General features: G+C 68.7%; 51 protein-coding genes and 1 pseudogene (2 of these 52 cut by a window edge). 25 read left to right on the top strand and 27 right to left on the bottom strand.

Annotated features, from left to right (window positions below; genetic code table 11):
• From IPJ61_RS04695 to ybaK, 4 genes are all read left to right on the top strand, one after another.
• Positions 1-514, top strand: the 3' portion of a protein-coding gene (locus IPJ61_RS04695; protein WP_297103665.1) for a response regulator transcription factor. It extends 341 nt beyond the left edge of the window; only the last 514 of its 855 coding nucleotides appear in the window; the start codon falls outside the window, past its left edge; its stop codon occupies positions 512-514.
• The gene (locus tag IPJ61_RS04690) at positions 507-2,261 is read left to right on the top strand and encodes a cache domain-containing sensor histidine kinase (RefSeq protein ID WP_297103663.1); all 1,755 of its coding nucleotides are present in this window, start codon (positions 507-509) and stop codon (positions 2,259-2,261) included. The genes IPJ61_RS04695 and IPJ61_RS04690 overlap by 8 nt, the downstream gene beginning before the upstream one ends.
• The gene (locus IPJ61_RS04685) at positions 2,254-4,284 is read left to right on the top strand and encodes a beta-galactosidase (protein WP_297103661.1); all 2,031 of its coding nucleotides are present in this window, start codon (positions 2,254-2,256) and stop codon (positions 4,282-4,284) included. The genes IPJ61_RS04690 and IPJ61_RS04685 overlap by 8 nt, the downstream gene beginning before the upstream one ends.
• 243 nt (positions 4,285-4,527) lie before the next feature.
• On the top strand, positions 4,528-5,031 hold the full coding sequence (gene ybaK, locus IPJ61_RS04680) for a Cys-tRNA(Pro) deacylase (RefSeq protein WP_297103659.1): 504 nt from the start codon (positions 4,528-4,530) through the stop codon (positions 5,029-5,031).
• Here the strand turns inward: ybaK and IPJ61_RS04675 are convergent.
• Entirely contained in the window at positions 5,028-5,756 is a 729-nt protein-coding gene (locus IPJ61_RS04675; RefSeq protein ID WP_297103657.1) for a FadR/GntR family transcriptional regulator, read from the bottom strand. The two genes, ybaK and IPJ61_RS04675, sit on opposite strands and share 4 nt — an antisense overlap.
• A 159-nt stretch (positions 5,757-5,915) precedes the next feature.
• Here IPJ61_RS04675 and IPJ61_RS04670 point away from each other — a divergent pair, with 159 nt between their 5' ends.
• Genes IPJ61_RS04670 through gnd form a run of 3 tightly spaced genes read left to right on the top strand, consistent with a single transcriptional unit; the run spans position 5,916 to position 8,659 of the window.
• Positions 5,916-6,428 carry a gluconokinase gene (locus tag IPJ61_RS04670; RefSeq protein WP_297103656.1) on the top strand — a complete coding sequence of 171 codons (513 nt, stop codon included), beginning with the start codon at positions 5,916-5,918 and terminating at the stop codon, positions 6,426-6,428.
• A gap of 10 nt (positions 6,429-6,438) precedes the next feature.
• Entirely contained in the window at positions 6,439-7,773 is a 1,335-nt protein-coding gene (locus tag IPJ61_RS04665; protein ID WP_297103654.1) for a GntP family permease, read from the top strand.
• A 1-nt stretch (position 7,774) separates the two neighbouring features.
• A complete protein-coding gene (gene gnd, locus IPJ61_RS04660) occupies positions 7,775-8,659 on the top strand; it encodes a phosphogluconate dehydrogenase (NAD(+)-dependent, decarboxylating) (RefSeq protein ID WP_297103652.1) in 885 nt (294 codons plus the stop codon).
• Between the two features lie 41 nt (positions 8,660-8,700).
• On the opposite strand, the gene IPJ61_RS04655 is transcribed toward gnd, so the two are convergent.
• The 4 genes from IPJ61_RS04655 to IPJ61_RS04640 form a co-directional block, all read right to left on the bottom strand.
• Positions 8,701-11,553, bottom strand: a complete 2,853-nt coding sequence (locus tag IPJ61_RS04655; RefSeq protein ID WP_297103650.1) for an FAD-binding and (Fe-S)-binding domain-containing protein — start codon at positions 11,551-11,553, stop codon at positions 8,701-8,703.
• Positions 11,554-12,254: 701 nt separating this feature from the next.
• The gene (locus IPJ61_RS04650) at positions 12,255-13,385 is read right to left on the bottom strand and encodes a mandelate racemase/muconate lactonizing enzyme family protein (protein ID WP_297103648.1); all 1,131 of its coding nucleotides are present in this window, start codon (positions 13,383-13,385) and stop codon (positions 12,255-12,257) included.
• Positions 13,372-15,036, bottom strand: a complete 1,665-nt coding sequence (locus IPJ61_RS04645) for a BCCT family transporter (RefSeq protein ID WP_297103646.1) — start codon at positions 15,034-15,036, stop codon at positions 13,372-13,374. The genes IPJ61_RS04650 and IPJ61_RS04645 overlap by 14 nt, the downstream gene beginning before the upstream one ends.
• 101 nt (positions 15,037-15,137) lie before the next feature.
• The gene (locus tag IPJ61_RS04640; protein ID WP_297103644.1) at positions 15,138-15,785 is read right to left on the bottom strand and encodes a GntR family transcriptional regulator; all 648 of its coding nucleotides are present in this window, start codon (positions 15,783-15,785) and stop codon (positions 15,138-15,140) included.
• A gap of 139 nt (positions 15,786-15,924) precedes the next feature.
• Between IPJ61_RS04640 and IPJ61_RS04635 the strand changes: the two genes are divergently transcribed.
• Positions 15,925-16,083, top strand: a complete 159-nt coding sequence (locus tag IPJ61_RS04635; RefSeq protein WP_297103642.1) for a hypothetical protein — start codon at positions 15,925-15,927, stop codon at positions 16,081-16,083.
• Positions 16,084-16,138: 55 nt separating this feature from the next.
• Positions 16,139-17,230, top strand: coding sequence for a tryptophan--tRNA ligase (gene trpS, locus IPJ61_RS04630; RefSeq protein WP_297103640.1), 1,092 nt, complete (start codon positions 16,139-16,141; stop codon positions 17,228-17,230).
• 175 nt (positions 17,231-17,405) lie between these two features.
• Here the strand turns inward: trpS and IPJ61_RS04625 are convergent.
• The 4 genes and pseudogenes from IPJ61_RS04625 to ligD form a co-directional block, all read right to left on the bottom strand.
• Positions 17,406-18,818, bottom strand: a pseudogene (locus IPJ61_RS04625) (DEAD/DEAH box helicase); the annotation flags it as partial.
• A gap of 89 nt (positions 18,819-18,907) precedes the next feature.
• Positions 18,908-19,132 carry a DUF3107 domain-containing protein gene (locus IPJ61_RS04620; RefSeq protein WP_297103638.1) on the bottom strand — a complete coding sequence of 75 codons (225 nt, stop codon included), beginning with the start codon at positions 19,130-19,132 and terminating at the stop codon, positions 18,908-18,910.
• Between the two features lie 36 nt (positions 19,133-19,168).
• Complete coding sequence (locus tag IPJ61_RS04615) at positions 19,169-19,957, bottom strand: PP2C family protein-serine/threonine phosphatase (protein ID WP_297103636.1); 789 nt, start codon at positions 19,955-19,957, stop codon at positions 19,169-19,171.
• Between the two features lie 28 nt (positions 19,958-19,985).
• Positions 19,986-20,921, bottom strand: coding sequence for a non-homologous end-joining DNA ligase (gene ligD / locus IPJ61_RS04610; RefSeq protein WP_297103634.1), 936 nt, complete (start codon positions 20,919-20,921; stop codon positions 19,986-19,988).
• Between the two features lie 56 nt (positions 20,922-20,977).
• Here ligD and IPJ61_RS04605 point away from each other — a divergent pair, with 56 nt between their 5' ends.
• From IPJ61_RS04605 to nudC, 3 genes are read left to right on the top strand one after another with little or no spacing between them, the layout of a single operon-like run.
• A complete protein-coding gene (locus IPJ61_RS04605; RefSeq protein WP_297103631.1) occupies positions 20,978-24,073 on the top strand; it encodes an ATP-dependent DNA helicase in 3,096 nt (1,031 codons plus the stop codon).
• Entirely contained in the window at positions 24,073-27,234 is a 3,162-nt protein-coding gene (locus IPJ61_RS04600; protein ID WP_297103629.1) for an ATP-dependent DNA helicase, read from the top strand. Before IPJ61_RS04605 ends, IPJ61_RS04600 begins: the two co-directional genes overlap by 1 nt.
• Entirely contained in the window at positions 27,231-28,061 is an 831-nt protein-coding gene (nudC, locus tag IPJ61_RS04595) for an NAD(+) diphosphatase (RefSeq protein WP_297103627.1), read from the top strand. The genes IPJ61_RS04600 and nudC overlap by 4 nt, the downstream gene beginning before the upstream one ends.
• Here the strand turns inward: nudC and IPJ61_RS04590 are convergent.
• Positions 28,048-28,248 (bottom strand): DUF7455 domain-containing protein, encoded by a 201-nt coding sequence (locus IPJ61_RS04590; RefSeq protein WP_297103625.1) that lies wholly within the window; start codon positions 28,246-28,248, stop codon positions 28,048-28,050. The genes nudC and IPJ61_RS04590 overlap by 14 nt on opposite strands.
• Positions 28,249-28,383: 135 nt before the next feature.
• Here IPJ61_RS04590 and IPJ61_RS04585 point away from each other — a divergent pair, with 135 nt between their 5' ends.
• The gene (locus tag IPJ61_RS04585) at positions 28,384-30,459 is read left to right on the top strand and encodes a DNA gyrase/topoisomerase IV subunit B (RefSeq protein WP_297103623.1); all 2,076 of its coding nucleotides are present in this window, start codon (positions 28,384-28,386) and stop codon (positions 30,457-30,459) included.
• A 46-nt stretch (positions 30,460-30,505) separates the two neighbouring features.
• On the opposite strand, the gene IPJ61_RS04580 is transcribed toward IPJ61_RS04585, so the two are convergent.
• The 4 genes from IPJ61_RS04580 to IPJ61_RS04565 are packed head-to-tail and all read right to left on the bottom strand — an operon-like array spanning position 30,506 to position 35,111.
• Complete coding sequence (locus IPJ61_RS04580) at positions 30,506-31,201, bottom strand: LutC/YkgG family protein (RefSeq protein WP_297103622.1); 696 nt, start codon at positions 31,199-31,201, stop codon at positions 30,506-30,508.
• Positions 31,198-32,679 carry a LutB/LldF family L-lactate oxidation iron-sulfur protein gene (locus IPJ61_RS04575; protein WP_297103620.1) on the bottom strand — a complete coding sequence of 494 codons (1,482 nt, stop codon included), beginning with the start codon at positions 32,677-32,679 and terminating at the stop codon, positions 31,198-31,200. The genes IPJ61_RS04580 and IPJ61_RS04575 overlap by 4 nt, the downstream gene beginning before the upstream one ends.
• The gene (locus tag IPJ61_RS04570; RefSeq protein ID WP_297103618.1) at positions 32,676-33,428 is read right to left on the bottom strand and encodes a (Fe-S)-binding protein; all 753 of its coding nucleotides are present in this window, start codon (positions 33,426-33,428) and stop codon (positions 32,676-32,678) included. The genes IPJ61_RS04575 and IPJ61_RS04570 overlap by 4 nt, the downstream gene beginning before the upstream one ends.
• Before the next feature lie 15 nt (positions 33,429-33,443).
• Positions 33,444-35,111: an L-lactate permease gene (locus tag IPJ61_RS04565; RefSeq protein ID WP_297103617.1), complete on the bottom strand. Its 1,668-nt coding sequence runs from the start codon at positions 35,109-35,111 to the stop codon at positions 33,444-33,446.
• 140 nt (positions 35,112-35,251) lie between these two features.
• Between IPJ61_RS04565 and IPJ61_RS04560 the strand changes: the two genes are divergently transcribed.
• Positions 35,252-35,935, top strand: a complete 684-nt coding sequence (locus IPJ61_RS04560) for a FadR/GntR family transcriptional regulator (protein WP_297103615.1) — start codon at positions 35,252-35,254, stop codon at positions 35,933-35,935.
• Between the two features lie 7 nt (positions 35,936-35,942).
• Here the strand turns inward: IPJ61_RS04560 and IPJ61_RS04555 are convergent, their stop codons facing one another.
• From IPJ61_RS04555 to IPJ61_RS04545, 3 genes are all read right to left on the bottom strand, one after another.
• Positions 35,943-36,434 (bottom strand): beta-class carbonic anhydrase, encoded by a 492-nt coding sequence (locus IPJ61_RS04555; protein WP_297103614.1) that lies wholly within the window; start codon positions 36,432-36,434, stop codon positions 35,943-35,945.
• A gap of 50 nt (positions 36,435-36,484) precedes the next feature.
• Positions 36,485-38,902, bottom strand: a complete 2,418-nt coding sequence (locus tag IPJ61_RS04550; RefSeq protein WP_297105524.1) for a DNA gyrase/topoisomerase IV subunit A — start codon at positions 38,900-38,902, stop codon at positions 36,485-36,487.
• 158 nt (positions 38,903-39,060) lie between these two features.
• Positions 39,061-39,438, bottom strand: a complete 378-nt coding sequence (locus IPJ61_RS04545) for a cupin domain-containing protein (RefSeq protein WP_297103613.1) — start codon at positions 39,436-39,438, stop codon at positions 39,061-39,063.
• Positions 39,439-39,513: 75 nt separating this feature from the next.
• Between IPJ61_RS04545 and IPJ61_RS04540 the strand changes: the two genes are divergently transcribed.
• Positions 39,514-39,969, top strand: coding sequence for a MarR family winged helix-turn-helix transcriptional regulator (locus IPJ61_RS04540; RefSeq protein ID WP_297103612.1), 456 nt, complete (start codon positions 39,514-39,516; stop codon positions 39,967-39,969).
• A 6-nt stretch (positions 39,970-39,975) separates the two neighbouring features.
• Here IPJ61_RS04540 and IPJ61_RS04535 read toward each other — a convergent pair whose 3' ends face one another.
• Positions 39,976-41,004: an App1 family protein gene (locus tag IPJ61_RS04535; RefSeq protein ID WP_297103610.1), complete on the bottom strand. Its 1,029-nt coding sequence runs from the start codon at positions 41,002-41,004 to the stop codon at positions 39,976-39,978.
• Between the two features lie 57 nt (positions 41,005-41,061).
• Here IPJ61_RS04535 and IPJ61_RS04530 point away from each other — a divergent pair, with 57 nt between their 5' ends.
• Genes IPJ61_RS04530 through fdhD form a run of 5 tightly spaced genes read left to right on the top strand, consistent with a single transcriptional unit; the run spans position 41,062 to position 45,485 of the window.
• Positions 41,062-41,625, top strand: coding sequence for a DUF5998 family protein (locus IPJ61_RS04530; protein ID WP_297103608.1), 564 nt, complete (start codon positions 41,062-41,064; stop codon positions 41,623-41,625).
• Entirely contained in the window at positions 41,625-42,746 is a 1,122-nt protein-coding gene (locus tag IPJ61_RS04525) for an alkaline phosphatase family protein (RefSeq protein WP_297103606.1), read from the top strand. Before IPJ61_RS04530 ends, IPJ61_RS04525 begins: the two co-directional genes overlap by 1 nt.
• A complete protein-coding gene (locus IPJ61_RS04520) occupies positions 42,743-43,987 on the top strand; it encodes a glycosyltransferase (RefSeq protein ID WP_297103604.1) in 1,245 nt (414 codons plus the stop codon). Before IPJ61_RS04525 ends, IPJ61_RS04520 begins: the two co-directional genes overlap by 4 nt.
• Positions 43,980-44,627 carry a thymidine kinase gene (locus tag IPJ61_RS04515; protein ID WP_297103603.1) on the top strand — a complete coding sequence of 216 codons (648 nt, stop codon included), beginning with the start codon at positions 43,980-43,982 and terminating at the stop codon, positions 44,625-44,627. Before IPJ61_RS04520 ends, IPJ61_RS04515 begins: the two co-directional genes overlap by 8 nt.
• Positions 44,628-45,485, top strand: a complete 858-nt coding sequence (fdhD, locus tag IPJ61_RS04510; protein WP_297103601.1) for a formate dehydrogenase accessory sulfurtransferase FdhD — start codon at positions 44,628-44,630, stop codon at positions 45,483-45,485. It begins immediately after the preceding gene.
• A gap of 86 nt (positions 45,486-45,571) precedes the next feature.
• Here fdhD and sepH read toward each other — a convergent pair whose 3' ends face one another.
• Complete coding sequence (gene sepH, locus IPJ61_RS04505; RefSeq protein ID WP_297103599.1) at positions 45,572-46,483, bottom strand: septation protein SepH; 912 nt, start codon at positions 46,481-46,483, stop codon at positions 45,572-45,574.
• A 167-nt stretch (positions 46,484-46,650) separates the two neighbouring features.
• On the opposite strand from sepH, the gene IPJ61_RS04500 reads away from it, so the two are divergent.
• Positions 46,651-46,947, top strand: a complete 297-nt coding sequence (locus IPJ61_RS04500) for a DUF4193 domain-containing protein (protein ID WP_297103598.1) — start codon at positions 46,651-46,653, stop codon at positions 46,945-46,947.
• A gap of 23 nt (positions 46,948-46,970) precedes the next feature.
• On the opposite strand, the gene IPJ61_RS04495 is transcribed toward IPJ61_RS04500, so the two are convergent.
• The gene (locus tag IPJ61_RS04495; protein ID WP_297103596.1) at positions 46,971-47,258 is read right to left on the bottom strand and encodes a DUF4235 domain-containing protein; all 288 of its coding nucleotides are present in this window, start codon (positions 47,256-47,258) and stop codon (positions 46,971-46,973) included.
• 65 nt (positions 47,259-47,323) lie between these two features.
• Between IPJ61_RS04495 and IPJ61_RS04490 the strand changes: the two genes are divergently transcribed.
• The 4 genes from IPJ61_RS04490 to IPJ61_RS04475 are packed head-to-tail and all read left to right on the top strand — an operon-like array spanning position 47,324 to position 49,290.
• Positions 47,324-47,770, top strand: a complete 447-nt coding sequence (locus IPJ61_RS04490) for a DUF3093 domain-containing protein (protein ID WP_297103594.1) — start codon at positions 47,324-47,326, stop codon at positions 47,768-47,770.
• Positions 47,767-48,225, top strand: coding sequence for a dUTP diphosphatase (gene dut / locus IPJ61_RS04485; RefSeq protein WP_297103591.1), 459 nt, complete (start codon positions 47,767-47,769; stop codon positions 48,223-48,225). Before IPJ61_RS04490 ends, dut begins: the two co-directional genes overlap by 4 nt.
• Entirely contained in the window at positions 48,222-48,929 is a 708-nt protein-coding gene (locus tag IPJ61_RS04480) for a DUF3710 domain-containing protein (RefSeq protein WP_297103588.1), read from the top strand. Before dut ends, IPJ61_RS04480 begins: the two co-directional genes overlap by 4 nt.
• A gap of 7 nt (positions 48,930-48,936) precedes the next feature.
• Complete coding sequence (locus IPJ61_RS04475) at positions 48,937-49,290, top strand: OB-fold nucleic acid binding domain-containing protein (protein ID WP_297103585.1); 354 nt, start codon at positions 48,937-48,939, stop codon at positions 49,288-49,290.
• Here IPJ61_RS04475 and IPJ61_RS04470 read toward each other — a convergent pair.
• The 7 genes from IPJ61_RS04470 to IPJ61_RS04440 all read right to left on the bottom strand — a co-directional run.
• Positions 49,275-49,949: a response regulator gene (locus IPJ61_RS04470; protein WP_297103582.1), complete on the bottom strand. Its 675-nt coding sequence runs from the start codon at positions 49,947-49,949 to the stop codon at positions 49,275-49,277. The genes IPJ61_RS04475 and IPJ61_RS04470 overlap by 16 nt on opposite strands.
• A complete protein-coding gene (locus IPJ61_RS04465) occupies positions 49,946-51,037 on the bottom strand; it encodes a sensor histidine kinase (protein WP_297103579.1) in 1,092 nt (363 codons plus the stop codon). The genes IPJ61_RS04470 and IPJ61_RS04465 overlap by 4 nt, the downstream gene beginning before the upstream one ends.
• An 836-nt stretch (positions 51,038-51,873) precedes the next feature.
• Positions 51,874-53,163, bottom strand: coding sequence for an IS256 family transposase (locus IPJ61_RS04460; RefSeq protein WP_459251261.1), 1,290 nt, complete (start codon positions 53,161-53,163; stop codon positions 51,874-51,876).
• A 432-nt stretch (positions 53,164-53,595) separates the two neighbouring features.
• Entirely contained in the window at positions 53,596-54,849 is a 1,254-nt protein-coding gene (locus IPJ61_RS04455) for a HipA domain-containing protein (protein WP_297103573.1), read from the bottom strand.
• Positions 54,846-55,112 (bottom strand): helix-turn-helix domain-containing protein, encoded by a 267-nt coding sequence (locus tag IPJ61_RS04450; RefSeq protein ID WP_297103570.1) that lies wholly within the window; start codon positions 55,110-55,112, stop codon positions 54,846-54,848. Before IPJ61_RS04450 ends, IPJ61_RS04455 begins: the two co-directional genes overlap by 4 nt.
• A gap of 66 nt (positions 55,113-55,178) precedes the next feature.
• Positions 55,179-55,856, bottom strand: coding sequence for a potassium channel family protein (locus IPJ61_RS04445; protein WP_297103567.1), 678 nt, complete (start codon positions 55,854-55,856; stop codon positions 55,179-55,181).
• A gap of 14 nt (positions 55,857-55,870) precedes the next feature.
• Positions 55,871-56,180: the 3' portion of a potassium channel family protein gene (locus tag IPJ61_RS04440; protein WP_297105518.1), read on the bottom strand. The gene runs 338 nt beyond the window's last position; only the last 310 of its 648 coding nucleotides appear in the window; its start codon lies beyond the right edge, outside the window; its stop codon occupies positions 55,871-55,873.

Here is a 56,180-nt window from a genome sequence, read left to right as displayed (position 1 = left end):
CGTGCGGAAGGCGGGCGAGCAGGTGACCCAGACGAAGTCGACCAATCTCCGCCTCCGCCTCCTCGAAGCGGAGCTGGGACGGCGTCAACTGGTCATGGACGACGCCGGCATCATCCTCGGCGAGGTCTCGCATCAAGGCGTCGCCGACCAGGTGTTGCGCTACATCGTCGACAACCAGACCTCCCACATCACGCTCACCTCCATGTCCCGCGACCTCAGCTTCAGCTCCATCTACCTCAGCCGGGTGATCAAGAAGGCCACCGGCTACACCTTCCTCGAGCTCCTGAACGGGCTCCGAGTGCAGGAGGCGGCGCGGCTGCTCCGGGAGACGTCGGAGTCTTTCGTCCGGATCACGGAGCGGGTCGGCGCCCTCGACTCGCGCCACTTCGGGCAGTTGTTCAAGCGCGCGTACGGCGTGGCACCGTCCGCGTACAGGAAGGAGCCGACGACGCCGCTGGACGCCAAGCTCGCATTCACCCTGACGTCCTTGCGCACGCGTCGCGGCAATGCGTAGGCCCACCGCGCGGTGGAACATCCGGCGAAAGCTGGTGCTGGCGTTCTGTTCCCTCGCACTCCTCCCGACCGTGTGCCTGACCCTCGTTGCCTACGCCGTGGGGAGCCGGGCGTGGGAGACCAATGCCCGGCGTTACAGCCACGACATCATGTTCCAGGCCGGTGCCACGATGGACAGCAGGCTGCAGAAGGTGGAGGAGATCTCATTCAACGTGCTCATCGACCGCGACATCCAAAAGGCGCTCGACGCGGCGAACCAGGGCGGGGTCGGCGCGTTCGAGTCCGCGCGCCTCGCCAATAGCGCCCAGGCGGTCCTCGAGTCGCAGGTCCTCTTCCACGACGAGATCAACGCCATCTGGGTCCGCGCGCTGAGCGGGCAGCGCATCGAGCTCGACAAGGCGCGCCTGGGCATCGGCCCTGCGACGGTGCCCAAGGATCAGCTCGTGGCCGCGGCAGGAGGCCCGGTCTGGACCGCCGGCGCGCCTGCGCGCGGAACCGTGAACCTCGGCCGGATGATCAACTCGACGACGACCCAGCAGCCGCTCGGCACCCTCGTGGTGGAGGTGCCGCTCTGGTACCTGACAGACGTAATCTCGGGCACCCAGTCGGTGCTGGGCGGCGACATCATGGTGGTCGACGCCGACGGCTTCGTCGTCAGCGCGTCGGATGACGACCTGCTGCGCCGCCGCGCGCCTATCCAACCCGCGGACGGCGACGATCCTGCCTACGCCTTCCGCACCGTGCGCCACGACAGCGTCGACCAGTACGTCGCTACCAGCGAGCCGCTCCGCAATGGGTGGCGCATCGTCGCCGTTGTCCCGAGCGACGTCTACCGAGCCGAGATCAACCAGTTGAGCGGCGCATTGATCATCGGCTCCCTGGTGATCCTCGCGCTCGCGGCCGTCACTGCAGTCGTCATCGCGGACGGCCTTTCGCGGCCCATCCAGCAGCTGTCCGCGGACATGCGCGCGTTCGGTGAGGGCGACCTGGACAAGCGCTCGGAGGTCAGCCGCAGCGACGAGATCGGGCGCCTCGGCGGGTCCTTCAACGCCATGGCCGACAACATCAACGGTCTCGTCGAGCGCGTGTACACGGAGCAGAACGCGCGCCGCGAGTTCGAGGTGCGGTCGCTGCGGATGCAGCTCAACCCACACTTCCTCTACAACACGCTCGACATCATCAACTGGATGGCCCGCAGCGAAGGCGCCGACGACGCCGGCGTCATGGCGAGCTCGCTCGGTTCCCTGCTGCGCGCCACGATCGATGCCAAGGACAACGTGCCGTTGGAGGAGGAGATTGAAAAGCTCCGCCACTACCTCCAGATCCAGGGCTACCGCTACGGCGACCGGCTCACCGTCGCCTTCGAGATCGACCCCGCGACCACACACTTCCTCGTGCCGACCCTCATCCTGCAGCCACTCGTCGAGAACGCCATCATCCACGGCCTCGCTCCGAGTCTCGGCCCCGGCACCGTCACCGTCCGGGCGTTCCTGCGCGACGGCTTGCTCGTCATCGAGGTCGCCGACGACGGGGTCGGCATGGCCGGCGCCCCCGGCCTCGCCGAGTCCGCAGGCGAACCAGACTCCGTCGGTCTCGCCAACGTCGTCAAACGCATCGAGGCCACCTTCCAGGGCGACGGCCATGTGGCCGTCGCCAGCGAACTGGGGGAGGGCACCACCGTGACCATCACGCTGCCCGCCACCACCCACGAACCACCCACCACACACACTGAGGAGAGACATGAGTAACGCCTATCGGGGACTTGGGGTCGCCTACTACCCGGAGCACTGGGACCGCGCGCTCTGGGAGGATGACGTCGTCCGGATGCTCGCGCACGGCCTGGACACGCTGCGGATCGCCGAGTTCGCCTGGGGGCTGCTTGAGCCGCGCGACGGCGAGTTCGAGGTCGGCTACTTCGACGACTTCCTCGCTATCTGCGAGCGCCTGGGGATGAGCGTGATCTTCTGCACCCCGACGGCGACCCCACCCGTCTGGATGCAGCACGACCACCCGGGCATCCTCAACCGCGATCGCGAGGGCCACGCGTTCGACGGCCCCCGCCGCAACTACAGCTACAACTCGCCCGAGTACCGGGCGTTCTCCGAACGCATCGTCGAGAGGCTGGCCGAGCACTACGGCGCGCACCCGGCGATCGTCGGCTGGCAGATCGACAACGAGCTCAACTGCGAGGTCGCGGAGTTCTTCGCCGACGGCGACCACGACGCGTTCCGCGCCTACCTGCGCGACAAGTTCGGCACGCTGGACGCGCTGAACGAGGCGCTCGGCACCACCTTCTGGAGCCGCAGGTACAGCGACTGGGAGCAGGTGCGCCTGGCCGGGAAGGGACTCTACGGCGCGATCAACCCGCACCTCGAACTGGAGGAGCGGCGCTTCTTCTCACACAGCGCGGTCGCCTTCACGCGGCTGCAGACCGAGATCCTCCGCCGCCACCTGGCCGACGGCGTGTGGATCACCACCAACGGTCTCTTCCCCAACTTGGACTACAACGAGTTGATGACGACCGGGGGCCTCGACTTCATCACGTTCGACTCCTATCCGAACTTCGCCTACGACGTTAACCATCGCCCTACGGAGGGCGACCTGCTCGACCGCAAGTGGAGCTGGAACCTCGCATGGACGCGCTCCGTCTCGTCGACGTTCGGGATCATGGAGCAGCAGGCGGGCGCCCACGGCTGGACCAACAGGATGGAGGCGCCGATGCCCAAGCCGGGGCAGCTGCGACTTTGGAGCCTGCAGTCGGTCGCCCACGGTGCGGACATGGTGAGCTACTTCCGGTGGCGCACCAGCCCGATGGGCCTGGAGATCTACTGGCACGGGCTGAACGACTACGCGAACACGCCGAACCGGCGTCTCGCCGAACTGAAGAGCTTCTCCGAGGAGTGGAAGGCGCTTGCTGCCGTCGAGGATGCCGTGTACGAGGCACGCGTCGCGGTCCTGAAGGACTACGACAACGAGTACGACGCCTCGCTCGACGACTGGCACGGCCGGGTCGCGCGGGCGAGCGACGATGCCTGGTTCCGTGCGACACAGGCCTCCCATACGCCCTGCGACTTCGTGTTCCTCGGCGCGGCGACGCCCGAGCAGCTGGCCCGCTACGACCTCCTGGTCTACCCGCACGCTGCGATCATGACGCGAGAGGTCTCTGACATGCTGCGCGGCTATGTCGAGGGCGGCGGCACGCTGGTGTTCGGCGCCCGCACCGGGTACAAGGACGAGACTGGCAGGTGCCCGATGCGCCCCATGCCGGGGCTCGTCGGCGAGTGGGCTGGGGTCACCGTCGACGACTACACATTGGTCGGCCGCGACACCGCGGGTATGACCGTCGACTGGGACGGCACGGAGCTCGCCGCTCCGGTGTTCAACGAGGTGCTCCGACCCGCCGACGACTCGGTCGAGGTGGTCGCGCAGTTCACGCAGGACTACTACGCGGGCGCGCCCGCGCTGACGCACCGCAAGGTGGGGGAGGGCGCCGTCTACTACCTGGGCGCCTGCTTCAGTGAGGAGCTGGCCGACCGGTTCCTCACGGTCAGCGGCGTTCGGTCGCCGTTCGCGGACGTCGTCGACGCGCCGCCGTCGGTGGAGCTTGCGGTCCGGGGCGGGAAGCAGGGCAGGTTCCTGTTCCTGCTGAACTACCCGGCGCGCGAGGCGCGCGTGACGTTGAAGCGCCCGGTCGTCGACCTGTTCACGGGCGAGACCATCTCCGGCGAGGTCGTACTCCCGCCCTACGGGGTCCTGATCGCGCGGCTGTAGCTTGCCAGCAAGCCCGATGCTAGCCAGGTCAAATCCGTCAGCGATCCACACCGCTCCGGATCAGCGAGGTCATGGACGTCATCATGCTGATGAATCCAGCCTGAGTAACCCCAGATCGCCGGGCGATTGAACGGATTTGACCTGGCCAATGACCGCTCCTGACGGAATCAACCTAGTGTCGCGTTGGGATGGTCAGCGGGGCGTTGGAGCTCGGCTAGGTTGGTGGTGATCGGAGGTGGGCGGATGGCCAAGGCTCGTGGGGCGGCGACGCCCGCGCTCGCCGTGCTCGACAAGGCGCGGGTGCGGTACGAAGTGCTGGAGCACGCCCACGACCCGCGGAGCACCGCGTTCGGACCGGAGGCTGTCGAGAAGCTCGGGCTACCGTCGGAGGCCGTGTTCAAGACCCTGCTCGTCGACGCCGGCGGCTCGACGGTGACCGCGGTGGTGCCTGTGGGGAGCCAGCTGGACCTGAAGGCGCTGGCGTCCGCCGTCGGAGCGAAGGGTGCGCAGCTGCTCGACCCCAGCGTCGCCCAGCGCGTCACCGGCTACGTGGTCGGCGGGATCTCGCCGCTGGGACAGCGGAAGTGTCACCCGTGCGTCGTCGACGACTCGGCGCTCGGGCTGAGCACGGTCTACGTGTCTGGTGGTCGTCGCGGGCTCAGCGTCGGGCTCGCACCCGCCGACCTGATCGTCGCGATGGCGGCGCTCGTCGCCCCCATTACACGGAGTCGAACGCAGAGGGACTAGGACAGGTGCCGCTGGTGCGGCACGGCGTCGCTGAACGCGAGACGCACCTCTTCCAGGACAGCCTGCATGGCGAGGCGTGCGCCTTCCGCGTCGCCGTTGAACACCGCCTGGGCGACGGCCTCGTGGCCGTCGAGAGCCTCCGGCTTCGGCTGCGCGGGCATCAGCCCGAGTTCCGTGCGGCCGCGTAGCACGACGGCGACCACGTTGGCGAGTGCCGCGAAGAGCTCGTTGCCGCACGACTCAAGGAGGAGGCGATGGAACTCGATGTCGAACTCCATGAACTCCTCCAACTGTCCCGCTTCACCGGTGCGGCGCATTTCGGAGGCCAAGGGGAGCAGCCGGGCGCGGGTGTGGATAGAGGCGAAGCGCGCCGCGCTCTCGGCCGCGGCGGGCTCGACGGCGAGGCGGAGCTGGGTCAGCGAGTAGATCTGCGTCTCGCGGTCGGTGGAGTGCAGGCGCCAGTCGATGAGGTTGGTGTCCAGGACACTCCAGGAGTCGATGCCCTGCGCGACGAGCCCGAGCCGGCGCTTGGTCCGGACGAGACCCATGCCCTCCAACTGGCGCGACGCCTCACGGGCCACGGTCCGGGAGACCCCGAAGCGGGACTGGACGTCCTCAAGCGTGCGCCCGACGCCGACCCGCCACACGCCGTCGATGATCTCGATGCCGAGCGACCGGGAGATGCCGTGGTGGAGGAGGCCGCCCTCCTCATCGATGCTCGGCATAGCGCTCCCTCCCTGTGTCATCGCTGGATTGAGCGTACCAGTCAGCGCTCTGAGGCGCACCAGCGAAAATATGATATTACGCAATGCTTGACAAAGACTCTTAATGAGATCTAGAGTCCTCTCAATGGCACGAAGGCAGTGCCTGAAGGAAGGTCAAAGATGACAAACGTGCATCTCGTGGTGATGGGTGTCGCAGGCTGCGGCAAGTCCACCGTCGCCGAAGAGTTAAGGGATCGACTGGGTTGGGAGCTCGCTGAGGGCGATGACTTCCACCCGGAGGCCAACATCGAGAAGATGAGCTCCGGCACCCCGCTCACTGACGAAGATCGGTGGCCGTGGCTCGACCTCATCGCGGAGTGGACCGCCGAACAGGACGCGGCAGGCAAGTCCACCATCGTCACCTGCTCCGCGCTCCGCAAGATCTACCGCGATCGGCTGCGCGCGGCGCCCGGCCGCACGATCTTCGTCCACCTGGTCGGCTCGCCGGAGCTGCTGGAGCACCGGCTGTCAGCGCGCTCCGGCCACTTCATGCCGCCGACGCTGCTGCCGTCACAGCTCGCCACCCTCGAGCCGCTCGACGCCGATGAAGAGGGCGTCATCCTCGACGTCTATCACTCCATCGAAACCATCGCCCAGCTGGCCATCAACCAGCTCCACCTCCAGGAAGCATAAGGAGCATCTCGTGACGACACAGCTCATCCTCGCAGCGCTCGGCGGCATCGCCGTCATCGTTGCGCTCATCGTCTGGCTGAAGGTCCACCCCTTCCTCTCACTGATGGCCGGCGCAGGTGTGATGGCCATCGCCGCAGGCGTTCCCTACACCGACCTGTTCGCCAGCTTCACCACGGGCCTCGGCAGTACGGTCGCGGGCGTCGGCCTGCTGATCGTGTTGGGCTCGATCATCGGGACGCTGCTGATCTCCTCTGGCGGCGCGGACGTGATCGTGGACACGATCATGGCGAAGACGCCGGTCAAGCGCCTGCCATGGGCCATGGCCCTGATCGCGTTCGTCGTCGGCATCCCACTGTTCTTCGAGGTCGGCGTCGTCATCCTCATCCCCGTCGTCATGTTCGCCGCCAAGCGCGCGAAGCTGCCCGTCGTGCTGCTCGGCATCCCCGCCCTCGCAGGCCTCTCGGCGCTGCACGGCCTCGTGCCGCCTCACCCCGGCCCGCTGATCGCAATCGACGCCGTCGGCGCCAACCTCGGCCTCACGCTCGGCTTCGGCCTCCTGGTCGCCATTCCCTGTGTGATCATCTCCGGCCCGCTTCTCGGCAAGCTGATGGCCAAGTGGGTCCCGATCCCCGCCCGTGAGGGCTTCCTGGGCGGCGACGGCCCCGCTCCCGATGCGAAGCGTCCCAGCTTCGGCGCCGCGCTGACCGTCGTCCTGCTGCCCGTCTTCCTGATGCTGGCCCGCACTCTGGTCGAGATGCTCGGCAGCGAGGAGAGCGGATTCGGCAAGGCCATCGTGTTCGTCGGCACCCCGCTGATCGCGCTGTTGATCACCACCGTCGCAGCGATGTTCCTGCTGGGCTTCCTGCTGGGCGCTTCCCGTGAGGGTGTCAGCAAACTCGTCGGCTCGTCGTTCGGACCCATCGCGGGCATCCTGCTGATCGTGGCTGCCGGCGGTGGCTTCAAGCAGACCCTCGTCGACTCGGGCATCGCCGACGTGATCGCCGGTGCCATCGTCGACTGGGCCATCCCGCCGCTGCTGGCCGGCTGGCTCGTCGCCGTACTGATCCGCCTCGCCACCGGTTCGGCCACCGTCGCCACCATCACAGCCGGCGGCATCATGGCCCCGCTGGCCGCGAACCTCACCGACACCCACACGGCGCTGCTGGTGCTGGCCATCGGCTCCGGTTCGGTCTTCCTGAGCCACGTCAACGACGCCGGCTTCTGGCTTGTCAAGGAGTACTTCGGCATGACGGTCGGCGAGACCTTCAAGACCTGGTCGCTGATGGAGACCGTGTTGTCGGTCGTCGGCCTGCTGTCGGTCCTGGCGCTGAGCGTGGTGGTCTGACATGCAGCTCGGAATGATCGGTCTCGGCCGGATGGGTGCCAACATGGCGCAGCGTCTCCGCGACGCCGGACATGACGTCGTCGGCTATGACCGCAACCCCGATGTCTCCGACGCCACGGATCTTCCCGACCTGGTGGCCCGGCTGAGCAGTCCCAGGGCCGTCTGGATCATGGTCCCGCACGGCGCGCCCACGCGGGCAACGGTCAACGAGCTGGTCGGCCTCCTTGAGCCTGGCGACCTCGTGATCGACGGCGGCAACTCCTACTACAAGGACGACGCCGTCCACGCGGCCCTGCTCTCCGAGCGCGGCATAGGTTACCTCGACTGCGGCGTCTCCGGTGGCGTGTGGGGCCTCAAGAACGGCTACGGGCTGATGGTCGGCGGGACCGACGCCGACGTCGAGCGGATGCTGCCGATCTTCGACGCCCTCCGCCCGGCTGGGCCGCGGGACGAGAGCTTCGTCCACGCAGGAGGGACCGGCGCGGGGCACTACGCGAAGATGGTGCACAACGGCATCGAGTACGGCCTGATGCAGGCCTACGCCGAGGGCTGGGAACTGCTGGAGAAGAACGGAACCGTCTCCGACGTGCCCGGTTGCTTCAAGGCCTGGACCCGCGGCACCGTCGTGCGGTCCTGGCTGCTGGACCTGCTGGTCATGGCGCTGGAGGAGTCCCCGGACCTCGCCGAGATCGACGAATACACCACGGACTCGGGCGAGGGTCGTTGGACGCTCCTTGAGGCCATCGACAACGCCGTTCCCATGCCGGTCCTGTCCGCCTCGCTGTTCGCCCGGTTCGCCTCCCGCCAGGAGAACAGCCCGACGATGCAGATGGTCTCGGCGCTCCGCGGCCAGTTCGGGGGCCACGCCGTCATGCAACAGTCGTAGGGGTCACGCGGAGGCGGAGGGTGCGGAGCCGGAAAGGCTCCTCACCCTCCGCCTCCGCCGGCCTGCAGCGCGGCGGCGCGGTCCAGGTACTCCAGGATGTGGTGGTACGGCTGGCCGGTAGCGCGCGTCATGCCGATCTCGCAAGTTCGGTTGCACGAGGCGTGACCGTCGGCGTGGAGCGCCCGCACCTCGGCGGCCTCGGCAGCGGTTGCGCTTGCGGTCAGCTCAGGATGCAGCATCCCTCGGTCGCCCGCGAAGGCGCAGCAACCCCATGCGTCGGGCACGATCACCGTCGTCGCCACCGCCTCCGCGATCTTCTGCAACGAGGAATTCAGGCCCATCTGCGTGGACGAACAGGTGGGGTGCAACACGAGCGAGTCGACCACGGGCTCCAGCCCTCCCAGGTGGGGAAGAATCACCTCGGCTGCGAACGCGACCGCGTCCTGGACGATGAACTCCACGCCGGCGTCGTCCAGCAGATGCGCGAAGCCCTCGGTGCAGCTCGCCGCGTCGCTGACGATTCGCAGCCCGTCGCCCGGCGCTGCCCGCACGGCCCGAAGGACTCGCTCGCTGACCGTCGCGCGTCCGGCAGGGTATCCCTTCGACGTCCACGGCGTCGAGCAGCACAGCGACTCGATCTCCGACGGGACGACAACCTGCACACCGGCACGCTCGCACAGTCGCACGAAGGCGTCCGTGGCGCCCGGGCCGTCGCCCGCCGGACCGAACAGGCTGTTCACGCAGGCGGGAAGGTAGATGGCGACCGGAGGAGCGTCACTATCGCCCTGCCGTCCTCGGAGGCGTCGACGGCCGGCACCCCCTGCGGGAAGGTCGGCCGAGTACGCCGGGACCGTGTCCTCGCCCAGGAGCTTCCTACCAGCCGACGTGGTCGCCTGGACGAGTCCCGCAGGAAGACGGTCGGCCAGCGTCAACGCGCCGGATCCCGTACGCGTGACCGGTCCCCAGACCTTCGCGGCCGCGTTCCAGCCGGAGGCGATCGGCTGCTTCGCGTTCTCCCGGCGCAGCCGTTTGACCAGCTGCCCGGTGTTGATCAACACCGGGCATGCCGTGACGCACATTCCATCGACGGCGCAGGTCTCCACGCCGTCGTAGCCGTAGTCGCGCTCGAGCTCCCCGGCCAGCGCGAGATCACCGCGGGCGCGGGCCCGCGCGATCGCTCGCCGGACGACGACCCGCTGGCGGGGTGTCAGGGTGAGGTCCTTGGAAGGGCACACCGGCTCGCAGTAGCCGCATTCGACGCACCGGTCGGCCTCGGCCTCGATGCTCTCGGCGAGCTTGATGTTGCGGACGTGCGCGTCGGGGTCTTCCTCGAGCAGGACGCCGGGGTTGAGGATCCCGGCCGGGTCGCACAGCCGTTTCAGCTCCCGCATCACGTCGTAGAGCTCGTCGCCGTACTGGCGGCGCACGTAAGGCGCCATCGCCCGCCCCGTGCCGTGCTCGGCCTTGAGGTTTCCACCCGCAGCGAGGACGACGTCCACCATGTCATCGGTGAAGGCGACGAGGCGGTCCACGGCGGGGCCCTCTTCGAACCGGTCGGTCAGCATGAAGTGGATGTTGCCGTCCTTCGCGTGGCCGAAGATGACGCTGTCGCGGTAGTCATGCCGCTCGAACAGGACCTGAAGGTTCGCGCAGGTGCCCGACAGCTCCGGGACGGGCACGACGATGTCCTCCAGCAACGCGGTCGTTCCCGGTGGACGTGCGCCGGCTACGGATGCGTAGAGCCCCTTCCGCAGCTTCCACGCGAGCGCACGCTCGGCCGCGTCGGTGGACAGCCGCGCCGGCGCGAGCAGCGGGAGTTGGCCGAGGACGTCGGAGCCCCTCCTGGTCAGTGCCGCCAGCTCGTCGTCGTCGAATGCGTGGTACTCGACCAGGAGTGCCGCGTGTCGGTCGGGGGAGAAGCCGAGGATCTGGGGTGGCGCGTCGGGGAACGACTGGCCCACGCGGATGCTCGTGGCGTCCATCAGTTCCAGCGTCGCCGCACGGGTGTCCACCAGCGCGGTAAGCGCCTGGGTGGCGTCGTCTAGCGAGGGAAAGACGGTCAGCGCTGTCGCCATCTTCGGCTTGAGAGCGACGGTGCGGTAAGTGGCCTCCGCGACGAAGGCGAGGGTGCCTTCGCTGCCGATGATGAGATGCGCGAGGATCTCGGCAGGGCTGTCGTAGTCGAGGAAGGCATTGATCCCATAGCCGATGGTGTTCTTCATGGCGAACTGCCGGGTGATGAGCCGGACCGAGGCGGGATTGCCGCGCACCCGGCGTTGGAGACTCCGGATTCCTTCGAAGAGCCCCGGCTCCCTTTCGCGCAGGAGACCGTCCGCCTCTGGGTCGGCGGTGTCGATGATCGTGCCCGAGGGAAGCACGAACACCATCGACTCAAGCGTCTGGTAGGTGTTCTCCGTCGTCCCACACGCCATGCCGCTTGAGTTGTTCGCGACGACACCCCCGATGGTGCAGGCGGCCTCGCTCGCGGGGTCCGGGCCTAGCCGCCGCCCGTAGCGTGCAAGCCGCGCGTTCACCTGCCGGACGGTCGCTCCGGGCTGTACGCGGACACGACGCCCGTCGTCCTCGACATCGATCCGACGAAACTCGCGTCGCGTGTCGATCAGGATCTGATCGGTCGCGGCCTGCCCGGAAAGGCTCGTGCCGCCGGAACGGAAGGTGACGGGCGTACGGGCGGCGGAGGCGGCTCGCAGGGCGGCAGCCATCTCGGTCGTGTTCGCGACCACGAGCACCGCCCGCGGCGTGAGGAGGTAGTGGGAGGCGTCGGAGGCATAGGCGACACGATCGATCGCGCGGGTCTTGACCCGCGCTGCTTCGATGATCGCGCCAGTCTCGGAGCGCCACCAGCTGGTGTCGGGTACTACGTCGTTGGCCACGTCTCTCCTTTGATCGGAGCCGAGTCTCAGCTTAGGCCCAGGACTCCGAGCGGCTGTGGGAGGGGTCGTCTGGGCGGGGTTCGGCCGAGTGGCCGGCGCGAACGGTGCACCCTGGGGAAGGGACAGACGCATAAGGTGCGCTCACTGATAAGGGTGAAGGGGTCGCGCGATGGCGAAGACAGACGTGGTTGAGGTGAGCACGGAACGAAACCAGCCCCCCGGCACGCGCCGCGGCTGGGTGCTCGAGATGGCTGCCTGGTACGCCGTCGGCCGTCGGCGTGGGCTTGGCTTTTCTCGCGTGGATTCGGTCGGAGGTCGTCGTGAGGTGACTCGCCGCTCGGCGCGACCGGCTGCTCCGCGAAGGCATGTGTGTTTCCGCCCCGGTAACCAGGTCCAAGGTGCGCTTCGCGTACGACGACATCCGCAAGGAGCAGCCACTCGGCGCCCATGGAGGTGTCGAGTGGGAGGCGCCCGACGACGAGAGGCAAGTCTTCGTGTCGTTCGTGCTGGACCTTGGGCACCTGGATCTATGCCATTGGCTCCCCGCAGACCGCGCGAGGTAGAGCGTCGCATCGTCGGGGCAAGACGAGTGCGACACCCAACTTGTAAGCGTTGGCATAGCTCTCATCCCGGAGGGCTGCCGTCACGCGGCGGGTGAGGATCCCGTCACATGTGATCCCCACCCGCTAGACGCCGTCAGCTCATCGCCGGTATCCCACCTCGACGCGGTAGCGCTCGATCATCTCGTCATCCAACTGGACGCCCAGGCCAGGGACTTCGGGCACGCGGATGGCGCCCTCCTCCAACCGGAACGGGTTGGTGACAAGTCCGGTCGACAGTGGACTGGTGCTCTGCGAGAACTCGATCAGGTCACCGTCCGGCAGCGCGGCCAGGAACTGGACCGTCGCCGCGAGCAGGATTCCCGTGCTGAAGCCATGGGGCACCAGCCGGACGCTGTGTTGCCGCGCGAGCTCGGCGACGCGGAGCGTCTCCGTAATGCCGCCGGCTCGGGTGATGTCCGGCTGCACGATGTCGGGACGCGTGTTCCGGACGAACTCGCGGAACTCCGCGTGGGTGGTCAGCGGCTCACCGCCCGAGATCGGCACCGATACCGCGTCGGACAACCGCCGCAGGCCCTCGTGATCGTCCGACGGCAGCGGCTCCTCGACCCAGGCGAGATCGTGGTGCGCAAACCGCTCGATCTGACCCTGCGCATAGCGGAAGTTACGCCACCGGTACACGAGGTCGACGGCCAGGCCGAAGTCGTCGCCTGCGCCGCGGATGGCGCTCAGGACCGCTTCGTCGTGGTCGGGCTCGAGGCCGAACTTGGCACCACCCACCTTAAGCAGGCTGAAGCCCTTGGCGAGCAGTCTCTCGGTGATTGCCCGGTTGGCGGCCGGGTCGTCGTCGGGGATGAACGTGCCGTACGCAGGGATCGCGTCGCGCACCTTGCCGCCGAGAAGCTGATGGATGGGAACACCGTACTTTTGCGAGGCGATGTCCCACAGGGCGATGTCGATGGCGCTGATCGCGTGGATACCGGCGCCACGACGGCCGAGGTAGGAGGACTCGTCGAACATCTTGCGCCAGAGCCGCGCGATGTCCAGCGGATTCTCGCCGATCAGGATCTCGCGTAGCCCTCGGCTTGAGGAATGCGACGCGGGTGTCTCGACGATCGCTTTCAGCACGGCAGGAGAGGAGTCGGACTCTCCGACGCCGACGATGCCTTCGTCGGTATGAACACGGACGAGGAACGCGTCATCACCCCACTCGCAGTATTCATCCAGCTTCGGAACGCGTAGCCAGATGGCCTCGACATCAGTGATCCGCATGGTGGGTGCTCTCCTCGGAGTTGGTGTGAGTCGGGTTGTCGGAGGCGTCGGCGCCCAAGAGCGCCGCAGGAAGCCGCATGAGGCCGGTGGCCGGATCCAGGTACTGCATGTCGTTGCGCAGCCATCTCACCAACCCGATGATCTGGGCGACGATCAGGAAGATGAACGGTACTGCGGTCAGGGTGAGGCCGGTCTTGAGGACACCCAGATCAGCGTCGATTGCGATCATCGCGAAGGGCAGAGTCACCAGCATCAACACCCAGAACAGTCGGAAGCCACGGGCGGGGTCGGAGCCGTGGGGGAGGTGCTTGGTGCTCACGGTCGAGATTGTGAAGGCGGTGGCGTCGAGGTGGGACGCCAGGAACAGCAGCATGATGATGAAGTACGCGACCGAGAACACGGCGCCGAGCGGGAGGCTCGCAAGCAACTCGGCGACGGCGAAGTCGCCACCCTTGTCCTGTAAGACCTGTGGCACGTTGATCGCGCCCGAGGTCGTGCGGTCGATTGCGAAGCTGGTGAGCGGGCCGAAGAACACGAGGATGCCCGCGCACCCGCCGCAGATCAGGCCGATGACGGTCTGCCGGATGGTGCGCCCCTTCGAGACGCGAGCGATGAAGATCGCGACACCGGGCAGGTAGGAGAGCCAGTACAGCCAGTAGAAGACGGTCCAGTCACGGGCGAAAGAGCCGCCCTCGGTGGGATCGGTGAAGAGCGACATGTGGACGAAGTTCTGGATCTCGAGGCCGAACGCGTTCAGCGTGTTGTGGGCGATGAACTCCGTGGGGCCAATGAGGAAGATGATCGCTCCGAAGACGAATGTCGCGCCGACGGCGAGCTTGGCGAGGCGCTGCAGGCCGCTGTCTAGGCCGAGGTAGGAACTGATACCGAACACCAGGGCGCTCGAGAGCAGGATGATCGTCTTGAGCCAGAGGCTGTCTCCGGTGCCCGCGAGGCCCGAGACGCCGGCGGAGACCGTGTTCACGGTGAGCGTTACGGTCAGGATGAGGCTGCCGAAGGTGCCGAAGAGAAACAGGATGTCAATGATGCGACCGGCCAAACCGTCGGCCTTCAGCCTGCCGTTCGTCACGGCCTCGACATTCCCGGCATAGCTCAGCCGCTTCCCCTTGCGTACATGGAAGTAGTAAGCCATCGAGACCCCGGCGACGACGTACATCGCCCACGGGATGGGGCCCCAGTGAAAGAACACGTACGCGGTGCTCATGTCGAGCGCTTCGCGCGACTCGGGCGTGATGTTGAGGCCAGGTGTGAGGTAGTAGTAGGCCCACTCCATGAACGCCCAGTACATGGTCGCCGAGCCGAGACCGGCGGTGATGAACATGAACAACCAAGCGGGAGTGGAGTACTGCGGCTTACCCTCACCGAGCTTGATGGAACCGATCCTCGATGCGGCGAACACGACAGCCATCAGGAGGCAGCCGAGGCCGAGCGCCTGGACGGGCACGCCGAAGATGCGGGTGGAGCCGTTGAACAGCATGTTGGCGCTGTCCTTGGCGGAGTCTGGCCAGATCAGGAGCGCCGCGACGACGATGCCGACGACGAGGACGGAGCCGAGGACGAGGACCAGGTCGGGGCGCGGTTTGGGGCCGACATCGACGGGTGGGGCCTGTTCGGGCGCGGTGGAAACGGACATGTGCATCTCCTTTGATGAGGTGTTCTTGGGGTCGCTGAAGAGAGCTGGGGACAGAGGAGGCGCTGAGCTGGCGGCTCAACGAGGGGACGAACCAGCAGAGGTTATGCCGAGTCGGAGTCCTCGAGCAGCTCGAGGAATGGGGCGTTCGTGTCGTGGATATGGCAGGCGATCGCGTTCACGCTGGCCTCGACGTCGCCCGTGCGGAACACTTCGACCAGTTGCCGATGATCCGCGAGGAACTGGGGTAGCGCCCCGCTGCGTCCTGTCTGGATCGCGAAATGCATCACGATCCTGGGGTGGATCGCGTCCCAGGTGAGGCGCGCAGTGTCTGACTGCGAGGAGACGACGATGAGCTCGTGGAACTCCCAGTCAACCTCGTTGAAGGCCTGAATGTCCTTGTCGTAGACGGCCCTTTCCATGCGCCGCAGCACATCGGCGAACGCGTCGAACGTGTCGGCGTCGAAGCTCGGTATTCCCTCCCGAAGAGCGAACTGCTCGATCTGAATCCGAAGCGGCAACAGCAGCCCCTCCACCTCGCGACGCGAGATCGAGGCGACCGTCGTTCCGACGTAGGGGGTGCTCGACAGGAGGCCTTGCAGTTCCAGGACCACCATGGCCTCGCGCACCACCGAACGGCTGACGCCGTACTCCTCGACGATCTCTTGCTCGGTGACGCGCTGATGAGGCTTCATCTCGCCATGCAAGATCTTCGTCCGCAGCTCGTTGACGAGGCGGTCCTTCATCGACATGCGTATCAGTCTGGCCATACCTATGCTCCATTGCCCGATGTTCTGATTGTAGACAATCTATGACGAGCCGAATGGCATGTCAACTCCGACGGCCGGTAAGCGGTGTAACGCCTCCGAGGTCACGTGCTACGTTCAGCGCATGCCGACGAAGAAGCCTCGCTACGAACTCACGGAGACCGCGGATAGCCGCGCGGTCCGTGCAGCTCGACTGGACGTCCTGCAACGAGTGAGCGGCGCCTACTCCGGGATGTACGAGCCGGGGTACCTGGATGGCCTCCGCGAGGAGTGGCCTGAGTGACGGCGCCGGACGCGTTGGTAGAGTGACCCTCGTTTGTCGAGGAGAAGGTTGAACGATGTCCGAAGCCCAGCACCAGCAGGAAGCAGACGCCTCGCTGGCGCGCTCGACCGCGCGGAGCATCCAGATCGCGGCCGAGGTGGAGAAGGACCCCTCGAAGTTCCGGATCCTGACAGGAGACCGGCCGACCGGAAACCTCCATATCGGTCACTACTTCGGATCGTTGCAGAACCGCGTCACGCTGGCGAACAAGGGCGTCGAGACCATGGTACTCATCGCCGATTACCAGGTGATCACCGACCGCGACGGCGTCGGCCCCATCCGTGAGCGCGTCTACTCCCTGCTCACCGACTATCTCGCCGCCGGTCTCGACCCCGAGAAGGTCACCATCTTCACCCACTCGTCGGTTCCGGGGCTCAACCAGCTGATGCTGCCGTTCCTGTCGATCGTCACCGACGCCGAGCTGCGCAGGAACCCGACGGTGAAGGCCGAGCTCGACGACACCGGCGACCGTCCCATGTCTGGCCTCATGCTGACCTACCCGGTGCACCAGGCCGCCGACATCCTGTTCTGCAAGGCCAACCTCGTGCCGGTCGGTAAGGACCAGCTGCCGCACTTGGAGCAGGCGCGCGTGATCGCCCGCCGGTTCGACGAACGCTATGGCCGCGCCGACGCCGCCCGCCCTGTCTTTCCGGAGCCGGAGGCACTACTCAGCAAGTCGGGCACCATCCTCGGCCTCGACGGCACGAAGATGAGCAAGTCGAAGGGCAACACCATCGAGCTGGGCATGTCGGCCGACGAGACGGCGAAGCTGATCAAGCGCGCGGTCACCGACTCGAACCGCCACATCACCTATGAGCCCGACACTCGCCCCGAGGTGTCGAACCTCGTCAATCTGGCCGCCATCTGCCTCGACCGCAACCCCGTCGAGATCGCCGACGAGATCGGCGACGGCGGAGGCGGCGGCCTGAAAAAGCTCGTCACCGCCGCGGTCAACGACTACTTCGCGCCATTGCGCGCCCGCCGCGCCGAGCTGGCGGCCAACCCGGGCTACCTCGAGGGTGTCCTGGCCGCGGGTAACGCTCGGGCGAACGAGATCGCGGACCAGACCCTCGACGAGGTCCGGTCCGCGATGCAGATGAAGTACTGAGAGCTTAGGAGCTGGTGAGGCCGCTGACGAGGATACGTGGCCGACGAGGCGGTCGAGTGAGGTCTTCAACCAAGTTCAGGGCGAAAAACCTCACTCCTATGACCTGACAGCGGCCTCTGACCGGACAGCGGCCTCAGGCTTCCTTGGGGACCTCCACGCCGGCGCGCGTGCGACGGCGACGACGGCGCGGCTTCGCCGCCGGCTCGCCAGCGCTCTCCGCGGGATGATCGCCAGCGGACTCCGTGGCGCGGCGACGGCGCCGACGGCTCTCTGCGCCCTCGGCGGAAGACTCGCTGCGGCGGTGGCGCCGCTCCTCCTTCTCGATGCGCTCGGCGCGACGCTCGGCGGAACGGTCCTTCGTGCCGGGCAGCCGGCCCTTCGTACCCGCGGGGATGCTCAGGTCGGCGAACAGGTGCGGCGACGTCGAGTAGGTCTCGGCAGGCTCCGCATGGTCCAGGTTCAGCGCCTGGTTGATCAGCTTCCAGCGGTGCAGGTCCGCCCAGTCCACGAGCGTCACCGCGATACCGGTGTTGCCGGCGCGGCCGGTACGCCCGATCCGGTGCACGTAGGCAGCGTCATTGTCCGGGCACTCGTAGTTGATCACGTGGCTGACGCCGGTGATGTCGATGCCGCGAGCTGCGACGTCTGTGGCGACGAGGACGGACACGGAGCCGGAGCGGAACTTCTTCAACGCCCGCTCGCGCGCCTGCTGGTTGAGGTCGCCGTGGATGGCGGCGGCCGGGAAGCCGCGGTCGACCAGCTCGTCGGTCAGCCGCTGCGCCGCCCGCTTGGTGCGGCAGAAGATCATGACCTTCGTCGTCTCCGTGCCCTGCAGGAGGCGTCCGACGATCTCCGGCTTGTCGAGGTCGTGCGCCTGGTAGACGAACTGCGTGATGTCCGGCACCGTCATCTGGGCATCGTGCCCCTCGGCGCGGATGTTGATGGGCTTGTTCAGTGTGGCGCGGGCAAGGGCCAAGATGGGGGCGGGCATCGTCGCGGAGAACAGCATCGTCTGGCGCGAGGCCGGCGTCTTGCGGAGCAGCCGCTCGATGTCTGGCAGGAAGCCGAGGTCCAGCATCTCGTCGGCCTCGTCGAGCACGAGAATCTGGATCTCGCTGAGGTCGAGCGCGCCGCGGTCGGCGAGGTCGAGCAGGCGTCCGGGGGTGCCGACCGCGATGTCGATGCCCTTCTCAAGGGGCCCTAGCTGGTCGTCGTAGCTGGTGCCGCCGTAGATGGTGAGCACGCGCATCTTGAGGTGGGCGCCCGCGACGTCGAGGTCGCGGCCCACCTGCAGCGCCAGCTCGCGCGTGGGGCAGACGATCAGCGCGCGTGGCTTGCCGTGCGTCGGCTTCACACCGTCGGAGAGGGTCACCATGCGGTGCAGCAGGCTCACGCCGAACGCGAGCGTCTTGCCGGTTCCGGTGCGGGCCTGGCCGATCAGGTCGGTGCCGCTGAGGGCCAAGGGAATGGCTAGGGCTTGAATGGCGAAGGGGTGGACGATGCCCACCTCGGCAAGGGCCGAGGTGATGGACTCGTTCACGCCAAGGTCGGCGAACGTCTCGTCAGCCGAAATCTCGTTGTCGCTCAGGGTTCTCTCACTCCTCTGAGATGGAACTCACGGCGCGCCGGGCGCAGCCGGAGTCGGGCGCTGTCGGCCCGCCAAGGAGCGAGTCTATCTCAGACGGCGCCGAAGCCGACGGCGCGCGCCGTCGGGCTGCCGAGGTCGACGTAGCCGAGGCGCTCTCCGGGGACCAGGATGCGGCGACCCTTGTCGTCGGTCAGGTCAAGCAGGGACGACTCGGCCACGGCCGCGCGCACCTTCTCCGCCACCTCGTCCGGGGTGGCGTCACTCTCGAAAGTGACCTCGCGCGCGATGTTCGTGATGCCGATCTTGATCTCCATGTCGGCAACCTTAGTGGCTGGCGGAAGTGGTTTCGCTCAGCGCGTGATGCGGGCGAGGACGACGGTGACGTTGTCACGGCCGCCTTGGGCGTTCGCCCATGCGGCGAGAGCCTCCGCGCCAGATGCGGGAGTGGGTGCGCCTGCAGCGCGCTCGGCGAACACGGCGGCGAGCTCATCCGGGGAGCTGGCGTAGTTCCATAGACCGTCCGAGCAGAGCAGGAGCCAGCCGTCGCCGTCGGGGGTGAACTCGACGACCCCGGGCGCCCAGTCGGTGGAGTCGCGGCCCAGCCAGCGAGTGATGGCGTGGGCCTGGATCGACTGCTCCGCCTCCTCGCGGGTCATGCCGAGCAGGATGCGGGCCTGGGCCATGGAGTCGTCGGTCGAGAGCTGGCCCTTGGCGCCGTCGTCGCCGAACCAGTAGGCGCGTGAATCGCCGACGCTGCCGACGGTGATGGTCGCCCCTTGGACGACCGCCGCCACCAGCGTGCAGGCCGACGGGTACTCGCGGTCCGCGATGACGGCGGAGTTCGCGGTGTCGAACGCGTCGGGCAGCGCGGCTGAGGGCGACTCACCCCTGTCCAGCAGGTCGACGAGGCGATGGGCGGCGGCCTCCGCGGCGAGTCGTGAGGCTTCTTCGGCCCCGGGCGCGGTGGTCACGCCGTCGGAGATGACCGCGATGGCGGTTCTCCCCGCCACCTCGCGGGCGGCCAGCGACATCGCGTCCTGGTTCGTGGCGTGCCGTAGGCCGATGTCGCTGCATCCACCGATCCACGGGGCGGGGGAGAGGACGTAGTGGGCGCGGGCGGGCGAGGCGGGGTCGGTCATCGATCCTCCCTTCGTGCCGGCCGTTCTATCAGCTCGGGGGATCGGGCAGAACGGCGGTCGCTGTCAGCACAGCCTGCCACAGATCGCCGTGCTCCTGCAGCCGCTCGCACACGCTCGTGGGAGAGAGTCCGAGCTGGGAGTTCGGACGCAGCGCGGCGATCTCGTCCCAAGTCAGCGGCGTAGAGACCTGCGGCGCCCCCAATCCACGCACGGAGTACGGCGCGACGGTGTTGCGCGCTGCGAGGTTCTGGGAGTAGTCGACGAACACCAGCCTGGGCCGAGCCTCCTTCGCCATGGTGGCCGTGAAGACCGTCGGATGCTCCCGCGCGAGATGCTTCGCGAGTCCCTGCGCGAACCGGAACACCTCGGAGCAGGGCGTCGGCGCGATCCCCACGCCCAGCTGGAGGCCCTTGTTCCCCGACGACTTGGGATGCGCTTCCAGGCCGAGCTCCGCGAGGGTGGTCGCGGCGAGTAGCGCTGCCTTCGCCGAGTCGGCGGGTGTGACCCCCGGGCCGGGGTCGAGATCCACGATGAGCGTCATGGCCTGCGGCTCCTCCTCACCTTCGATGATGATGCCGTCGGGTCCGCGCGTCGCCTCGGTCGTGCGCCATTGCGGCGTGTGCAGCTCGATGGCGGCGAGGTTCGCCAGCCAGACGAGGGCGGGCCTGCCGTCGGCCGCGGCGTAGTCGACGGTGCCCGTGCTGGTCGCGACAGGGATGGTCTGCACCCACGACGGCGCACCTCCCGGGAGGTTTTTCTCGTAGAAGCCCTCCTTCGTCGTGCCCTCAGGGAACCGGACGCGGGTGACCGCGCGGTCGGCGAGATGGGGCAGGAGCGCGTCGGAGACCTCCAGGTAGTACGAGATGAGCTCGCCCTTGCTGAAGCCTCCCCGGAACAGGGGGCGCTCAAGGTGAGTCAGCGTCAGAGAGACCCCGTCGACCTCGGTCGCTATGCGTTCCGGCATGTGCTCAGCTTTGCACGGATGTGAAATTGTCGGTGGCAGGTGGAACCATCGGGAGCATGAGCTTCCAGTTCCTTCCCCCGCGGCACATCCGCGTGCCGGAACTGACGCCCGAGCAGGACGCCGCAGCAGGACTGGGCACCGGCGTGCGGGTGGTTCTCGCTGGGCCGGGAACGGGGAAGTCGATCGTCGCGGCTGCCGCCGCCGTCCGCCGCGTGGCGGCGGGAAGCTCACTTGACCGGGTGATCGTGCTCGCCCACTCTCGTCCGGCGGCTCAGGCACTGCGGCGCGACATCGCGCGCCAGGTCGCCGGCGCGCAGACCTCGCCGCACGTGACGACGGTGCATGGTCTCGCGCTCGGGCTGATGCGGCGATACTGGCCCCACGATGAGGGCGGGTGGACACTGCTGAGGGCGCCGGAGCAAGAGGCGCGCATCCGGGAGCTACTCGGCGGGCTGCCGGGGGGGCAGTGGCCGGAGTCGCTCGGGGACGCCGTCGGCACGCGGGCGTTCGCGCGCCAGCTACGCGACGTGCTCGCGCGGGCGCGGCAGCTGTCGCTCGACGCCGAGGCGATGGAGACGCTCGCGCGCGAGGCGGGTGACGAGGGCTTCCTCGCCGCCGCGCGGTTCATGGAGTTGTACCTGACGGTGGGCGACTTCTCGGGCCACCTCGACTACGCGGAACTCATCTACCGCACCCGCCTGCTGTTGACGGAGCCTGACGTGGGTGCAGGCGTCGCCGCGTCCTTCGACGCTGTGATCGTCGACGATGCGCACGAGCTCGACTCCGCACAGACCGGGCTCATCGCGGATCTCGCTCGAGCCGGCCTCCCCGTCGTTGCCCTAGGCGATCCGCACCAACGCATCGGCGGCTACCGCGGGGCGAGCGCTGACGCGCTCTCGGACCTCGCGGGGCTTCCCGGGGCCGAAGTACAGGCGTTGACGGCGGGGCACCGCTCCCGGACGGTGGTAGCCGGGGCGCTGGCCGCGCTCGACGCCCGCCTGGGGGCGCATGGAGCGGCGCCCGCGCCGTCGGCGACCACCCTGGGCGGAGAGGTCCGGGTGCGCGTGTTCGACGACTCGTCGGCGGAGCTCGCGCACGTCGCGGCGGAGCTGCGGGAGGCCGCGACGAGGGGCGGCCTTGCCTGGTCCGAGATGGCGGTGGTGACCCGCGCGGGACGGGGGCAGCTCGCGGCCGTCGCGAAGGAGCTGGTGCGGCTGGGGGTGCCCGTGGACGTCTCAGGCGACGAGATCGCGCTGGCGGAGCAGCCTGCAGTGGCGACCCTCCTGCTCGCCCTGGGCGTGGCCGCCCGCGGAGGTCGCCCGGAGGCGGAGGAGGCACGGCAGCTGCTCGCATCGCCGCTCGGGGGCCTCGACGGCGTGGCGCAGCGCGAACTGGGGCGCAGGTTGCTGGCCCGGCACCGCGCCGAGGGCACATCGGCGGTGCTGCTGGGAAGGTGTCTGGGGGAGCCTGAGCTCCTGGACGAGGTCACGGGGCCGGAGGCGGAGGCCGCTCACGCGCTGGCGGCGCTGCTGAGCAGGTCCGCGGCGCTGCTCGACGCAGGGGCCGAGGTACAGGTGGCGCTGTGGGAGTTGTGGGATGGTACGGACTGGCCCGCGCGCCTGAGGGAGCAGGCGCTGCGGGGCATGCGCCGCGCCGACGCCGACCTCGACGCGATGGTGGAGCTGTTCGAGGTCGCCGCCCGGGCGGATGACCTCCGCGGCGCCTCCGGCGCGGCCACGCTGCTGTCTGAGGTCGCCGCCCAGGAGATCCCTGCCGACACGGGGCGTGAGCTGAGCGCGGAGGCCCGCGGCGTCCGCGTCGTCACGGCTCACCGGACGCGAGGCGTCGAGTGGGAACGCGCCTGGCTGATCGGGGTGCAGGAGGGCCTGTGGCCGCGGCTCCTGCGCTCGGGGCTGCTCCTCGACGCGGAGCGCATCACGCGCGAGGCGCTGCTGCCGCCGTCGCCGCTCGCGCACCTGGTGACGGAGCGCCAGCTTTTCTACGTGGCGTGTTCGCGCGCCCGCTCCGGCCTCAGCGTCAGCGCCGTGCAGGGCGTCGACGGCGAGGGCGGCCGGCCGTCGCGCTTTCTCGCGGAGCTGGGCCTGCCGGTCGAACGGGTGTATGGGCGGCCGGAGTTGCTGCTCAGCGCCGCCGCCCTCGTCGGCGAACTGCGCAGGACCCTCGCTGACGAGTCGGCCTCGCCCGGGTTGCGGCGCGCTGCGGCCGCTCGCCTGGCGCGGCTCGCCGATGTCAGGGCCGCGGACGGGTCGCACGGCTTTCCCGGCGCGGATCCGGCGTCGTGGTGGGCCGCTGACGAGCAGACGGGCGGTCCGGCATCCGGGAACGACGGACCCATCCACATCACCGGATCGTCGCTGGAGGCGCTGTTGGAATGCCCGCGGCGCTGGTTCCTCAGCCGCCGTGCCCGCGCCGAAGGCGGCCGGGCATCGCGTGCGTCGGTGGGGGACGTGGTGCACCTCATCGCGTCCGAGGCGGCGCAGGAGTCGCTTTCCGCGGAGGAGATGCACGAGCGTCTCGACCGGGTCTGGGCCCAGATTCCCTTCGAGGCCGAATGGTTGTCGGCCACGGAGCGGGTCGAGATCGGGCAGGCGATCGACCGGCTCGCCGCCTATCAGGACTCCGTCCCTGGCGAGTTGCTCGCCGTCGAGAAGCAGTTCCGGGTCCCCATGATGGTGGGCGGCCGCGAGGTGGTGTTGGTCGGCGCGGTCGATCGCCTCGAGCAGCAGCCCGACGGCAGGCTGCGCGTCGTCGACCTCAAGACCGGCAGGCGCGCGCTGCGCGAGGCAGATGTCGCCGCGCATCCCCAGCTCGGCGTCTATCAGCTGGCCGCCAGCCTCGGCGGCTTCGACGACGTGGCCCCGGGCACGCGGGCGGTCGCCGCCCCTGCGCTGGCCTATGTGCGCCACGGCGAGGCCCTCCCCGCGCTGGTCAGCCAGCCGAGCATCGACGACAAGCCCCAGCTCGACGGCGAGGAGTTGGCCGTCGGCCCCACTTGGGTGCATGACCGGCTCGCTGCCGCCGTCGACATCATCGCCTCGGGAGCGTTCGAGGCGATCGAGTGCGGGGCCTGCCGCTACTGCCCGTTCGCCGCGTCGTGCCCGGCCCTCCAGGACGTGGGAGGCGTCGCCTGATGACTGTCCTGCCGCTACACCGCCACGGACTCCGCACCGCGGGGCAGCTCGTCGACGCCCTGCAGATCCCGTTCTCGGACGAACAGCTCTCCGCCATCACCGCACCGCTGGAACCCGCCGTCATCATCGCAGGGGCGGGTAGCGGGAAGACGACGGTGATGGCGGCACGGGTCGTGTGGCTCGTGGGAACTGGCCAGGTCCGCCCAGACCAGGTACTCGGGCTCACGTTCACGCGGAAGGCTGCCGCGGAGCTGGCCGCACGCGTCGCCTCGGCCCTCGACCGCGCCGGCGTGCTCGACGGCCAGGAGGGCCAGGGCGCGGAGCTCGTCATGACCTACGACTCGTTCGCGGCGCGCCTGGTGAGCGAGTTCGGCATCCGGGTGGGCATCGACCACGAACCGGTCATGATCACCGGCGCCAGCCGGTTCCGGCTCGCGACCCGCGTCGTGGCCAACGCGCCGGGGCCGTTCCGGCAACTCAGCCGGCTGTCCCACCATTCCATCCCCGAGCGCGTGCTCTCCCTTGATGCTGAACTTCAGTCCCATCTCGTGACGCCGGATCAGGTGCGCCGTTTCGACGACGCGGCGGCCGCGCGCTTTGCTGCCGCCCCGTTGTGGCGCGGCAAGCCGTACAAGGACGTCGAGATGGCGCTCGCGGCGACGGCGGAGCGTGAGGAGCTGCTCGGGCTCGTCGAGGACTATCAGGAGCTGAAGCGGGGCCTGGGCGTCGTAGAGTTCGCTGACCAACTGCGCGAGGCCGTCCGGCTCGTGACGCTCGTGCCGCAGGTCGGCGAAGAGCTGCGGCAGCGGTTCTCTGTCGTGCTTCTCGACGAGTACCAGGACACCTCCGCGGCGCAGGCGCGGCTGTTGCGGGAACTGTTCACCGGCCCCGTCGGCTCCTCCGCGCTGGGGTTTCCCGTCACAGCCGTCGGCGACCCCTACCAGGCGATATACGGCTGGCGCGGCGCCGCCACGGGCAACATCCTCGAGTTCCCGCTCCAGTTCCGGCGCTCCGACGGCGCGCCCGCCGACCGGCAGACGCTCAGCATCAACCGCCGCAGCGGACACCGCATCCTCGACGTCGGCAACAGCCTCGCGGCCGGGCTCAGCGCGGCCCCGGGCGAGCAGGGGGTGGCGCTCGTCGCTCCCGACGGCGCCCCGGCCGGGGCCGTGGCGGCGGCGGTCTTCGACACCTTCCGCGACGAAGTCGACTGGCTGGCGGAGACCGTGGTGGCGCAGCACGAGCGCGGCACGTCGTGGCGTGAGCAGGCGGTGCTCGTGCGCCGCAACGCGGCGCTCTCGCCGATCTTCGAGGCGCTGCGGGAGCGGGGCGTCCCCGTCGAGATCGTCGGCTTGGGCGGCCTGCTGGGGCTGCCGGAGATCGCCCCCATTGTCTCGACGCTGCGCATTCTCGACGACGTGACCGCGAATCCCGATGTCGTAGCCCTCCTCACCGGACCGCGCTGGGGCATCGGGCTGGCCGACATCGAGGCGTTGGGGGCGCGCGCCCGAGCCCTCGCCGAGTCCCCGACTGCCCCGGAGGGGTACGACGAGGCCCTCGCCCACGCGGTCACGCAGGCCGATCCGGGTGAGACGGTCTGTCTGCTGGACGCGGTAGCTAGCGTCGGTGATGCCCCTGTGAGCGCGGCGGCGCGCCACCGGTTGGCGCGGTTCCACGCCGAACTCACGGGGCTTCGCCGACACACGGGGGAGCCGGTGGCGGATCTCGTGACGCGGGTGATCGCAACGCTCGGTCTGGAGTCGGAGCTCCTGGCGGCGGGCGGTCACACCGATCAGGTGGCTCGGTTCGTCGACGAGGTGGCGAGCTATGTCGACGTCGACGGTGACGGCAGCCTCGGTGGCCTGCTCGCCTACCTGGACGCTGAGGAGGAGCACGGCGAGGGGCTCCAGCAGGCCGTGCCCTCCGCCGACGACTCGGTCAAGCTGATGACCGTGCACCGGGCAAAGGGGCTCGAGTGGGACACCGTCTACCTGCCGAGCCTCGTCGACAGGGTCTTCCCGTCGGACTCGCGGACCGGCGTCTGGCCGACAAAGGCGTCCACCTTGCCCGCTCCGCTCCGCGGCGATGCGTCGTCGATCCCGCAGCTGGGCGTTCACTCGAAGGACGGCATCGCGGCCTACAAGGAGGCGTTGAGGGACGAGCATCGACTCGCGGAGGACCGGTTGGCCTACGTGGCAGCGACCCGCGCGAAGCGGCTCCTCATCGCCTCCTCGCACATCTGGACGCCGGGGAACGTACGGCCGCGGCGCGAGTCGCCGTACTTCACCGTGATCAGGGAGGCGGCCGAGCGGCTGGGCGCGTTCCTCGACGCGGCGACGCGGGGGCAGGACAAGAACCCGGTGCCTGCCGAGCCGGCGCGCGCCGCCTGGCCGGTGGCACTCAACCCCGAGGTGCTCGCCGCGCGACGCGACGCTGCGGCGCTGGTGCGCGAAGCAGGTCGCCAGGCGGATCCCGAGGCATGGGTCTGGAGGTCCGGAACCGTCGCCGAGGGGGACGCCGCGCGCGTCGAGGCTTGGGACGACTCGGCGGCCCACCTCACCCGGCTGCTCGCGCGCCGTCGGGACCAGGCGGTGGAGCTCCCCGAAGGCCTTTCCGCGACGGCCCTTATGACGCTGAGCAAGGCACCGGAGGAGCTAGCAGGAACCCTGCTGCGCCGGATGCCGCGACGGCCTTCTCCGCAAGCCCGGCTCGGCATCCGGTTTCATGCCTGGCTGCAGGAACGGTTCGAGTTGCCGTCGGCGCTGGACGAACTCGTTCCAGCCGCCGAGCCCGTCGACGAGGAGTTCGCGCGGCTTGTGGCCACGTTCGAGGCGGGGCGGTTCGCCACGCTCAGCCCTGTGGGCGTCGAGGTGCCGTTCGTGATGCGCCGCGCCGGCGTCGTGCTGCGCGGAAGGATCGACGCGGTCTACGACTGGCGGCAGGATGGCTTCGCCTACCTCGTCGTCGACTGGAAGACCAGCAACGCGGCCGCGGACCCGCTGCAGCTGGCCGTCTACCGTCAGGCCTGGGCCGAGGCTCGCGGTGTCGATCCCTCCCTGGTGGCCGCGGGGTTCTACCATGTGCAGGCGGACCGGTTGCGTCTCGTCGACGCCCCGGCCCGCCTGATCGACGACGCCATTTCCGCGGGGGTGCAGCAGTGACCACTTGGACCGGGCCCTCCGGCCTCGACCGTCTCGCCACGGCGCGCTCCGACGCGGAGGCCGACGCCGCCTGGCGCGAGGCGCTCGTCGTCGAGATCGACGGCGACGGCGGGATCGCTGCCGCCGACGGCGCGCCGCGGGTGGTGCCAGCCTCGGGCGAGCGGCTCCCCACCGACATCCTCCTCGGACGTGTGGCAGGCAGGCCGTGGTTCGCCCGCCCGGTCGCGGCGCTGAACGGCGCCGCCCTTGGCTGGCGCGATGTCGTCACGACGGACCAGGACGCGCTGGCGGCGGCTGTGGCGCTGACCCGCTGGCACGGGCTTTCCCCGTCCTGCGAGGCGTGTGGTGCTGCCACCGTCTCGGACCTCGCAGGAGCCCGCCGCCGGTGTGTCTCCTGTGGGGCGCTGGCGTTCCCCCGGACTGACCCGTGCGTCATCGTCGCCATCACGGACCCCGGCGATCGGTTGTTGCTGGCGCGTCAGTCGCAGTGGGCCGAGCGGCGCGTGTCGATCATCGCCGGCTTCATCGAGGCGGGGGAGTCCGCGGAGCAGGCGTGTCACCGGGAGGCATTCGAGGAGGTGGGGGTGCGGCTCACGGGCGTCACGTACGCAGGCTCGCAGCCGTGGCCTATGCCACGATCGCTGATGCTGGGGTTCCTCGGTAGGGCGGAGGATTCACGGATACGCGTCGACGGCGACGAGATCGCCGAGGGCGCCTATTACGCCCGTGAGGAACTCGTCGCCGCCGTCGCGGCAGCTTCAGTTGTGTTACCACCCCACGCGTCGATCGCGCGGGGCCTTATCGAACGGTGGCTCAGCGCTCGCTGAGCCGCGCCGTCTCGTCCTGGATCCGGGCGGCCACTTCGTGCAGCTTCTCGCGGTGTGCAGCCGCGTGATGCGCGCAGAACATGAGCTCGCCGCCGGAGCGGAGAAACACTCGAAGGTAGGCCTGGGCGCCGCAGCGATCACAGCGATCGACGGCGGTCAGGGTGGGGTCCGCGGCAAGTTCAGTCATGGTCGCCTCCCATATCTCGGCGGGTCTACTGGGAACCAACGTACCCGGTTGGACAAGGATTCGGGCGTCGTGTCGCGTTGTCGCGTCCGCGTTTCGCTCGCGGATGATTCCGGTCCGGGCCGGTAGCCTGGCGCGGTGCAATCCCAGAACAGCGTGACGCCGCACTCCCGCGAGTACGAGGCGAAGAACCTCCTGGTCCTCGAGGGCCTCGAGGCCGTGCGTAAACGACCGGCGATGTACATCGGCTCTACCGACACCCGTGGGCTCATGCACTGCCTCTGGGAGATCATCGACAACGCGGTCGACGAGGCCCTCGCCGGCTTCGGCACGGAGATCCAGGTGGAACTGGCCGCGGACGGGTCGATCGCGGTCACGGATCACGCCCGCGGCATCCCCGTCGACACCGAGCCTCGCACGGGCCTGAGCGGCGTCGAGGTGGTCTTCACGAAGCTGCACGCCGGCGGCAAGTTCGGGAACTCCTCCTACAACGCGACCGGTGGCCTGCACGGTGTCGGCGCCTCGGTGGTCAACGCGCTGAGTTCGCGCCTCGACGTCGCCGTGGACCGCAACGGCGCCACGTGGGAGATGAGCTTCCGCCGCGGCGTCGTCGGAACGTTCGACGGCGACGGCCCCGATGCGCCGTTCACCCCGGGCGGAGGGCTCCGCAAGGGCAGGCGCGTCGCCAAGGCCAAGACCGGCACGCGCGTCCGGTACTGGCCGGACCGGCAGATCTTCCTGGCCGACGCCGAGTTGTCGATCGGGCAGCTGAACGACCGCGCGCGCCAGACGTCATTCCTGGTGCCGGGACTGAGGCTGGACGTCGCCGACCTGCGCGGTCCCGAGCCGACCCACGAGTCGTTCCTCCACGAGGGCGGCATCACCGAGTTCGCCGACTTCCTCGCCCCCGACGCGCCCCTCACCGACATAGTCCGGCTCCAGGGCCGCGACTCCTTCGTCGAGACAGTGCCGATGCTCGACCAGTTCGGCGCGATGACGCCCACGGACGTCGAGCGCGACCTCGACGTCGACATCGCCGTGCGCTGGGGCACCGGCTACGACACGGTGCTGCGATCCTTCGTCAACATCATCGCCACCCCGAAGGGCGGTACGCACGTCAGCGGCTTCGAGCGCGGCCTGACGAGGGCGTTCGTGAAGTCGTTCGAAGGCACGCGGGGCCTCCTGAAGGCGGGCGAGGAGATCGTCAAGGACGACTGCCTCGAGGGCCTGACGGCTGTTGTCACGGTGCGCCTCGCCGAGCCGCAGTTCGAGGGCCAGACCAAGGAGGTGCTGGGCACGCCGCCGGTGCAGCGGCTCGTGGCGCGGATCGTCGAGTCCGAGATGGGCGCGTTCCTATCGGCGAACAAGACCCGGCAGGTGGCGCGGCAACTGCAGGAAAAGGTGGTCTCCGCGGCGCGCACCCGCGTCCAGGCCCGCGCCCACAAGGAGAACCAGCGCCGCAAGAATGCGCTCGAGTCGTCGACGCTGCCTCCGAAGCTCAAGGACTGCCGGTCGAATAACGTCGACGCGACCGAACTGTTCATCGTCGAGGGCGACTCCGCGCTCGGCACCGCCAATGTCGCCCGCAACTCGGAGTTTCAGGCGCTGCTGCCCATCCGGGGCAAGATCCTGAACGTGCAGAAGGCATCGGTCGGCGACATGCTGAAGAACGCCGAATGCGCGTCGATCATCCAGGTCGTCGGCGCCGGCTCCGGCCGCACGTTCGACCTCGACGCCGCCCGCTACGGCAAGGTCATCTTCATGGCCGACGCGGATTCCGACGGCGCCCACATCCGCTGCCTGCTCGCGACGCTGTTCTTCCGCTACATGCGCCCGCTTGTCGAGGCCGGACGCGTCTACGCCGCTGTCCCGCCGCTGCACCGCTTCGAGCTGACCAACCCGCGCAAGGGCCAGGACAAGTACATCTACACGTACTCCGACGCGGAGTACCAGCGGAAGCTCGCCGAGCTCACCAAGCGTGGGCAGAAGTTCAAGGAGCCGCAGCGCTACAAGGGCCTCGGCGAGATGGACGCCTCGCAGCTCAAGGAAACCACCATGAGTCCTGCCCACCGCACGCTCCGCCGGATCACCGTCGACGACGCCAACGCCGCCGAGCACGTGTTCGAGATGCTGATGGGCGGCGAGGTCGCCCCCCGTAAGGAGTTCATCATCGAGGGCGCCTACGCCCTCGACGCCGACCGCATCGACGCCTGACCGCTGGCGCTCGCGCGGGGTCCGGCTCAACCAGCGGTGAGGCGGCTCAGCCAGCGGGGGTGACCAGGACCACCGCCAAATGGCGGGGGCCGTGGACACCCTCGACGCGGTCGAGTTCGATGTCGCTCGTCGCCGATCCTCCACTCAACCAGGTCACAGGACGACGCGCGCGAAGGCCCGGGGCGAGGCGCGCGATGCCCTCCGGTACATCGCTGACCACCTGGTCCGCCGCGATGACGCACACGTGCACGTCAGGGAGGAGCGTCAGCGCGCGCCGGCCCTGGCCCGGACCGTGGTCGAGGGCGATGGTCCCCGAGTCCGCCATGCCCACGGCCGCGGTCGTGACCACGGCATCCGTTCCGTTCAACTGCTGCGAGGTGAGCGGCGGATCGTCGCGACGGACCTCGATGCCCGCCCCCTCCACCGCATCGGTCCACTCCGGCGGGATGCCGGCAGGCAGGACAACGCTCGTGACGTCGAACGACGCCAGCGCCGCGACCACGGCCGCGGGCACCTCGTCCGGCCGGCACCGGCTAATGCCCGCCTTGTAGTCCTCGACCTTCTCCACGAAGTCGGCGAGCACGTCGACGGTTCCCAGGTGCCGTCCGTAGACCCACGTCACGGGCACGTCCGCTGCGGGATCCGGTTCGGCGACGTCCGCGATCGCAGCCCGCACCCTCCGGAGCACCTCATCGCGCGCCGTGCCTTGCGTCCCGACGACCTCGTTTCGCGCCGCGCTCATCGTGCATCTCCTTCGCGGTTCTTCTTCCACCACTGGCGGAACGTCTGCTTGGGCGGCGCCTCGACGTCGCGGGCGCGGAGCCAGCGGGAGGCGATGGGGATGGGGAGCTTTCCGAGCCATCTCTTCCCGAACACCGCACCCGCGGTGCGGGTCGCCAGTTGGGCCTCTGCCAGGTGGGCACCGTCGGACATCACCCACGCCGCGGTCTTCATGATCGCCTGCTCGCCGGTGGCGTGGTCCGCCGTCTTGTGCTCGACCACCTTGTGCCGCAGGTGCACGAGGATGTCGGTGAACGGGATCCGCACCGGACAAACGTCGTTGCAGGCGCCGCAGAGCGTCGAGGCGAAGGGCAGGGCTCGGTCGCGCGCGTCGTCGAGGCCTCTGAGCTGCGGGCCGAGGATCGCGCCGATCGGGCCTGGGTACGGGGAGCCGTACGCGTGACCGCCGACCCGCTCGTAGACCGGGCAGATGTTGAGGCATGCGGAGCAGCGGATGCACCGCAGCGCCGCCCTTCCCGTCGGGTCCGAGAGGACGCGGCTGCGGCCGTTGTCGAGCAGGATGACGTGCAGGTCCTGCGGGCCGTCCCCCTCGGTCACGCCGGTCCACATGGACGTGTACGGGTTCATCCGCTCGCCCGTGGACGACCGGGGGAGCAGCTTGAGGAACACTTCGAGGTCCTCGACGGTCGGCACGATCTTCTCGATGCCGACGACCGACACCAGCGTCTTCGGCAGCGTCAGGCACATCCGGCCGTTGCCCTCCGACTCGACGATGACGAGCGTGCCCGTCTCCGCGACGATGAAGTTGCCGCCGGAGACGGCCATCTCGGCGCGGAGGAACTTCTCGCGGAGATGGACGCGGGCCGCCTCCGCCAGCTCCGGCGGGTTGTCCGAGATGCCCTCGGGGGCAGGTGTGCCGTAGCGCCCCATCTCCTCAACGAAGATCTCGCGCACCTCGCTGCGGTTGCGGTGGATAGCGGGCACGAGGATGTGGCTGGGGAGGTCGTGGCCGAGCTGCACGATGAGCTCGGCGAGGTCGGTCTCCCACGCCGCGATGCCCTCGGCCTCAAGGGCCTCGTTGAGGTCGATCTCCTGCGTGGCCATCGACTTGATCTTCACAACCTCGTCGACGCCCTTTACCTTGGCGATGTCGGCGACGATGCGGTTGGCATCATCGGCGTCGCGGGCCCAGTGCACAGTGATCCCCGCGGCGGTCATGGCCGCCTCTGCCTGGAGTAGGTAGGTGTCCAGGTGGCGGCCGACGCGGTCCTTGATCTGGGCTGCGGCGGTGCGCAGGTCCTCCCAATCGGGCACCTCGGAGGCGCGGGCGACGCGCTTGGCACGGATCGTCGTCGTCGCGTGGGCGAGGTTCTTGCGGAGCTGGGCGTTCGCGAGGCCGGCCTTGGCGGCCTTGGGGAACTCGGGGATGCCGAGCCAGGTTCCGGGCTCCGGCGTGCGCCGGGCAGCGGTGGTGCTCATCGGGGGTCCTCCTCTGTGCTGGCGAGAATCTCGGCGAGGTGGATGGTGCGGACGGGCGCGTGCTCGCGGTGCAGCACGCCGCCGATGTTCATCAGGCACGCCTGGTCGCCGGCGACGAGGTACTCGGCGCCGGTCGAGGCGACGTTGGCCGCCTTGTCCGTCGCCATGGCGATCGACACATCCGGGTTCTTGACCGAGAACGTGCCGCCGAACCCGCAGCACTGCTCCGCCCCGGGCAGGTCGAGCAACTCGATACCCCGCACGGCGTGCAGCAGGCGCAGGGGGCGGTCACCCACCTTCGCGACGCGGATCGAGTGGCACGTCGGGTGATAGGTGACGCGGTGCGGGAAGTAGGCGCCGACGTCGGTGACGCCCAGCACGTCGATCAGGAACTCGCTGAGCTCATAGCTCCGCGACGCCACCGCCGCTGCATCCTCCGCGAGCGGCTCATCACCGGCGTGCCGGGCGAGCATCTCGTGCTGGTGCCGGACGGATCCGACGCAGGAACCAGACGGACCGACGATGTACTCGTAGTCACCGAAGGAAGCGACGTAGTTGCGCACCGTCGGCAGGGCCTCCTTCCAGTAGCCCGTGTTGGTCATGATCTGGCCGCAGCAGGTCTGCCGCGCGGGGTAGACGACCCGGCAGCCGAGCCTCTCCAGCACCCTGACCGTGGCGATGGGGATGGACGGCTTCATGGTGTCGTTGATGCAGGTCGCGAACAGCGCGACGGTGGGTCCGGTGGCCATGGAAGCGACCTCCTCCTAGTTGAAGACGGGGAGCATCCAGCTCAGAACGGGCGTGGACTGCAGACCGATCAGCAGGCACAACACGACAAGCATGCCAAGGCTCCACCAGATGACGCGCCGGAAGAGCGACGATTCGGCACCGAGCAAGCCGACGGCGGAGCAGGCGATGGCCAGGTTCTGCGGGCTGATCATCTTTCCGACGACGCCGCCGGTCGTATTGGCTGCCACCAGCAGGGTGGGATCGAGGCCCACCTTCTCCGCGGTCGTCTGCTGCAACGTGGCGAACAGCGCGTTAGCGGAGGTGTCGGAGCCGGTGACGGCGGTGCCGATCCAGCCGAGGATGGGAGAGAAGAACGCGAACGCGGCGCCGACCCCGGCGATCCAGGCACCGATCGTGATGGTCTGGCCCGACTGGTTCATGACATAGGCCAGCGAGAGCACTGTCGCGATGGTCAGCGCGGACCAGCGCATCTTGTGCACGGTGCGGCCGAGTTCGGCGAACATGTCGCGGAGCGACACGCGGTACACGACGCCGACGATGAGGGCCGTGATCACGAGAAGGGTGCCGGGGCTGGACAGCCACTGAAAGTTGTAGATAGCCGACGAGCTGGGCTCGCCCGCGTTGTTCAGCAGGTTGCCGTAGAGGCCGGGCCACTTGATCTTGAGGTCCGTAGAGGCGAGGAACTTCACGACGGCGGGCACGAGCTTTGCCGTGGAGAAGATCGCGATGACCAGCAGGTACGGGAACAGTGCCATGAAGATGCGACCGCCGGTGAGGGAGCCGGTCGGGGCGGAGTGGTCGTCGGCCGCGACGTCGGTCAGGCGTTCGGCGGCGCGCTCCGCGGCGAGGCGCTCCAGTGCCTCTTCGCCACCCTGGGGCTTCCAGAAGCGGAGGAAGACAACGCCCATGGCCAGCGCGAAGAGGGAGGCGATGACGTCGGTCAGCTCGACGGAGAGGTAGGTGGCGGAGATCCACTGGGCGATGGCGAACGAGAAACCGATCACGAGCGCGGCGGGCCAGACCTGCTTCAGCCCGCGCCGGCCGTCGGCAAGCAGGACGAGCAGGAGCGGCACGAACAGCGCAAGTACCGGCGACTGGTGGCCGACGTAGGCGCCGATCTGCTGGTAGGGGATGCCGGTGAGGTTGCCCGCGGTGATGATCGGGATGGCGACGGCGCCGAATGCGACCGGAGCGGTATTGGCGAGGAGCACGACCATGGCGGCGCGGAATGCGGAGAAGCCGATCGACATCAGCATGACGCCGGTGATCGCGACGGGAGCGCCGAACCCGGCGAGGGCCTCCATCAGCCCGCCGAAGCAGAAGGCGATCAGGATGGCGAGGATGCGGGGATCCTCGGAGATCAGGCCGAAGGTGGCCCGGAGGTCCTCGAACCTGCCACTGATCACGGTCACCTGGTAGAGCCAGATGGCCGTCAACACGATCCAGGTGATGGGGAAGAGGCCGAACACCGCGCCCTCGCTGGCGGCAAGGAAGGCGAGGCCGACGGGCATCTGGTACGCGACGACGGCGACGACCAGCGCGGCGCCGAGGGAGGCGAGCCCGGCGAAGTGGGCCTTCCACTTCAGAACGCCCAGGGTGAAGAACATGACGAGCAGGGGAATGAGCGCGACGAGCGCCGAAAGGGTGAGGTTGCCCAAGGGGGCGATCTCCGGTTGGTACATGGAGGACTCCGTTGTCTGTGGGAACCAAAAGACTGGTCTGACCAGAAAATAGCAGACGTTTCGGCCAATTGGTCAGACCATCCCCCGAATTTCCGTGGTCATCTCACGAGACGCCTCCGCGCATGCAGCACAATGGGCACATGACAACGGGTGGGTTCGACGCAGTACTGGACTACCTGACCTCGGAAATCCTCGACGGCGGGGTGCAGCCGGGGGAACGTCTTCCCACCGAGCGAGACCTGGCCTCGCGGCTAGGGGCCAGCAGGAGCGCCGTCCGCGAGGCCATCAAGGTGCTCCAGGCTCAGGGGGTCGTCACATCGCAGGCCGGTCCCGGTGGCGGCACAAGAGTGGCGACGGGTCAAGGCATCGCGCTGGGAAGAGTGCTCCGGCTACACGTGGCCTTGGGCGCGGTGTCTTTCGATGAACTGACCAAGACGCGCGTTCTCCTGGAACGCGGCGCGGCGCGGGCAGCCGCGGGGCAGGCGAGCGCCGCCGACCTCGCGGAGCTGCAACGGCTGCTCGCCGAGATGACCGCCAGCTCCGACGAACGCACCTTCAACGAACTCGACACCGCGTTCCACCTGGCCATCGCCGGCGCGGGAGCCAACCGGCTGATGCGCGACATCACAGTCGCCATCCGTGAGGCCGTCGCGACTCAGATCCTCGTGGCCGAACGCGAGCTAGACACGTGGCCTCGCTTCCGCGAACGGCTGAACCAGCAACACCGCGCGATCCTCGAGGCGATCAGGCAGGGCGACGGCGATCTCGCCGCCGAGCGCGTCGACCGGCACATCCGGGAGGCCCACCGCGTCCTTCTTGGCTAGGCCGGCGTCACATGATCTGACGCAGCAGACCCGTGTCGACGTCGTACATGAAGCCCCCGACCTCGGCCTCGCCCCTGATCCGCGGGTGCCGCGAGACCATGTCGACGTCCTCCTTCAGCCGGCCCATCTGGTCCGGATTCGCGCCGAACGAGATCCAGCTGGTGTCCTCGCCGGTCTTCTCCGCGATCTTGCGGCGGATGTCGGCGTCGGTGCCCGTCGCCATTGCGCATCGGGTGTGCGGGACGATCATGATGCGATTGACCTGGAGCAGCTGCACGCTGAGCACGAGTCCGGTGAGGACCTCGGCCGAGACGCGGCCGCCGGGGGAACGCAGGATCTTGGCATCGCCCAGCTTCAGTCCGAGCATGCGCAGCGGCTCAATGCGGGAGTCCATGCAGGTCACCAGCGCAACACCGGCCTTCGCGATGCCGTCGAAGTAGCCGTCGGTGAAGCTGGCACCGAATTCGGCGTTGGCCGCGAGCAGGTCGTCAAAGCTCATGCGAGTCCTTCCGGATGTGTCGTTCGGGACGTGCGCCCGTCTCCGGGAGCCTAGTCGAAAAGTGTGTCGTTGCCGGTGTCGACCTCGGCCGCGGCGGGAACGACGACGGCACCCGCGCGCCCCGCCAGCATGGCAACGGGCTGGGAGAGGGCGGTGCCTGAGCCGTCGCGGCGTCCGTCCGGCGGCGGCAGATCGACGGGGGACCCGCTAGCCGCCGCGGCGACCATCGGGCGTGGGCCGATGGCTGCCAGGAGCAGCGTGTCCTCACCCTTCAGGAACCGGTGAGCGCGTACGCCTCCGGTGGCGCGGCCCTTGGCAGGGTACTCGGCCAGGGGCGTGACCTTCGCGAGGCCCGCCTCCGTGCCCGGCAGGGAACTGGATGCGCCGGAGATGGTCACGACGTCGTCGGTGGCGGGGTTGACCTCGCCGAAGAAGACCACCGACGCCTTGGGCGCCAGCTTGATGCCCGCTATGCCGCCGCCAGCGCGGCCCTGGGGGCGCACCGACGCGGCCGGGAAGTGCAGCAGCTGCGCGTCCGTCGTGATGAACGCAAGGTCCGCGGCGTCGTCGGTCAGCTCGACGGCGCCCACGAGCTCGTCGCCGTCGTCCAGGCGGATGACATCCCACGCGTCCTTGCCGAGCAGTTCGGGGTTGACACGCTTGACGACGCCGCGCCGGGTGCCGAGGGCGAGCCCTCGTGACTCCGGCGAAAGCGTTGTCAGGCCGAGCGGGCGCTCGCCGGGCTCCAGCGGCCACAGCTCGTGCGCGAGGCTGCCGCCTTGCAGGTTGGGCGCCGACGCCGTCAATGGAACGGTGTGCAGCTCGATGGCCGGGCAGCGCAGTAGCCGACCGCGGTTGGTGAGGACGCCGAACTCGCCCTGCGCCGTCGTCTTCACCTTGGCGACGACCACGTCGTGGGCCGAGCGGCCCTCCGGGGCGAGTTCGCCGAGCGAGTCGGTGCGGGCAACGAGGCCGGAGCCGCTGAGCAGCACCCAGCAGGGGGCGTCGGGCACCTCCAATGGCGCGCGCTGCGCCACGGGTGCGCCTGCGGACGCGAGCAGCACCGTGCGGCGGGGCGTGCCGAACTCCTTCGCCACCTGGGCAAGCTCCTGGCCGACGACGCGGCGCAGGACGGCGTTGTCTTCGACGATCTCGCGCAGTCCCGCGATGGTGGCGCCCAGCTCGTCGGCTTCTTTCTCCAGTTCGATGGTGGAGAATTTGGTGAGCCGGCGCAGCTGCATGTCGAGGATGTAGGTGGCCTGCGGCTCGGTGAGGTCGAAGGCGCCGATGAGGCGCTCGCGGGCCTCCGCAGCGTCGGCGGAGCTACGGATGATGGCGATGACGTCGTCGATGTCGGCGATCGCGATGATGAGGCCGCGCACCAGGTGGAGGCGTTCCTCGGCCTTGCCCAGCTTGTACCTGCTGCGGCGCAGCGTGACCTCGAGCCGGTGGTCGAGGTAGACCTCCAGCATCTCCTTGAGCGACAGCGTGCGCGGCTGGCCGTCGACCAGCGCGACGGCGTTGATCGCGAAGGTGTCCTCAAGTTTTGTCACCTTGTACAGCTGTTCGAGCAGCGCGTCGGGGTTGATGCCGTTCTTGACCTCGATGATGAGGCGCATGCCATGCGTGAGGTCCGTCAGGTCCTTGACGTCGGCGATGCCGGTCAGCTTCTTGTCATCGACGCCCTTCTTGATCTGCTCGATGATCTTCTCGGGGCCCACCATGTACGGCAGCTCGGTGACGACGATGCCCATCCGCCGCGGCGAGACCTTCTCGATGCGGGTTGTCGCGCGGATCCGGAAGGTGCCGCGGCCGGCGGTATAGGCATCGCGCACGCCGTCGAGGCCGACGATCTTGCCGCCCGTCGGGAAGTCCGGGCCGGGGATGTGGCGCATCAGGTCGTCGAGTTCGATGCGGGGGTTGCGCAGCAGCTGCTGGAGGGCGGCGATGACCTCGACCAGGTTGTGCGGCGCGATGTTGGTTGCCATGCCGACGGCGATGCCGGTGGCGCCGTTGACCAGCAGGTTCGGGAACGCGGCGGGCAGGACGACGGGTTCGGCCTCCTTGCCGTCGTAGTTCGGCTTGAAGTCGACGGTGTCCTCGTCGAGCCCGCGGGTCATCGCGACCGCGGGGTGATCCATGCGGCACTCGGTGTAGCGCATGGCCGCGGGGCCGGCGTCGAGCGAGCCGAAGTTGCCGTGGCCGTCGATGAGCGGCAGCCGCATGGCCCACGGCTGTCCCATGCGCACGAGCGCGTCGTAGATGGCGACGTCGCCGTGCGGGTGCAGCACGCCCATCACCTGGCCGACGACGCGGGCGCACTTGACGTGCCCCCGCTCCGGCCGGATGCCCATCTCGTCCATGGAGAACAGGATGCGGCGCTGCACGGGCTTCAGCCCGTCGCGGGCGTCGGGCAGCGCGCGGGAGTAGATCACGGAGTAGGCGTACTCGAGGAAGCTGGTCTCCATCTCCTGCGTCACGTCGATGTCGACGATGTGCTCCTCCAGCTCCTCGTCGATGGCCGGCTGCTTCGCCACGTGCCGCCTCCTAGCGCACCTCGGGATTCCAACGCGCGAAGCTTAGCCGAGGAGCCCCTGCTCACCGTGGGACCGGCGCGCGGCCTTCTTCACTGCGCCCAGGGCGGGGTGAGCTGCTCGCCGCCCGCGCACAGGGCTGCGGTCATGCCGATACTGGTGGTGACCCATGCCTGGGCAGGCTGGTCCGTGTCGTTGCTGACGCGGAACCGGGCGCCGGCGGGCACGAGGACGGCGTCGCCGGCCTCCGCGGTGAAGTGGTCGTCGGCCACCTCGACGGCCAGTTGACCGGCGAGCACGTACAGCACCTCCTCCTCGGACATCGTGTGGGCCTGCCCGGGGGTGCGCGGGGAGAACTCCGCGCGCCAGGCGCCGATGCGGGTGGCGCCCGTGGCGGACGAGGAGTAGGACGAGAACGTCACGCCGTGCAGCTGGAAGGTGCGGGCGGTGAGGCTGGTCAGATGGGGCATGGCTCCTCCTGGATAGACAATACGATTGACTATATATGGTCAACGAGGTTGACCACAAGGGGTAGGATCGGCCGCATGGATCCGACAGACGACCTCGCGATGCCGTTTCTCCTGATGTCCGCGTTTCGCAACCTCGTCGACGCCGTACACCAGGGCTTAGCGCAGCAGGGCTTCCCTGGGATCCGGGCCGGCCACGGCTTCGCGATGCAGGCCATCGGCGCGGGCTGCACCAGCGTCGAGTTGGGCGAGCGACTGGGCGTGAGCAAGCAGGCCGCGGCCAAGACCGCCCAAGGGCTTGAGCAGTTGGGCCTGATCGAGCGGCGCGTCAACGAGCAGGATAGGCGCGAGCGGCTGCTCGCCCCGTCGGCGCGGGGCAGGGAGATGCTCCAGCTCTCCGCCGAGGGCTTCCGCGCCGAAGTCGGCGCCTGGCGGGCCCGGCTGGGCGACGATGCGGTGGACGCCGCGCTGACCGTGCTCTCTGTGGCGTCGCGCGGCGGTCGCGCGGCCACGGACCTCTCCGATTGGGGATAGGTACGCCTACAGGACGCGGCGGAGCTCCTGGCCGAGGCCGTCGCCGTCGGGGGCGCGCACCTCGGGGGCCGTCTTCGGCTCCCACCTGTGGTCCGACGACGGCACCTCCATCGGCAGGCCGTGCGCCAGTGTGTGCTCGCCCGGCGTGAGCTGTCGGATGGCGCGGGCGCGTACGTGGCGGGGCTGCAGGGCCGCGAACTCCGCGTAGAGATCGGGGTCGTGCTGGCCGTCGTCGCCGACAAGCAGCCAGCGGATGTTCGGCAGGTCGCGGGCCAGTTCGCGCAGGCAACGGCGCTTGTGATCGACGCCGCTGCGGAACCAGCCCGTGTTCGTCGGGCCCCAGTCGGTCATCAGCATGGCACCGGCCGGGATGCCGTGGCGGGCGATGAAGCGCTGGACCATCGGATAGGTGTTCCAGGCCCCTGTAGAGACGAACACGATCGGCGCCCCGGGATGCTGGGCAAGGAGTTGCTGGTAGAGCCGCGCCATGCCCTCAACGGCCTGCCGCGCCTGCTCGCGGACCACGAACGAGTTCCACGCCGCCACGAGGGGGCGGGGGAGCGACGTCGAGAGGATCGTGTCGTCGATGTCGCTGACGATGCCGAAGGTGACATCGTCGGCGATCACCTGGACGGGCGCCTCGGCGACCGCTCCGCCGGCGCCCTCGAGCCGGACGTCGTGCCAGCCCGGCGCGAGGCCGGGGTTGCGGACGCGGACGTCGACGTAGCCGCCGCGGTCGGCCTCCACCTCGACCCGGGCATCGCCGACAACCACCGTCACCCGTGCGCCGACCCGGGCGGCGTTCATGAAGTTGTGCCAGCCGCGCCGGTCGAGCGCCTCGGTTGCGGCGAGAACGATGGGGTCGGCCTTCGAGGGACGCAGCACGACGCGCGCGAGGATCCGCAGCTGTTCGCCGTTGCCGTAGCCGGTGAACGCGAGGATCGACTCCTGCCATCCACGCCGGAGCAGCACGCGGTTGAAGATCCGGTTGAACCGGTCCTCAACGCGGGCGGCAATGAAGGGGCGTGATGGCATGTCCCCAAACCTAACGGGGTGTCCGGCGTCACGTCACGTCCGTGACATGATGGGCAGGTGACCTTGCCCCGTGAATCCGCCCTCACCCTGCCCGACGCGCTGCGCGAGGAGATCTCGGAGTGTGGGTTCTATCCGCGACTCGTCGCCCAGACGGCGATGATGGGTCTTGGCGCGCAGGACGTGCTCGACCACCTTGTGCAGCATGAGGCGACGTTCACCAACGGGGAGTTGCACCGCCACATCACCGTCCTGATTCGTACGAAGACCCAGCTGCTGATCTGCCACGTCGACGAGGGCGAGAACGGACGCGCTGAGGCGGTCGCCACCTCGGAGGTCGTCGCGCTCCGCGCCATCACCTCGGTGCTGGTGACGAGGGCGATGTCGGACCCGGAGCGCTTGCTGGGTCTCACCGAGGCGTGGCTGGCCATCGTCTGGGGCGCGGCGCGCCGGATCGACCTCGGGCCCGCGTCCTGCGAGGATCCTCGCTGCGAGGCCGACCATGGCTACACGGGCGTCCTGCAGCCCGACGACATCACCGTGCGCATGAGCCCCCAAGCCGACGGCGCGAACGCGGGCAAGCTCGTCTCCTTCGGCATGCGGCTCCAGGGCGTGATCGGCTGATGAGCGCGTCGTTCCTCGACCCGCGCTACCCTGACCTCGCCCTCAGCAACCTGCTCCCCAGCGTCGCCGCACGCCTGCGCGGCACCCAGCCGACGATCCTGCTGCCCTCGGCCGAGCGCTACGTTGTGCTGTTGGTCGACGGTCTTGGCTGGCACCAGCTCGTCGCGCACGCGGACCACGCGGAGACCATGGCGGCCCTGCTGCCGCGGGCCACGCGCCTCACCTGCGGCGCGCCGTCGACGACGGCGACGTCCTTGACCTCACTCGGCTGCGGGCTTCCGCCCGGCGAGCACGGCGTCGTCGGCTACAGCTTCCGGGAGCCCACCGTCGAGCGCGTCATCAACGCGCTGACCTGGGAGGGCGGCCCCGACGACGTGCCGGGCTTCGCGCAGGCCCGCACCGTCTTCGAGCGCCTCGCCACCGAGGGGCACAAGAGTTCGGCGGTCACCCTCGCGCGGTTCGCCAGCAGCGCCCTGACGCGCCTCGCATTCGCCGGCACGACGCTCCTGCCCGTCACCGATGAGAGCAGCCTCGATCAGGTGGGCGGGCTCGTCGACGAGGCTCTCGGTCACAGCCGCGTCGTCTACTGCTACGAGCGCATGCTCGACCACACCGGGCACGGCTTCGGGGTCGGCTCTTGGCAGTGGCTTGACCGCCTCGCACAGGTCGACGACCTCGTCGCGCACCTCGCCGACGCCCTGCCCTCCGATACCTGCCTGCTCGTCACCGGTGACCACGGCATGATCAACGTGCCCGAACCGTCGCGCCTGACGCTCGAGGACGAACCGCGGTTCACAGGTCACTCCGCCGTCGGCGGCGAGCCCCGATTCCGCCACGTCTACGGCGACGACGCCCGCGCGCTGGCCGTGTCATGGCGCACGGTCCTCGGCGAGCGGGCCTCTGTGCTGCGCAGGGAGGAGGCGATCGATGCGGGATGGTTCGGACCGCTCGTGACCGACCTCAGCGCGGCCCGCATCGGCGACGTCGTCGCCGCGATGACAGAGGACTTCGCGGTGATGACACGACGGACGCCGGGCGAGTTCGGCCTCGTCGGCATGCACGGCTCCCTCACGCCCGCGGAGATGGAGGTTCCCCTGCTCATGGTCAGCGGCACCTCGTGACGGGGCTGCGCATCGCGATCCTGATCGACGACTTCTTTCCCGCGTCCGGCGGCATCGGCCGGTCCGTGCAGACCCAGCTGGAGGAGATGACGGCGCTGGGCCACGAGGTCACGCTGATCGCGCCGGACCGGCATCTGGAGAAGCCGAGACTGGGGCGGATCATCGAGTGCCCCACCATCTACATCGAGGGCACGCCCGCACACCTGAGCGTGCTGCACTGCTCCGAGCGGCGGGCCCGGCTGATCAGTGACATCGCGCACTTCGACATCATCCACTCGCAGACCGAACGCGGCGCCCTCGTGCTGGGCGCCCGCCTCGCCCGGCTCCAGGGCATCCCGCATCTGCACACCTTCCATGCGAACATCGCGGGCACCCACAAAACGGTGCGAGGCTCGATCTTCGGCACCCTCAGCTACCAGGTGCTCGTGCTGCCCGCCCTGCGTCCTGCCAGCCGACGCCAGGTGCCGCCGCCCCGGCTGCCGTCGGCGCACCACGAGACGGGGGGCCTCGCGGCGCGCACGGACTGGCGTTCGTTCGCCGAGATCGCCCAGCACGTCGATGCCTACACCGTGCCCAGCCCCTTCATGCGCGACCTCATCGACGAGGCGGCCGGCCGCCCCCTCCCCAGCTACGTCGTGCCCACCGGCTACAACCGCGGCATGAAGCGCGCCATCAAGAAGGTGAAGCGGGAGCGCGACGACAGGCGCGTGCGCTTCCTCTCCATCGGCCGGCTGGCGAAGGAGAAGCGGCTCGACGTCCTGATCAAGGCGTTCCGACGCGCGAACCTGCCGGAGGCGGAACTTGTGATCGTCGGCGACGGCGACCAGCGCGATGCCCTGAAAGCGCTCGCGCACGGCGCCGACAACATCGACTTCCGGTGGCACCTGTCGTCGCTGGAGGCGATCGCCTATGAGCTGGTCAACGCCGACGCGCTCGTGCTGAGCTCCTACCGGTTCGACTCGCAGGCCCTCGTGATCACCGAGGCGGTCGCCGCGGCGCTGCCCGTCCTCTACTGCGACGACAGGCTCACCGTCGGGCTGTCCGAGGAGAGCTCGCTGCTCACCGGCCCCGACGTGGCCTCGATGGCCCGCGGGTTCCGGGCGCTGATGGATCCGGCCCGGAGGAGCGCGATGTCGGCGGCGTCTGCCAGACTGCTTCCCGACCTCGGCCCCGAGCGCACCGCGGAGCGCTACGTCGAGGCCTACGAGGACCTGATCGAACGGGAGGCGACGCGTGGCTGAGCTCGTGTTTCACACCGGCCCCATGGACTGCGGCAAGTCGACGCTGGCCCTGCAGCTGGACTACACGCAGACAACGCACGGCAGAAAGGGGCGGGTGTTCACGTCGCAGGACCGCGCGGGTTCCGGCCTGATCACGTCACGGCTGGGCCTGAGCGCGCAGGCCGTCGAGGTCGACGAGTCCTTCGACTTTTGGCGCTACGTCATCGGCGAGCTCACCAGCGGCCAGCGGGTCGACTACATCGTGTGCGACGAGGCGCAGTTCTACACCCGCGACCACATCGACCAGCTCGCCCGCATCGTCGATGAACTCCAGCTCGACGTGTACGCCTTCGGGATCCTCGCCGACTTTCGGACCCGCCTCTTCCCTGGCTCCCAGCGGCTCGTCGAGCTCGCGGACCGCGTCGAGACGTTGCCGCTCGGCCCGCTCTGCTGGTGCGGGGCGCGGGGCACCCACAACGCCCGCACCGTTGACGGGCTGATGGTCACGGAGGGCTCGCAGGTCGTCGTGGGTGACACCGAGGGCGGGGGAGAGGTGCGCTACGAGGTGCTGTGCCGCGCGCATCACCGTCGGCGCATGACGGCGTTCCGGGCCAAGGCGACGCTCGCACCGGACCCGCTGCCCTTCGACCAGGAGGACTGAGTGGGCCGCATCACCGTCAAGCGCCCCGTCACACGGTTCACCGTCGGCGACGACGCGGGCGCCACCCGCAGGCCCGACACGCTCGTGGTCGAGGAGCCCCTGGAGATCCGGTTGAACGGCACCCCGCTCGCCGTCACGATGCGCACGCCCGGCGACGACGTCGACCTCGCTCACGGCTTCCTTCTCACCGAGGGCGTGATCGTCGGCCCCGAGGACGTGCGGGCGGCGATGTACTGCGCGGGCTCGGTCGTGGACGACGACTCCGGGCAGCCGCAGAACACCTACAACGTCCTCGACGTTCGTCTGGCCGACGGCGTGCCGGCGCCCGTCGTCGATCCCACCCGGAACTTCTACACCACCTCCTCGTGCGGGGTGTGCGGGAAGGCGAGCATCGAGGCCATCGAGCAGCAGACACGCTGGCCGGTCGCCGACGATCCCGTTCGCCTCGACCCCGCGCTCGTCGTGCGGCTCCCCGAGTTGCTCCGGGCGGGCCAGCGCGCCTTCGCGCGGACCGGAGGCCTCCACGCCGCGGGCCTCTTCCGCGCCGACGGCACGGCGCTACGCATCGCCGAGGACGTCGGGCGTCACAACGCCGTCGACAAGGTGGTTGGCTGGGGGCTGCTGAACGGCATGCTGCCCGCGCGGGGGTGCGTGCTCGTCGTCTCGGGGCGGGCCAGCTTCGAGTTGACGCAGAAGGCGTTGATGGCCGGCATTCCGGCGTTGGCTGCGGTCTCCGCACCGTCGTCGCTCGCCGTGGAGCTGGCGCAGTCCGCGGGAATGACCCTGCTGGGCTTCGTCCGCGCGCCGTCGTTCAACGCGTACAGCGGCGCCGAGCGGCTGTCCACGACCGCTGTCTGAGCCGACGCGCGAGCGCCACCTTCCCGCTGGTTGAGCCGGACCCCCGCGCGAAGCGCCGGGTCCGTGTCGAAACCAATAGACGGAGGTCAGGAATGAGACTGAGGCGGAGCGCTGGGTCCGCCGAACATGATCTCGTCCCAGGAGGGGATCGAGGCGCGCTTCTTGCGGCCGCGAGGCTTCGGGGCGGGGCCCGGCTCGTCGGTCTCCACGAGCGCTTCCTGAGTCGGCTCGGCAACCGGCTCGGCCGGGGTGGCGGTGTCCTCGGATGAGACCGTGATCGTCTCGGTGATCTCCACGTCGACGACCTCCTCCTCGAACACGTCGGTCGTGGCCTCCAGCGGCGCGTCGGCCGGGGCGTCGTAGATACCGGTGTAGATCCGCACCGAGTCTTCGCTGATGCCGCTCAGCATGTCGTAGAGGCGGTCCAGCTGGGAGGTGTCCTCGTTGCCGTCGTGCATGAGGTCGGAGACGGGGACCTCACCGCCCGGTGCTTCGGGCGTCGGCTCGGCGATCGCACGGACGAGGGCGAGCTCGTCGTTGAGGTCGACGGTGTTCTCCTCCTCGGGGCGCGCTCCCACCTGCTCCTCGCCGATCAGCCAGCGAGCGTCGGTGTTGTCGGCGACGGAAAACCGGCCCTTGGCGTCGAACACGAACTCGCCCCTGCGTTCCTCGAGTTCCCCCGGCAGGGTCGCGACGACGCGCCACTTGAGGTTGTCCTGGCGCCAGGCGTCCCAGCTGACGTGGTCGTCGTCGATGCCGCGAGCGCGTAGTCGCTGCGCGATGAGGTCGCCGAGCTTGCGGTGCATGCCGGACTCTCCTCGACGGCGGACCGTCGCGGCACGCGCGGAGGAGGCGATGTGCTCGCGCTCGGCCATGACCGGGCCGGCGAAGGCCTCGACGCGGGCGGGGTCGAGACCGGACTCGCTCACGATGTCCGCGACCGACGCGCCGGAGCGGACGCGCGCCTGAATCTCCCGGGGAGAGAATGCGTTTTCCATGGTTCCTCGTCCGTCGACCTCTGACAGTTCGCGCCAAACTTACCAGCGCTGATGGGCGAGTCGTGGCACGCACTTGACTCACCGGGCACAATGGGCGCCCGGGGAGAGCACGGCCCCGTGGCCATGTGGTACACATGTCCCTCCGCGGCGAGAAAGGAAGCGACCGGATGGCAACCGATTACGATGCACCCCGCAAGTCCGAAGAGGAGATGAGCGAGGACTCCCTCGAGGAGTTGAAGTCGCGTCGCAACGACAAGAATTCGGGCAAGGTTGACGAGGACGAGGTCGAGGCGGCCGAGTCGTTCGAGCTGCCCGGCGCCGACCTCTCGCACGAAGAACTCACTGTCCGGGTGCTGCCCCGTCAGGCCAACGAGTTCACGTGCGCCTCATGCTTCCTTGTGAAGTCCATGTCCCAGCTGGCCGAGACGAAGGGCGATCTCAAGTACTGCGTCGACTGCGTGTAGTCACGCACTCGGCGCGTCGAGACTCAAATATCCAGCTTGTTACGCAGCCGGCCCGGCGAGGCGTGATCGAAGTTCGCCTTCCAGCGCCGCGACATGAAGCGGTTCATGGCGAGCTGCGAGATGCCGACGCCGAGGCCGCTCGCGACTGCCCAGATGAGGGCCTGGGTGAGCGGGGTTTCGGGGTCGTTCGGGTCCGGCGGGTTGTTGCCCGTCGAGGCGATCCACGCCTGCGTGACAAGCTTCTGCGCCACGATCGTCGTCGCCGCCCCGAGGAGGCCGGCGTAGACCTTCCACATGAGCTTCTCTGTCATCGCCATATCGGTCTGGTCCTTCCTCCGGTGAACCCCCATTATGCCCACGCCGATAGGGTGGGCACGTGACCTTTTCCGAACGACTGCATCTGCCGTGGTGGTGGTGGCTTGTCGGTCTGCTGTTCGTCGGTGGCGTCGCCATCGCTGTCCTCGCATACGTTCCGCCCGCCGTCGGGATCGCGACGTGTGTGCTCGCCGCGGGCGGCGCGGTGGCGCTGCTGGCGAGCTACGGTAGCGCCTCGGTTGTCGTCGACGACACAGGGCTGCGGGTCGGCAGGAACAACGTCACGCCTGAGTATCTCGGCGCGGCGACCGCCTACGAGGGCGAGGCCGCCCGGCAGGCGCTCGGCCCTGGCGCCGACCCCCACGCGTTCCTGTTCACGCGTCCGTTCCTCACGTCGGTGGTGCGCGTCGACCTGCACGACCCCGCCGATCCTCACCCCTACTGGCTGATCAGCACGCGGCGCCCCCAGGAGCTGGCTGCGGCACTCGAGGAGGTCCGGTCCGCATGAGACTCCCCACCGTCGCCGACGACGGCCACCTGCCGCACTACGCCCGCCCGGGCGACGCCGGCGCCGACCTGGTCGCCGCCGAGGACGTCTCTCTGGAGCCGGGGGAGCGGAAGCTCGTCGGCACCGGGGTCCGCGTCGCCATCCCGGAGGGACACGTCGGCCTCGTCACCCCGCGCTCGGGACTCGCCGCGCGCACCGGGCTCAGCATCGTCAACGCGCCCGGCGTGATCGACTCCGGCTATCGGGGTGAGATCAAGGTGTGCCTGATCAACCTGGATCCCGGCGTCCCGATCACGTTGGCGGTCGGGGACCGGATCGCCCAGCTCCTGATCACGCCTTTCGTGACCGCCGAGTTTGAGCTCGTCGACGCCCTCGATGACACAGCTCGGGGTGCGGGTGGCTATGGTTCTACCGGCGGATTCGCCCGCCGCGATGAGGATGAGGGACCCCAGTGATTTTCGGACGCAAGCGTAAGGCCGAGGAGGCACCGCAGGAAGAGGTCGTCGAGGAGACGCCGACGCCTGCCGAGGAGCCTGCCGACAACGACCCGCTGAGCGAGGCGGAGCGCCAGGCCGCCGAGTGGGACGCCGCCTTCGATCGCGAGGAGGGCCCCTTCGACATCTCGGAGGTCGACCTCGACGCCGACGAGGACGAGGTGACGCGGCTCGACTTCGGTGCGCTGGTCGCCACACCGTTCCCCGGGATGCAGCTTCAGTTGCAGGTCAACCGCGAGACCAACGCCGTCCAGGCGCTGATGGTCGGCGACGGCGAGTCCGCGCTGGAGGTGGCCGTGTTCGCGGCGCCGGCGAAGTCGTCCATGGCTGCGGAGATCCGCGCCGACGTCATCCGCCAGACCCAGGCGCAGAAGGGCCGCATCCAACTGGCGGAGGGCCCTTTCGGCGCCGAGCTGCGGCGCGCCGTGCCGGTGACCGACGCGGAGGGCAAGCAGGGCATGCACGTGTCGCGCACCTGGCTCGTTTCCGGCCCTGGCTGGTTGCTGCGCGGAGTCGTGCTGGGCAGGGCCACCTTCGAGCCCGACAACAAAGAGGCGCAGCTCGCCCTGTTCGAGTTCTTCAGCAACCTGGTAGTCCGCCGCGGCACCGCGCCCGCGGTGCCGGGCAGCGCGCTTCCCATGAGCGTCCCCGAGGCCGAGGCGTAGGGGCCTCATGCCCGAGTCGTCGTTCGGGGGGCGGCTGAAGGGGTTCTTCGTTCCGCAGGAGGAACTGGAGGCCCGGGAGCTACGCGAGCAGGCGACGGACGCCGGAGCCCAGACATTGGCGTCGTGCGCGCCGCGGTCGCGCGTCACGCTCCGCGGCACCGTCGTCTCCGTGACGTCGGACGCGGCGAACGGCTGGCTGGAGGCGGAACTCAACGACGGCAGCGGCACCGTCCGGCTGATCTGGATGGGGCGCACGCGCATCGGCTGCCTGCTCCCTGGCCACGCCCTGCGAGTGTCCGGCCGCTTGGCCACCGCCGACGGCGGACCCGTCATCTACAACCCGGACTACGAGCTGCTGTAGCTCGGGTCCCGCTCGTCCGCGGCGCGCGCGGAGTGGAGCTTTGATATGAGCATCGGGGTCGACGTCACGCCCGCTCTCTCCCGCATCCTGGCCAGCCGCTTCTTGGTGCCTGAGAGGCTGAACCCGAGCGTTCGTGCCATGTCATCGACGGTGCGGCCTTCCAGGACCAGGGCGGCAAGCTTCGTATCCTTGTCGTCCTGGACGATCTCCTCGTATTCGCCCGGCAGCGCCTGCTCGATCGGCGGTGTCGACCCGAGATAGCGCACAGCGGTGGTGCTCAACACTGTGAGTCCGCGGCTTCCGGCGCGAAGCGCGGTCTTCAGAACGTCGGCGGGTTCGTCTTTGAAGAGGAATCCGACCGCCCCGGCTTCGAGGGCCTCCGTGATCCTCGGGTCCGGGAGCGCGGTGATCATCAAGACGTAGGGCGGGTCGGGCTTCCTGAGAATGCGCGCGCATGCCTCGACGCCGGAGATGCCCGGCAGTTGCACGTCCATGAGCCAGATGTGCGCGGCGTGATAGCGCTCCGCCGCTTGCTCTCCCGAGGACACAGCGGCTGTCACCTTCAGCCGTGTCCTGTCGGAAGGCTCGTTCCTTTCGATGATGGAGCAGAGGGCCGCAAGTGCGCGGGGATCGTCCTCGCAGACCCCCGCCCTGATCATGACCCGGTCCCGGAGTCGCGCAGGGGGAGCGAGACCGAACACACCCAGATACCGGACTGCTCACGCGAGTCGATCGCGCCGCCGACGGCGTCGGCGTGCATCTTCATGGTCATCAGACCCATGCCGCCTTGCGTGGCGCGTGCGCGTTGGTGGATCGTGTTGGAGACGATGAGGTCGAGGGTGGTGGCCGAGCGTTCTGCCACGACGACGCAGGGGAAGGTGAGGTCCGCGTACTTGCTCGCGTTGTGGAGCGCTTCGGCAAGGATCCGTCCGGCCGCGATGTCCACGGCCGGGGGCAGCTGCGCACAGGCGGCGATCGTCTCGGCGGACACCTCGACCACACCGTGGCGCGACCTCACCTCCTTAATGCCTTTCGCGAGCGCCTCCTCCGCGCTGAGCGCCTTTAGGCCCAACGCTCCGGTGCCGCGCAAGACCGTTGTGACGGCGCGTAGCGAGGCGTTTGCCTGCCGCAGTCCTTCGACGAGCTCCGCCACGGTATCCGGGGTCGGTTCCGAAGCCATCGCATCCCCTGCGAGGGTGAGGGCGGCCAGTTCCCTCGCCACGCCGTCGTGGAGATCGGCAGCGATCGCGAGCCGCTGTTCCCGATGCAGAGCCTCGACACGGGCGGCCTCGGCTAGAGCGACCCGCCGGATGCCCAGGCCGATGGCCCATACGACGAGGTAGATGACGGCACTCCCGGCGATCGCGACGACCAGCGCCCGGGCCTCGCCTGACCGCAGGTAGATGTCCGATGCCAGCGTCAGACCCAGTACCGCGGTGCCTACCACAGCGACGCGGAGGTGTCCCAGCCCCACGGCCAGCGCGACCGCACAGGCCTCGATGTAGTGCGAGGTGCCGAGCTGGTTCAGGCCGGTCGCGAGGCCGCAGATCGACATCAGGATCATCGCCGCCATGCCGAGCCTCGGCCACCGCAGCATCAGCAGCAACGGCGCCAGCGTAAATGCGTCCCACGCGAGGACCGTAAGGGACGAGTGTCCGGAGAAGTAGCCGATCAGCGTGAAGGCGCTGAAACTCAGGCCAACTACGAACAACGCCGCCCATGCGATGGTGTTCACGCGGCTGCTCATAGACGATGATCGTACGGCATGAGCCCGAGGCGCGACTGCCGGCCAGCGAGGGAACTAAAGGTCCCTCGGGCTATACTCGGCGGCCTTCGTGATAAGCGTGAGGGATGAAGATTCGAATTCTGTTTGCCTCCGTCCTCGCCCTCGGTCTGTCACTGGGCACCGTCACGAGCCCCGCCGTCGCGGCGGCGGACTCGCCCGAAGGAATCTGTGACGTGATGCCATGGCTTCCCGGTTGCCCTCGATAGTGGTCTCAGACTGACGAAGACTCCAGAAGTCGTACTTCCGCTACGCTCCGTCGGCCTGCCCTCGGGTACTAAAGGTCCCTGCGAATCACTCCGTCGAGAATCCCTATAGTCTGCGCCCGACCGGCCGCTCCGTCCCCCCGCGCCCTTCTTGGAGGCGAAGATGACTCTGTTACGTCGTGTGCTGTGGGTGTTGTGCTCAGTTGCGTTGATCGTGGGGATGGGGGTTGCGGAGCCGGCATGGGCCGAGCCGAGCGATCCCGTTGAAGAGTCGTCGGAGTTGGTGCGTCCGGATTGGACCTCAGCGGTGGTGACGGCCCGGGCGCAAGGGGTTCCGGTCGAGGTGTTGTCGGAGCGCACGGACACGACCCAGATGTGGGTCGGCCCTGATGGCGCGGTGTCCGAGGAGACGGCGTTCGCGCCGGTCCGCTTCGTCGATGACTCCGCCGAAGACGGGTGGCGCGACATCGACACCACGCTGGTGAAGGGCGCTGACGGTGAGATTCACCCGATCGCCATGCCGTATGAGGTGAGCGTGGGCACCGGCGTGGACGAGCGGGTCTGTCAACTTACCGGTGTAACTGGGTTGTGTTGTCATGCTGCTCTCGGGCTGCTGAGGCGGCCGTCGAATCGGATGTCGAATGCGTTCAGTGCTTGCTTCCAGCGTTGGGTCCAGCGGGCTGTGCCCTTGCCGGTGGGATCGAGGGCCATCACGGCGAGGTAGACGCACTTGAGCGCTGCCTGCTCGTTCGGGAAGTGCCCACGGGCCTTGACGGCCTTGCGGATCCTCGCGTTCACGCTTTCGATCGCGTTGGTCGTGCACACGATCCGGCGGATCTCCCGGTCGAACCCGAGGAACGGCACGAACTCGGCCCACGCGTTCTCCCACAGCCGGATGATCGCCGGGTACTTGTCGCCCCAGGCCTCGGCGAACTCGAGGAACCGTTCCTCGGCCTCAGCGACGGTCGCGGCCTGGTAGACGGGCTTCAAACCACGCGAGATGGCGTCCCAGTGCTGGCGAGCGGAGTACTTGAAGCTGTTCCGCATCAAGTGGACGATGCAGGTCTGCACGATCGTGTCGGCCCACACGGTGTTCACGCTGTCAGGCAAGCCACGTAGCCCGTCACACACGACCATCAGGACGTCTTCGACGCCCCGGTTCTTGATCTCGGTGAGCACTTGGAGCCAGTACTTCGCGCCCTCACCGCCGTCACCGGCCCATAAACCGAGGATGTCCCGGTTGCCTTCGGTAGTGACCGCGAGCGCGATGTAGATGGGCCGGTTCGCGACTTGGCCGTCGCGGACCTTCACATGGATCGCGTCGATGAACACCACCGGATAGACCGGGTCCAACGGCCGGTTCTGCCACTCGGCCATCCCGTCGAGGACCTTGTCGGTGATCGTCGAGATCGTCGTCTTTGACACCTCGCTGCCGTAGGTGTCGGCCAGGTGCGCACTGATGTCGCCGTGGGTCATCCCGCGGGCCGATAGCGACAACACGATGTCCTCGATCGACCCCAGCCTGCGTTGCCGCTTCGCCACGATCCTGGGCTCGAACGTGCCGGCACGGTCCCTGGGGACATCAATCGTGACCGGGCCGGCCTTGGTGAGCACCGTCTTGGCCCGGGTGCCGTTGCGGGCGTTCCCGTCCGCCGAGGCGCCCTTGGTGTGCTTGTCGTAGCCGAGGTGGTCGGTGATCTCGCCCTCCAGCGCGGACTCCAACACCAAACGGGTCAGCTCGGCCAGCAGGCCACCCTCACCATCGACCGGGAAGCCCTGGCGTTGCGCCTCACCCACAAGCTGCGCCACCAGCCCCCGATCCACCACCGGCACCACCGGCCCTGTCGCCGCCACGCTCGGCTCGACCTCCTCCACCACGGACACCGGGACCGTCTCAACCTGCTTGCTCATCGTGTTCCTCCTTGATCGGAGTTACACCGGTGAAAGTACAGTCCCCGCACGACTGGTCTCACGAAGAGGTTCGGTTCGATTTGACCGCATTGTTGCCGCGGGGTGGGCTTCCGCTGACGACTCGCTGGTCCCCGAAGACGTGAACTGGGTGCCGGTGTTGGTAGTGAGTCGCCACGGAGGAATGGCCTGGTATCCGCTTCCTGAGCTTAGACGTGGCCGGTGCAACGAACAGAGCCGAGCCGCAACCCTTCGGCGACTTGTAGGAGCGCAGTCGATGGACGTAATCCCGGTTCCTGCGGAAGTTGTTCACGCTTTGTCGTGACCATGGGGCTGAGTGTATTTTGGCGGTGGCGTGAGATTACGGCGGTCACTGGGTGGCCGGGGTAGGTCGGCGTGCTGGTTCGGCTATCGGACTGATTTCAGCGCGTAGGCACAGGAATCGGCTACAGCGTCCAGGTAGCGGGGCCCGAGCTCGTCGGCTGCGGGGAGGTCGTCCAGAGCGGCGAAGGTGTCGTTGAGCGCATCGGGTAGCGCCCGCGCGTAAGTGCGGATCGTGTCGAACCCCCAGTCTGGATCGACCGAGTTGCCCGTGAAGAACCGTTGCCATTGGGCTCGACCAACGAGGCCGAAGGTGTGTTCACCGCCGATCGCAATCGCGATGGTGCGAAGAGTCATGACGCCGTGATCCGCGATCTCGTAAGGCAAGGAACTTGCGACGTCGTAGAGAGGAGCGAGGGCAGCTTGGTCGCCGTCTAGAAGCACGGAGTAGTTCCGGGCGTGTCCATCGGGTGAGCCCAAGAGGTAGGTGGTGATGAGCGCCTCGACGAAGCGACGTGCGCTGCGTTCGCCAGCTCGGCCGCCGAGGAGGCCGAGGATCTGCCGTGCGGTCGGACCGCCATCTCGTTCGTAGGTGGTCTGGTTCCCGAGCGCCTGACACAGATCCTCAGCATGGCGTCGGGTGACCGTCCCTTCTTGCCTCGTACGGTCGAACCGCTCAACGACGATTGCTGGCTCGCCGTCGAACTCCACATATTCCGTGTGCGCAGTGGGCACGCCGACTCGGCGCAGGGCGGTGAGGGAGACGTGCTCGTTGAGCGCCTGGTGCTTCGCGTGCTGCACGCCTGGCTTGATGATGTGCGTGGAGGCGGCAGCGCCGCGTGGGTCGCACCAGCGGCCGTCATCTGTCCTGGTCAGGGTGAACTTTGATTGTCCGCCTCCGATGCTCCATCGTTCATCCGCAATCTGCCACGCCGCGACGTCGCGGCGAAGCCGTGCGAGGCGGGCGGCGATCCACGTCTCATCCACAGGGAGGAGGGTCTCCTCGCGCGCAATCTGGTCTGTCTGGTCGAGCGGGCAGACTTGCACGGCGCCCGCACAGTCAAGCCCGACGACAGACAGGACCGCGACCGGGTTCGCCGGATTCACGTCACCCCGCGCGGCGATTCTCGCTCGCACGCGCGGGTCACCGGGAAGGAGACCCTCGATCCATGCACGTGCAACTCGATTGCCATACGGGGCCTCGCGAAGCGGCATAGACAGCGACACCGGCGTGGGCGCAGGCAGAGCGAGGTACTCGTCGGCGTAGGCGAATCGCACCCCGGCGGCCTGCGACAGCGTGCCGACACGACGCCCAGACAGGAAGACCGCAAGATCGCTCATAGGTACTCCGACTCGACGAGGTCATCCAGGCTGTTCCTCGTAGGAAGAGCGAAGGGGACGATCTCTATGCCGAGCCCCAGCGCCCTGAGCGTGTGAAGCACCTTGTCCAACTGGGCATTGCTATGCCCGCGCTCGAGATCGATGAACCATCGCCGCGAGACAGCCGCGCGACGCGCCGCCTCCTCCTGCGTCAGCCCGGCGCGGAGCCGGGCCTCCCGCACGGCCGTGCCCACGTCGGCTGCTGTTGCGGCAATGGTGGCCATGATCATCTCCTGTCACTGATCCTTCACATTAGCGTATGTGCAGGATCAGTAACAGAGGCGATTCGGTTAGCTGTCCTCGTCGTCGGGCTCGTCGGCGAGCATCTCGGATAGCTCGTCGGCGGAATCGTGGGTGACGATGAACAGCAGCTCGTCGCCGCCCTCGAAAGCCCGGTCACGCTCCGGGGTGAGGGGGAGTCCGTCGCGGAGGATGGCGACCAGGACGGCGTCGCCTGGGAAGGCGATGTCGCGGACGCGGACGCCGGCGAGGCGGGAGTCGTCGGGAAGCGTGAACTCCGACAGCGTCGTCGTCGACTTCTTGAACGTCATCAATCGGACGAGGTCACCGGTCGACACCGCCTCCTCGACCAGCGCTGACAGCATGCGCGGCGTCGACACCGACACGTCGACGCCCCACTGCGCGTCGAACATCCACTCGTTGCCCGGATGATTCACCCTGCCGACGGTGCGCGGCACGCCGAACTCCGTCTTGGCGAGCAGCGAGAAGACGAGATTGACCTTGTCATCGCCAGTGGCGGCGATCGCGACGTCGTAGCTGTCCAGATCAGCCGCCTCGAGCGACTGCAGCTCACACGCGTCGGCGAGGATCCACTCGGCTCCAGGGACAGAGTCGCCCTTGCTCGCGCGCGGATCCCGGTCGATCAGCAGCACCCAGTGGCCATTAGCGATCAGCTCCCGGGCGATCGAGCGCCCGACGTTTCCTGCACCGGCGATGGCGACGCGCATCGTGTGCCTCTCGGTCAGGCCCTGGTGGGCGGGTAAGCGAACAGCGTCTCGAGCTCGTCGGTGCGCTCGGTCGTGCACGCGACGTAGATCAGGTCGCCGTCCTGGTAGATGGTGTCGCGGTCCGGGACGATGCCCCGGCCGACGCGCAGGACGAACGGGATGGGGGAGTCCGCGGCGCGCGACAGCTCCCCGATCTTTCGGCCGACCCACCCACTATGCACGTGAATCTGGAGCAGGCGCGCGTCGCCCGTCGAGTCGCGCCACACGGGCATGCTGCCCTCCGGCAGCAGCCGCCGCAACACCTCGAGCACGGTCCACTTCACC

It is taken from the genome of Tessaracoccus sp. (genome assembly GCF_016714275.1).
GTDB lineage: Bacteria > Actinomycetota > Actinomycetes > Propionibacteriales > Propionibacteriaceae > Arachnia.
Note: the sequence above shows the minus strand (reverse complement) of the source record. Positions and strands in the feature narration are given on the sequence as shown.

What these genes read in the sequence shown, in the direction of transcription:
- IPJ61_RS04690 (WP_297103663.1), top strand. Translation starts at nt 507, where the DNA reads ATGCGTAGGCCCACCGCGCGGTGGAACATCCGGCGAAAGCTGGTGCTG.
- IPJ61_RS04685 (WP_297103661.1), top strand. Translation starts at nt 2,254, where the DNA reads ATGAGTAACGCCTATCGGGGACTTGGGGTCGCCTACTACCCGGAGCAC.
- ybaK (WP_297103659.1), top strand. Translation starts at nt 4,528, where the DNA reads ATGGCCAAGGCTCGTGGGGCGGCGACGCCCGCGCTCGCCGTGCTCGAC.
- IPJ61_RS04675 (WP_297103657.1), bottom strand. Translation starts at nt 5,756, where the DNA reads ATGCCGAGCATCGATGAGGAGGGCGGCCTCCTCCACCACGGCATCTCC.
- IPJ61_RS04670 (WP_297103656.1), top strand. Translation starts at nt 5,916, where the DNA reads ATGACAAACGTGCATCTCGTGGTGATGGGTGTCGCAGGCTGCGGCAAG.
- gnd (WP_297103652.1), top strand. Translation starts at nt 7,775, where the DNA reads ATGCAGCTCGGAATGATCGGTCTCGGCCGGATGGGTGCCAACATGGCG.
- IPJ61_RS04650 (WP_297103648.1), bottom strand. Translation starts at nt 13,385, where the DNA reads ATGCGGATCACTGATGTCGAGGCCATCTGGCTACGCGTTCCGAAGCTG.
- IPJ61_RS04645 (WP_297103646.1), bottom strand. Translation starts at nt 15,036, where the DNA reads ATGTCCGTTTCCACCGCGCCCGAACAGGCCCCACCCGTCGATGTCGGC.
- IPJ61_RS04640 (WP_297103644.1), bottom strand. Translation starts at nt 15,785, where the DNA reads ATGTCGATGAAGGACCGCCTCGTCAACGAGCTGCGGACGAAGATCTTG.
- IPJ61_RS04635 (WP_297103642.1), top strand. Translation starts at nt 15,925, where the DNA reads ATGCCGACGAAGAAGCCTCGCTACGAACTCACGGAGACCGCGGATAGC.
- trpS (WP_297103640.1), top strand. Translation starts at nt 16,139, where the DNA reads ATGTCCGAAGCCCAGCACCAGCAGGAAGCAGACGCCTCGCTGGCGCGC.
- IPJ61_RS04620 (WP_297103638.1), bottom strand. Translation starts at nt 19,132, where the DNA reads ATGGAGATCAAGATCGGCATCACGAACATCGCGCGCGAGGTCACTTTC.
- IPJ61_RS04615 (WP_297103636.1), bottom strand. Translation starts at nt 19,957, where the DNA reads ATGACCGACCCCGCCTCGCCCGCCCGCGCCCACTACGTCCTCTCCCCC.
- ligD (WP_297103634.1), bottom strand. Translation starts at nt 20,921, where the DNA reads ATGCCGGAACGCATAGCGACCGAGGTCGACGGGGTCTCTCTGACGCTG.
- IPJ61_RS04605 (WP_297103631.1), top strand. Translation starts at nt 20,978, where the DNA reads ATGAGCTTCCAGTTCCTTCCCCCGCGGCACATCCGCGTGCCGGAACTG.
- IPJ61_RS04600 (WP_297103629.1), top strand. Translation starts at nt 24,073, where the DNA reads ATGACTGTCCTGCCGCTACACCGCCACGGACTCCGCACCGCGGGGCAG.
- IPJ61_RS04590 (WP_297103625.1), bottom strand. Translation starts at nt 28,248, where the DNA reads ATGACTGAACTTGCCGCGGACCCCACCCTGACCGCCGTCGATCGCTGT.
- IPJ61_RS04580 (WP_297103622.1), bottom strand. Translation starts at nt 31,201, where the DNA reads ATGAGCGCGGCGCGAAACGAGGTCGTCGGGACGCAAGGCACGGCGCGC.
- IPJ61_RS04575 (WP_297103620.1), bottom strand. Translation starts at nt 32,679, where the DNA reads ATGAGCACCACCGCTGCCCGGCGCACGCCGGAGCCCGGAACCTGGCTC.
- IPJ61_RS04570 (WP_297103618.1), bottom strand. Translation starts at nt 33,428, where the DNA reads ATGGCCACCGGACCCACCGTCGCGCTGTTCGCGACCTGCATCAACGAC.
- IPJ61_RS04565 (WP_297103617.1), bottom strand. Translation starts at nt 35,111, where the DNA reads ATGTACCAACCGGAGATCGCCCCCTTGGGCAACCTCACCCTTTCGGCG.
- IPJ61_RS04560 (WP_297103615.1), top strand. Translation starts at nt 35,252, where the DNA reads ATGACAACGGGTGGGTTCGACGCAGTACTGGACTACCTGACCTCGGAA.
- IPJ61_RS04555 (WP_297103614.1), bottom strand. Translation starts at nt 36,434, where the DNA reads ATGAGCTTTGACGACCTGCTCGCGGCCAACGCCGAATTCGGTGCCAGC.
- IPJ61_RS04550 (WP_297105524.1), bottom strand. Translation starts at nt 38,902, where the DNA reads ATGGAGACCAGCTTCCTCGAGTACGCCTACTCCGTGATCTACTCCCGC.
- IPJ61_RS04545 (WP_297103613.1), bottom strand. Translation starts at nt 39,438, where the DNA reads ATGCCCCATCTGACCAGCCTCACCGCCCGCACCTTCCAGCTGCACGGC.
- IPJ61_RS04540 (WP_297103612.1), top strand. Translation starts at nt 39,514, where the DNA reads ATGGATCCGACAGACGACCTCGCGATGCCGTTTCTCCTGATGTCCGCG.
- IPJ61_RS04535 (WP_297103610.1), bottom strand. Translation starts at nt 41,004, where the DNA reads ATGCCATCACGCCCCTTCATTGCCGCCCGCGTTGAGGACCGGTTCAAC.
- IPJ61_RS04525 (WP_297103606.1), top strand. Translation starts at nt 41,625, where the DNA reads ATGAGCGCGTCGTTCCTCGACCCGCGCTACCCTGACCTCGCCCTCAGC.
- sepH (WP_297103599.1), bottom strand. Translation starts at nt 46,483, where the DNA reads ATGGAAAACGCATTCTCTCCCCGGGAGATTCAGGCGCGCGTCCGCTCC.
- IPJ61_RS04500 (WP_297103598.1), top strand. Translation starts at nt 46,651, where the DNA reads ATGGCAACCGATTACGATGCACCCCGCAAGTCCGAAGAGGAGATGAGC.
- IPJ61_RS04495 (WP_297103596.1), bottom strand. Translation starts at nt 47,258, where the DNA reads ATGACAGAGAAGCTCATGTGGAAGGTCTACGCCGGCCTCCTCGGGGCG.
- dut (WP_297103591.1), top strand. Translation starts at nt 47,767, where the DNA reads ATGAGACTCCCCACCGTCGCCGACGACGGCCACCTGCCGCACTACGCC.
- IPJ61_RS04475 (WP_297103585.1), top strand. Translation starts at nt 48,937, where the DNA reads ATGCCCGAGTCGTCGTTCGGGGGGCGGCTGAAGGGGTTCTTCGTTCCG.
- IPJ61_RS04470 (WP_297103582.1), bottom strand. Translation starts at nt 49,949, where the DNA reads ATGATCAGGGCGGGGGTCTGCGAGGACGATCCCCGCGCACTTGCGGCC.
- IPJ61_RS04465 (WP_297103579.1), bottom strand. Translation starts at nt 51,037, where the DNA reads ATGAGCAGCCGCGTGAACACCATCGCATGGGCGGCGTTGTTCGTAGTT.
- IPJ61_RS04455 (WP_297103573.1), bottom strand. Translation starts at nt 54,849, where the DNA reads ATGAGCGATCTTGCGGTCTTCCTGTCTGGGCGTCGTGTCGGCACGCTG.
- IPJ61_RS04450 (WP_297103570.1), bottom strand. Translation starts at nt 55,112, where the DNA reads ATGGCCACCATTGCCGCAACAGCAGCCGACGTGGGCACGGCCGTGCGG.
- IPJ61_RS04445 (WP_297103567.1), bottom strand. Translation starts at nt 55,856, where the DNA reads ATGCGCGTCGCCATCGCCGGTGCAGGAAACGTCGGGCGCTCGATCGCC.